At 74.0% G+C, this 55790-nt stretch carries 51 protein-coding genes and 1 pseudogene (1 of these 52 running past the window's edge); 30 read left to right on the forward strand and 22 right to left on the reverse strand.

Annotated features, from left to right (window positions below; genetic code table 11):
- Nucleotides 1-816 (reverse strand): annotated as a pseudogene (locus ACK8HX_RS13635) (hypothetical protein); the annotation flags it as partial.
- Between the two features lie 360 nt (nt 817-1176).
- On the opposite strand from ACK8HX_RS13635, the gene ACK8HX_RS13640 reads away from it, so the two are divergent.
- Complete coding sequence (locus ACK8HX_RS13640) at nt 1177-1518, forward strand: hypothetical protein (RefSeq protein ID WP_411941261.1); 342 nt, start codon at nt 1177-1179, stop codon at nt 1516-1518.
- On the opposite strand, the gene ACK8HX_RS13645 is transcribed toward ACK8HX_RS13640, so the two are convergent.
- The gene (locus ACK8HX_RS13645) at nt 1508-3622 is read right to left on the reverse strand and encodes a HelD family protein (protein WP_411941262.1); all 2115 of its coding nucleotides are present in this window, start codon (nt 3620-3622) and stop codon (nt 1508-1510) included. The genes ACK8HX_RS13640 and ACK8HX_RS13645 overlap by 11 nt on opposite strands.
- Nucleotides 3623-3771: 149 nt before the next feature.
- Here ACK8HX_RS13645 and ACK8HX_RS13650 point away from each other — a divergent pair, with 149 nt between their 5' ends.
- From ACK8HX_RS13650 to ACK8HX_RS13660, 3 genes are all read left to right on the forward strand, one after another.
- The gene (locus ACK8HX_RS13650) at nt 3772-4248 is read left to right on the forward strand and encodes an acyl-CoA thioesterase (protein ID WP_411941263.1); all 477 of its coding nucleotides are present in this window, start codon (nt 3772-3774) and stop codon (nt 4246-4248) included.
- A complete protein-coding gene (locus tag ACK8HX_RS13655; RefSeq protein ID WP_411941264.1) occupies nt 4245-5348 on the forward strand; it encodes a zinc-binding dehydrogenase in 1104 nt (367 codons plus the stop codon). The genes ACK8HX_RS13650 and ACK8HX_RS13655 overlap by 4 nt, the downstream gene beginning before the upstream one ends.
- A gap of 98 nt (nt 5349-5446) precedes the next feature.
- A complete protein-coding gene (locus ACK8HX_RS13660; RefSeq protein WP_411941265.1) occupies nt 5447-5962 on the forward strand; it encodes a hypothetical protein in 516 nt (171 codons plus the stop codon).
- A 19-nt stretch (nt 5963-5981) separates the two neighbouring features.
- Here ACK8HX_RS13660 and ACK8HX_RS13665 read toward each other — a convergent pair whose 3' ends face one another.
- From ACK8HX_RS13665 to ACK8HX_RS13680, 4 genes are read right to left on the reverse strand one after another with little or no spacing between them, the layout of a single operon-like run.
- Entirely contained in the window at nt 5982-6239 is a 258-nt protein-coding gene (locus ACK8HX_RS13665; RefSeq protein ID WP_411941266.1) for a formate dehydrogenase subunit delta, read from the reverse strand.
- Nucleotides 6236-9082, reverse strand: coding sequence for a formate dehydrogenase subunit alpha (gene fdhF, locus ACK8HX_RS13670; protein WP_411941267.1), 2847 nt, complete (start codon nt 9080-9082; stop codon nt 6236-6238). Before fdhF ends, ACK8HX_RS13665 begins: the two co-directional genes overlap by 4 nt.
- Nucleotides 9079-10668 (reverse strand): NADH-ubiquinone oxidoreductase-F iron-sulfur binding region domain-containing protein, encoded by a 1590-nt coding sequence (locus tag ACK8HX_RS13675; RefSeq protein ID WP_411941268.1) that lies wholly within the window; start codon nt 10666-10668, stop codon nt 9079-9081. Before ACK8HX_RS13675 ends, fdhF begins: the two co-directional genes overlap by 4 nt.
- A complete protein-coding gene (locus ACK8HX_RS13680; protein WP_411941269.1) occupies nt 10665-11150 on the reverse strand; it encodes an NAD(P)H-dependent oxidoreductase subunit E in 486 nt (161 codons plus the stop codon). The genes ACK8HX_RS13675 and ACK8HX_RS13680 overlap by 4 nt, the downstream gene beginning before the upstream one ends.
- A 375-nt stretch (nt 11151-11525) precedes the next feature.
- On the opposite strand from ACK8HX_RS13680, the gene rpsO reads away from it, so the two are divergent.
- The 15 genes from rpsO (at nt 11526) to ACK8HX_RS13755 (ending at nt 29289) form a co-directional block, all read left to right on the forward strand.
- On the forward strand, nt 11526-11795 hold the full coding sequence (rpsO, locus tag ACK8HX_RS13685) for a 30S ribosomal protein S15 (RefSeq protein ID WP_411941270.1): 270 nt from the start codon (nt 11526-11528) through the stop codon (nt 11793-11795).
- Nucleotides 11796-11939: 144 nt separating this feature from the next.
- A complete protein-coding gene (locus ACK8HX_RS13690) occupies nt 11940-14405 on the forward strand; it encodes a polyribonucleotide nucleotidyltransferase (RefSeq protein ID WP_411941271.1) in 2466 nt (821 codons plus the stop codon).
- 464 nt (nt 14406-14869) lie between these two features.
- On the forward strand, nt 14870-15616 hold the full coding sequence (locus ACK8HX_RS13695; RefSeq protein WP_411941272.1) for a YbaB/EbfC family nucleoid-associated protein: 747 nt from the start codon (nt 14870-14872) through the stop codon (nt 15614-15616).
- 57 nt (nt 15617-15673) lie between these two features.
- The gene (locus ACK8HX_RS13700) at nt 15674-15994 is read left to right on the forward strand and encodes a hypothetical protein (RefSeq protein ID WP_411941273.1); all 321 of its coding nucleotides are present in this window, start codon (nt 15674-15676) and stop codon (nt 15992-15994) included.
- A gap of 10 nt (nt 15995-16004) precedes the next feature.
- Nucleotides 16005-16721 carry a hypothetical protein gene (locus ACK8HX_RS13705; RefSeq protein WP_411941274.1) on the forward strand — a complete coding sequence of 239 codons (717 nt, stop codon included), beginning with the start codon at nt 16005-16007 and terminating at the stop codon, nt 16719-16721.
- 1 nt (nt 16722) lies between these two features.
- On the forward strand, nt 16723-17136 hold the full coding sequence (locus ACK8HX_RS13710) for a hypothetical protein (protein ID WP_411941275.1): 414 nt from the start codon (nt 16723-16725) through the stop codon (nt 17134-17136).
- Between the two features lie 40 nt (nt 17137-17176).
- Nucleotides 17177-17923, forward strand: a complete 747-nt coding sequence (dapB, locus tag ACK8HX_RS13715) for a 4-hydroxy-tetrahydrodipicolinate reductase (RefSeq protein WP_411941276.1) — start codon at nt 17177-17179, stop codon at nt 17921-17923.
- 244 nt (nt 17924-18167) lie between these two features.
- Nucleotides 18168-19604 carry an MFS transporter gene (locus ACK8HX_RS13720; RefSeq protein ID WP_411941277.1) on the forward strand — a complete coding sequence of 479 codons (1437 nt, stop codon included), beginning with the start codon at nt 18168-18170 and terminating at the stop codon, nt 19602-19604.
- 4 nt (nt 19605-19608) lie between these two features.
- Nucleotides 19609-21768: a molybdopterin oxidoreductase family protein gene (locus ACK8HX_RS13725; protein WP_411941278.1), complete on the forward strand. Its 2160-nt coding sequence runs from the start codon at nt 19609-19611 to the stop codon at nt 21766-21768.
- Nucleotides 21765-23231, forward strand: coding sequence for an FAD-dependent oxidoreductase (locus ACK8HX_RS13730; protein ID WP_411941279.1), 1467 nt, complete (start codon nt 21765-21767; stop codon nt 23229-23231). The genes ACK8HX_RS13725 and ACK8HX_RS13730 overlap by 4 nt, the downstream gene beginning before the upstream one ends.
- The gene (nirB, locus tag ACK8HX_RS13735; protein ID WP_411941280.1) at nt 23228-25825 is read left to right on the forward strand and encodes a nitrite reductase large subunit NirB; all 2598 of its coding nucleotides are present in this window, start codon (nt 23228-23230) and stop codon (nt 25823-25825) included. Before ACK8HX_RS13730 ends, nirB begins: the two co-directional genes overlap by 4 nt.
- Nucleotides 25822-26196 carry a nitrite reductase small subunit NirD gene (gene nirD / locus ACK8HX_RS13740; protein ID WP_411941281.1) on the forward strand — a complete coding sequence of 125 codons (375 nt, stop codon included), beginning with the start codon at nt 25822-25824 and terminating at the stop codon, nt 26194-26196. Before nirB ends, nirD begins: the two co-directional genes overlap by 4 nt.
- Nucleotides 26197-26203: 7 nt before the next feature.
- A complete protein-coding gene (gene cobA / locus ACK8HX_RS13745) occupies nt 26204-27439 on the forward strand; it encodes a uroporphyrinogen-III C-methyltransferase (protein ID WP_411941282.1) in 1236 nt (411 codons plus the stop codon).
- The gene (locus ACK8HX_RS13750) at nt 27432-28589 is read left to right on the forward strand and encodes a uroporphyrinogen-III synthase (protein WP_411941283.1); all 1158 of its coding nucleotides are present in this window, start codon (nt 27432-27434) and stop codon (nt 28587-28589) included. Before cobA ends, ACK8HX_RS13750 begins: the two co-directional genes overlap by 8 nt.
- A 7-nt stretch (nt 28590-28596) precedes the next feature.
- Nucleotides 28597-29289, forward strand: coding sequence for a sirohydrochlorin chelatase (locus tag ACK8HX_RS13755; protein WP_411941284.1), 693 nt, complete (start codon nt 28597-28599; stop codon nt 29287-29289).
- 47 nt (nt 29290-29336) lie between these two features.
- Here the strand turns inward: ACK8HX_RS13755 and ACK8HX_RS13760 are convergent, their stop codons facing one another.
- From ACK8HX_RS13760 to ACK8HX_RS13775, 4 genes are read right to left on the reverse strand one after another with little or no spacing between them, the layout of a single operon-like run.
- Complete coding sequence (locus tag ACK8HX_RS13760) at nt 29337-29651, reverse strand: AzlD domain-containing protein (protein WP_411941285.1); 315 nt, start codon at nt 29649-29651, stop codon at nt 29337-29339.
- Nucleotides 29648-30403: an AzlC family ABC transporter permease gene (locus ACK8HX_RS13765; RefSeq protein WP_411941286.1), complete on the reverse strand. Its 756-nt coding sequence runs from the start codon at nt 30401-30403 to the stop codon at nt 29648-29650. Before ACK8HX_RS13765 ends, ACK8HX_RS13760 begins: the two co-directional genes overlap by 4 nt.
- Nucleotides 30400-31056, reverse strand: coding sequence for a GNAT family N-acetyltransferase (locus tag ACK8HX_RS13770; RefSeq protein WP_411941287.1), 657 nt, complete (start codon nt 31054-31056; stop codon nt 30400-30402). The genes ACK8HX_RS13765 and ACK8HX_RS13770 overlap by 4 nt, the downstream gene beginning before the upstream one ends.
- Nucleotides 31056-31787 (reverse strand): enoyl-CoA hydratase-related protein, encoded by a 732-nt coding sequence (locus ACK8HX_RS13775; RefSeq protein WP_411941288.1) that lies wholly within the window; start codon nt 31785-31787, stop codon nt 31056-31058. The genes ACK8HX_RS13770 and ACK8HX_RS13775 overlap by 1 nt, the downstream gene beginning before the upstream one ends.
- A 131-nt stretch (nt 31788-31918) precedes the next feature.
- Between ACK8HX_RS13775 and ACK8HX_RS13780 the strand changes: the two genes are divergently transcribed.
- Nucleotides 31919-32344, forward strand: coding sequence for an OsmC family protein (locus ACK8HX_RS13780; RefSeq protein WP_411941289.1), 426 nt, complete (start codon nt 31919-31921; stop codon nt 32342-32344).
- A gap of 15 nt (nt 32345-32359) precedes the next feature.
- Here the strand turns inward: ACK8HX_RS13780 and ACK8HX_RS13785 are convergent, their stop codons facing one another.
- A complete protein-coding gene (locus tag ACK8HX_RS13785) occupies nt 32360-32980 on the reverse strand; it encodes a pyridoxamine 5'-phosphate oxidase family protein (protein WP_411941290.1) in 621 nt (206 codons plus the stop codon).
- A gap of 162 nt (nt 32981-33142) precedes the next feature.
- Here ACK8HX_RS13785 and ACK8HX_RS13790 point away from each other — a divergent pair, with 162 nt between their 5' ends.
- Nucleotides 33143-33622 carry a hypothetical protein gene (locus tag ACK8HX_RS13790; protein ID WP_411941291.1) on the forward strand — a complete coding sequence of 160 codons (480 nt, stop codon included), beginning with the start codon at nt 33143-33145 and terminating at the stop codon, nt 33620-33622.
- Here ACK8HX_RS13790 and ACK8HX_RS13795 read toward each other — a convergent pair.
- On the reverse strand, nt 33607-34074 hold the full coding sequence (locus tag ACK8HX_RS13795) for a dihydrofolate reductase (RefSeq protein ID WP_411941292.1): 468 nt from the start codon (nt 34072-34074) through the stop codon (nt 33607-33609). The two genes, ACK8HX_RS13790 and ACK8HX_RS13795, sit on opposite strands and share 16 nt — an antisense overlap.
- A gap of 13 nt (nt 34075-34087) precedes the next feature.
- Nucleotides 34088-34897, reverse strand: coding sequence for a thymidylate synthase (locus ACK8HX_RS13800; RefSeq protein WP_411941293.1), 810 nt, complete (start codon nt 34895-34897; stop codon nt 34088-34090).
- Between the two features lie 84 nt (nt 34898-34981).
- On the opposite strand from ACK8HX_RS13800, the gene dapA reads away from it, so the two are divergent.
- From dapA to ACK8HX_RS13815, 3 genes are all read left to right on the forward strand, one after another.
- A complete protein-coding gene (gene dapA, locus ACK8HX_RS13805) occupies nt 34982-35869 on the forward strand; it encodes a 4-hydroxy-tetrahydrodipicolinate synthase (RefSeq protein ID WP_411941294.1) in 888 nt (295 codons plus the stop codon).
- Entirely contained in the window at nt 35866-37551 is a 1686-nt protein-coding gene (locus ACK8HX_RS13810) for a ribonuclease J (protein WP_411941295.1), read from the forward strand. Before dapA ends, ACK8HX_RS13810 begins: the two co-directional genes overlap by 4 nt.
- A 409-nt stretch (nt 37552-37960) precedes the next feature.
- Nucleotides 37961-40645, forward strand: a complete 2685-nt coding sequence (locus ACK8HX_RS13815) for an FtsK/SpoIIIE family DNA translocase (RefSeq protein ID WP_411941296.1) — start codon at nt 37961-37963, stop codon at nt 40643-40645.
- Between the two features lie 33 nt (nt 40646-40678).
- Here the strand turns inward: ACK8HX_RS13815 and ACK8HX_RS13820 are convergent, their stop codons facing one another.
- Nucleotides 40679-41677, reverse strand: coding sequence for a MauE/DoxX family redox-associated membrane protein (locus ACK8HX_RS13820; protein WP_411941297.1), 999 nt, complete (start codon nt 41675-41677; stop codon nt 40679-40681).
- A gap of 37 nt (nt 41678-41714) precedes the next feature.
- On the opposite strand from ACK8HX_RS13820, the gene ACK8HX_RS13825 reads away from it, so the two are divergent.
- Nucleotides 41715-42416, forward strand: a complete 702-nt coding sequence (locus tag ACK8HX_RS13825; protein ID WP_411941298.1) for an ion channel — start codon at nt 41715-41717, stop codon at nt 42414-42416.
- Nucleotides 42417-42434: 18 nt separating this feature from the next.
- On the opposite strand, the gene ACK8HX_RS13830 is transcribed toward ACK8HX_RS13825, so the two are convergent.
- A complete protein-coding gene (locus ACK8HX_RS13830; RefSeq protein WP_411941299.1) occupies nt 42435-43628 on the reverse strand; it encodes a dipeptidase in 1194 nt (397 codons plus the stop codon).
- Nucleotides 43629-43687: 59 nt separating this feature from the next.
- Here ACK8HX_RS13830 and rimO point away from each other — a divergent pair, with 59 nt between their 5' ends.
- The 4 genes from rimO (at nt 43688) to ACK8HX_RS13850 (ending at nt 46702) form a co-directional block, all read left to right on the forward strand.
- Nucleotides 43688-45109: a 30S ribosomal protein S12 methylthiotransferase RimO gene (gene rimO / locus ACK8HX_RS13835; RefSeq protein ID WP_411941300.1), complete on the forward strand. Its 1422-nt coding sequence runs from the start codon at nt 43688-43690 to the stop codon at nt 45107-45109.
- A gap of 74 nt (nt 45110-45183) precedes the next feature.
- The gene (gene pgsA, locus ACK8HX_RS13840) at nt 45184-45849 is read left to right on the forward strand and encodes a CDP-diacylglycerol--glycerol-3-phosphate 3-phosphatidyltransferase (RefSeq protein WP_411941370.1); all 666 of its coding nucleotides are present in this window, start codon (nt 45184-45186) and stop codon (nt 45847-45849) included.
- A complete protein-coding gene (locus tag ACK8HX_RS13845; protein ID WP_411941301.1) occupies nt 45846-46400 on the forward strand; it encodes a CinA family protein in 555 nt (184 codons plus the stop codon). The genes pgsA and ACK8HX_RS13845 overlap by 4 nt, the downstream gene beginning before the upstream one ends.
- The gene (locus ACK8HX_RS13850; protein ID WP_411941302.1) at nt 46397-46702 is read left to right on the forward strand and encodes a helix-turn-helix domain-containing protein; all 306 of its coding nucleotides are present in this window, start codon (nt 46397-46399) and stop codon (nt 46700-46702) included. The genes ACK8HX_RS13845 and ACK8HX_RS13850 overlap by 4 nt, the downstream gene beginning before the upstream one ends.
- Before the next feature lie 4 nt (nt 46703-46706).
- Here ACK8HX_RS13850 and ACK8HX_RS13855 read toward each other — a convergent pair whose 3' ends face one another.
- Both ACK8HX_RS13855 and ACK8HX_RS13860 read right to left on the reverse strand, forming a co-directional pair.
- Nucleotides 46707-47588 carry an Fpg/Nei family DNA glycosylase gene (locus ACK8HX_RS13855; RefSeq protein ID WP_411941303.1) on the reverse strand — a complete coding sequence of 294 codons (882 nt, stop codon included), beginning with the start codon at nt 47586-47588 and terminating at the stop codon, nt 46707-46709.
- Nucleotides 47575-48132: a PadR family transcriptional regulator gene (locus ACK8HX_RS13860; protein ID WP_411941304.1), complete on the reverse strand. Its 558-nt coding sequence runs from the start codon at nt 48130-48132 to the stop codon at nt 47575-47577. The genes ACK8HX_RS13855 and ACK8HX_RS13860 overlap by 14 nt, the downstream gene beginning before the upstream one ends.
- 63 nt (nt 48133-48195) lie before the next feature.
- Here ACK8HX_RS13860 and ACK8HX_RS13865 point away from each other — a divergent pair, with 63 nt between their 5' ends.
- Nucleotides 48196-48573, forward strand: coding sequence for a hypothetical protein (locus ACK8HX_RS13865; RefSeq protein WP_411941305.1), 378 nt, complete (start codon nt 48196-48198; stop codon nt 48571-48573).
- On the opposite strand, the gene ACK8HX_RS13870 is transcribed toward ACK8HX_RS13865, so the two are convergent.
- From ACK8HX_RS13870 to ACK8HX_RS13890, 5 genes are all read right to left on the reverse strand, one after another.
- Nucleotides 48563-53275 carry an ATP-dependent helicase gene (locus ACK8HX_RS13870; protein ID WP_411941306.1) on the reverse strand — a complete coding sequence of 1571 codons (4713 nt, stop codon included), beginning with the start codon at nt 53273-53275 and terminating at the stop codon, nt 48563-48565. The genes ACK8HX_RS13865 and ACK8HX_RS13870 overlap by 11 nt on opposite strands.
- Nucleotides 53276-53377: 102 nt before the next feature.
- On the reverse strand, nt 53378-53809 hold the full coding sequence (locus ACK8HX_RS13875) for a hypothetical protein (protein ID WP_411941307.1): 432 nt from the start codon (nt 53807-53809) through the stop codon (nt 53378-53380).
- Nucleotides 53791-54378 carry a hypothetical protein gene (locus tag ACK8HX_RS13880; protein WP_411941308.1) on the reverse strand — a complete coding sequence of 196 codons (588 nt, stop codon included), beginning with the start codon at nt 54376-54378 and terminating at the stop codon, nt 53791-53793. The genes ACK8HX_RS13875 and ACK8HX_RS13880 overlap by 19 nt, the downstream gene beginning before the upstream one ends.
- Nucleotides 54379-54506: 128 nt before the next feature.
- The gene (locus tag ACK8HX_RS13885; protein ID WP_411941309.1) at nt 54507-55214 is read right to left on the reverse strand and encodes an endonuclease/exonuclease/phosphatase family protein; all 708 of its coding nucleotides are present in this window, start codon (nt 55212-55214) and stop codon (nt 54507-54509) included.
- A gap of 102 nt (nt 55215-55316) precedes the next feature.
- Nucleotides 55317-55790: the final stretch of an agmatine deiminase family protein gene (locus ACK8HX_RS13890; protein ID WP_411941371.1), read on the reverse strand. The gene runs 555 nt beyond the window's last position; the window shows 474 of its 1029 coding nt (coding positions 556-1029); its start codon lies beyond the right edge, outside the window; its stop codon occupies nt 55317-55319.

Genomic DNA, 55790 nt, shown 5'->3' on the forward strand with positions numbered 1-55790 from the left:
ACTACGCTGCCCAACACCCCTCCCCGGCGATCGCCGAGGAAGGACACCTGACTCTCCACTGAACCCGGGGCGGTTCAGGGTGTCGATCGCGGCCCACGCCTTCGCTGCCTGCTCGGAGGGGAACGAGCCGTCCCACACGTCCACGCCCGGTTCGCCGACGCGGCGGCGCAGCCCGCACTCCTGCCTCGCCCGGGCCGCGCGCTGGCGCAGCAGGTCGGGGCTGACCCTTGCGAGCAGCCGCCGGGTCCGGCGCCGCAGCTGGGTGCCGGTCTCGGACGCGAGGTGCTGACCGAGGGTGGCGATGACGGTCTCGGCGACCGGCGCCGGGGCCTCCTCCAGCTCGTGCGCGACGACCCCCGCCCGGTACCGGTCCAGGACCCCGGTGCGCATCGCCGCGTGCAGCCCACCCAGGCCGGTGCACGCGGTCGTGCCGGCCTCCCCGTCGGCGGCCCACCGGACCGCGTCGCGGACCCGGTCGCCGGCGTGGTTCGCGGTGACCTCCAGGGCCCCGGACACGACCGCGGCCGCGTCCAGGGCGACGTGCCCGGGCGCCTGGTGGGTCTCGGCGTCGGTGCCGTCCTCGAGCGTGACCGGTTCGATCGCGGCCAGGGCGACGATCGCCTCGTCCTGCACCGCCGACACCGCGTTGACGACCCGCTGGCAGGACCGGACCACCTCGGCCCACGCCTGGCGCGAGCCGCCGGTCGGTGACGGCGCGGGAAGCGCAGCGAGCACGGTCTGCGTGTCGTGCAGGACCGTGAGGAGCTCGCTCGGATCCCCGGTGCGGCTGCTGGTCGCCGATGCGGTGCTGCTCATGCTGTCCCCTCCCCCTGTACCCGTGAGCCTACCCGCCCACCCGCGTTAGCACAAGTGTTCGATAGGATGAATGTGGATGAACGACAGCGGAATTCGCGCGGCAACCTGACGTGGGTGCCCGCCCTCCGCACCACCCTGCGTCGGGCGAACGTGGGTGAAGATCGTCGCTCGGCCGACGATCTTCACCCACGTTCGCGGTGGAGGGGCGGGGAGGTGGCGCGATGCGCCCAAGGCGCCCGGGAAGGAGGCCCACCGGTGGGCCCGGATGGTCGGATCGGGCCATTGCCCCTCGGGGGGTCGGCTGCGAGGCTGGCGCGACGACGCCGGACCGACCGGCGCCCGAGAACGAGGGGAGACCCCATGACCTCACGCACCGTCGTCCGAGCGGCCCTCGTCGCAGGGGTCGCGGGAGGGATGGCGCTCGCCTGGGCCGCACCCGCCGCAGCCGACCACACGCACGCCAAGGTGGTGGGCAACGGCCAGTGCGTCGTGCTCGCCGAGGGCGCCGGCGAGGAGCAGGTCGTCCTCCCCGCGTCCGTGTTCGAGAACAACCCGAACGTCGACATCGCCCCGACGGCCGGTCGGATGCACCCGCTGCACGTCCTCGTCCACCTCGGGCAGGCGGGGGAGCACAACGACCTGTACGTCTACGGCACCCCGGCGGCCGGCGCCGCCTGCGCAGCGGGGTACGTCAACCGGTAGCGGGCCGCCCGGCGCGGTGCGTCGCGGCACCTGTCGCACCGTGGAGGACGGCAGGCAGCGGGTCCGCGTGGATGACGCTGAGGCCGCTGACGGCGCGGGTGAGAACGACGTAGAGCCGGCGGAGGCCGGTGCGCAGGTCCGGTTCGGCGGCGACGATCGCGCTGGGCTCGACGACGACGACGCGGTCGAACTCGAGACCCTTGGCGATGCCGGCGGGCACGAGCTCGACCTGACGGTCCTCGTCGTCGCCGTGGTCGGCGTCCAGGCGCCCGTGCGCGATGCCCTCCGCGGCGAGGGCCCCGCTGAGCGCGTCGACGTCGCGGTCGGGGGCGATGACGCCGACCGAGCCGGGCTCGGCCGTCGCGGACCGGACGGCGTCGACCACGGCAGCCGCGCGGGCGTCCTCCGCCGTCCTGACGATGTCGAGCCGGCCGGGGTTGTCGCGCACCGACTTCGGCGCACCGAGGCCGGGCGCCATCTCGGGGAGGAGGCGAGCGGCGAAGTCGATGACGAGCCCGGGAACGCGGAAGCCGCGGTCGAGGACGACGAGCTCGTGGCCGGGGCGGCCGAGGTGGCCCATGGCGTCCTCCCACGACTCGGTCGCCCACGGCGTGGTTCCCTGGGCGATGTCGCCGAGGACGGTGAGGGAACCGGTCGACGCGCGACGGCCGACGGCGCGCAGCTGCATCGGGGAGAGGTCCTGGGCCTCGTCGAGCACGACGTGGCCGAGGCTCGGCGTGCGGTCGAGCAGGTCAGCGACCTCGTCGAGGAGAGCCATGTCGGCGCGGGTCCACCTGGCGGCGCCCTTGGTGCGAGGAGGGCTGTCCCACAGCAGCATCCGCTGTTCCTCGTCGGTGAGGAGGCCGACAGCGGCGTCGGCGAGGGCGTCGGCGTCGGAGAAGAGGCGGAAGAGGACGGCGGTGGGGTCGAGCGCCGGCCAGAGCGCCTTGACGTAGGCGGTGACGGGGGCGCTGCGGGCGACGGCGTCCTGGACCCGGTCGTCGGGCGCGTCGCCCGCACGCTCCATCTGGAGGAGGACGTGGTGCGCGAGCCGCTGCGGGAGGAGGTCGCGGGCGGCGGAGTAGCGGACGCCGCGGGCCTTGAGGGCGTCGACGTCGTCTCGGACCTCATGGGCGGGCACGCGCCACCTCCTCACCCCTCGCGGCACGACCAGGGCCTCGCTCGCGTCGCGGACCTGCGACCACACGGCGCGTCGCAGGACGTCGGCGAGGCGGGCGTCACCCTTGAGCACGGCTGTGGCCGTGGCGTCCTCGGCACGGACGCGACCGTGGTCGAGAAGGGTGTCGATCGTCGCGTGCTGCACACGGACCTCGCCGAGGGAGGGGAGGACGGCGCCGATGTGGTCGAGGAACGCGCGGTTGGGGCCGACGACGAGCACACCGGAGCGGTCGAGCTGCGCCCGGAAGGAGTAGAGCAGCCAGGCGGCGCGGTGGAGGCCGACGGCGGTCTTGCCGGTGCCGGGAGCGCCCTGGACGCAGATGCTCGTGCCGATGTCGCCACGGACGATCTCGTCCTGCTCGGGCTGGATCGTCGAGACGATGTCGCGCATCGGCCCGGAGCGGGGACGCTCGATCTCGGCGGAGAGGATCGCGCTGTGGGTGGCGCCGCCATCCGCCGTCGGGCGGGTGAGGCGCTCGTCCTCGTACGCGGTGAGCCGGCCCCTGTCCACGCCGAAGCGGCGGCGGAGCTCGACGCCCATCGGCGCAGTGGGGGAGGCGCGGTAGAAGGCGGTGCTGATCGGTGCGCGCCAGTCGACGACCACGGGGTCGCCCCTGTCGTCGCTGACGTGCCGGCGGCCGATGTGGAAGGTCTCGTCGCCGTGCTCGGTCCTCGTGTCGATGCGGCCGAAGAAGAGCGTCGTGTGCGGGTCGTCCTGGAGGGAGGCGACGCGGCGGGCGAGCACCAGCCCGAGGAGCTCGCTCGAGTACCTGTCGCTCGCCGTGCTGGCGTCGAGCCGGTCGGCGGCCTCGCGCATCCTCCTCAGCTGGTCGCGCGCATGGTCGAGATGGGCCTGCTCGCGGGTCAGGACGTCGTCGGTGGGGGTGTCGGCGGTCGGCGCGGGCACGGCTGATCCGCCTCTCATCTGGTGTGGGATGGCCATACTGGCGAACCGACGATGGTACACGCGGGAGAGCCCCGGGAGCCACGGCCTCCGAACAGGACAGTGGGTGAGCGGCAACCGCGGCGTGTCCCGGTCGGTCCTCGGCCGCGGTGATGACCGAGGATGGGCGGATGACGAGCGATGACGCCCGCCCACCCTCCGAGCTGCCCGACCCGCGCTCGTTGACGCGCGAGCACTTCGACCACGTCGCCCGCGTGACGACCCGCTGGACCGACAACGACATGTACGGCCACCTCAACAACGCCGTGTACTACGAGCTGTTCGACACGGCCATCAACGCCTGGGTCATCTCGGCGTCCGGGGTCGACGTCACGTCGCTGCCCGAGCTGGGGGTCGTGGCGGAGTCGGGGTGCAGGTTCTTCGCGGAGCTGGAGTTCCCCCACCCGGTCGACGTCGCGGTGCGGGTCGAGCGGGTCGGGCGGTCGTCGGTCACCTACTCCCTCGGGCTGTTCGACTCGCGCTCGTCCATGGTCGCCGCGCTCGGCCACTGGGTCCACGTGTACATCGACCGCACCACGAGGGGCACCGTGCCCGTCCCCGCTGCCGTCCGCGAGGCCCTCGCCCGAGCCCAGGAGGCCCGCGCGTGAGGATCACCGGGGCCGTCCTGGAGGAGGTCGGGCGTCCCGGCCCCTGGGCGCGGACGGGACCGATGACGATCTGCGAGCTCGACCTCGACGACCCCGGTCCCGGCGAGGTGCTCGTGAGGATCGAGGCCGCCGGTGTCTGTCACTCCGACCTCTCGGTCGTCAACGGCGACCGGTCCCGCCCGGTCCCGATGCTGCTCGGTCACGAGGCGAGCGGGCGTGTCCAGTCCCTCGGCCCGGGAGTCGGCTCCCTCGCCGTCGGCCAGCGCGTCGTCATGACCTTCCTGCCCCGGTGCGGTGACTGCACGGGGTGCCGGACCGACGGCCGGATGCCGTGCGTCCCCGGTTCGGCGAGCAACAGTGCCGGCGAGCTCCTCGGTGGAGGACGCCGCCTGTCGCGGGACGGCCAGCCCGTCCACCACCACCTCGGCGTCTCGGCCTTCGCGACCCACGCCGTCGTCGACGTCCGGTCGGTCGTCGCGGTGGAGGACGACGTCCCGCCCGAGGTCGCCGCCGTCCTCGGTTGCGCTGTCCTCACCGGGGGAGGCGCACTCCTCAACGCCGCCCCGCCCGAGCCCGGTCAGTCGGTCATGGTCGTCGGCCTCGGCGGCGTGGGGATGGCGGCGCTCCTCACCGCTCTCGCCATCGGTGCCGGCGAGGTCATCGCCGTCGACGGCGTCGCCTCCAAGCGCGACCAGGCCCGAGAGCTGGGCGCCACCACGGTCCTCGACCCCGCCGAGCTCGCGTCCGGCGGCACCCGGGCCGACGTCGTCATCGAGGCCGCCGGCAACGCGCGCGCCTTCGAGGCCGCCTTCGTCGCCACCGCACCCGGAGGCCGCACGGTCACGGTCGGCCTCCCTCACCCCGACGCCCGAGCGAGCGTCTCGCCCCTGACGATGGTGGCCGAGGCCAGGACGGTCATCGGCAGCTACCTCGGCAGCGCCGTGCCGAGCCGCGACATCCCCACCCTCGCCCGGTGGTGGCGCGAAGGCCGCCTCCCGGTCGAGACCCTCGTCTCGTCGAGGATCGAGCTCGACCAGGTCAACCGGGCCATGGACGACCTGGCCGGCGGCAGGGCAGTGCGCCAGCTCATCGAGGTCTGATCGCCCCGACACACCGGTCCGGCCCCTGCTCGACCGGGGCATGGACGACGCGGACGAGCCGGAGGAGGATGCTGGGCGAGGTCGTCGGGGAGGACGCCATGAGCCATCGCACCGTGACCGCCCTCTCCGCAGCGGCGGCGCTGGCCGCCCTTGCACTGGTGGTCGACGGTGTCCCGGGCGCTTCCGCCACCCTCACCCTGAGCGGGCCCGCGGCCGACACGAGCGCGGACTTCAACAACAACGGCATCCAGGCCACCGCCGACGGGTCGGTGCTGGTCGTGGCGCACAGCGGTCAGGGTGCCCTGAACCTGGTGGACCCGCGCACCGGTGCGAGTACGACCGTGAGCGGGGTGAGCCTCCCGAACATCGACGGGTTCCTGCTCGAGGGGCGGACCGTGTACGCCGTGCAGAACTTCCTGGAGCAGATCACCGTGGTCCGGCTCAGTGGCGACCTCTCGTCCGGGAGCGTCACCAAGGTCATCACGAGCGGGTCCTTCGGCGTCCCGGCGACCGTCGCCCGGTTCGGTGACCGACTGGCGGCGGTCAACGCACACTTCGACACGGGCATCCCGCCGAGCTCGCCCACCTACGAGGTGGTCCTCGTCGACCGCTGAGGTCCGCCGTCGTGCGTCCTCAGCCGCCCGAGGGCTCCTTGACCTCTGCCCGGTCGACGTGGTCGTCCACGAGGTGCTCCGTCGCGAGCACGAGCAGCGGTGGCACGTCGGGCTCGCCGCGGCGGACGCGGGCGAGGAGGTCGGCGCGCATCCTCGGTTCCCAGAACTTCCTGATGTGGGTGGCGAGCTCGACGGCGGCCTTCTCGGGCGGGAGGTGCTCGAAGTTCCGGACCAGGTCGTACCCGAGCCGGACGACGGGAGGGAGGCCCTCGCTCACGAGCGGCCAGCCGAGGTCGGGACCGGCTCGGCGACAAGGGCTTCGGCCCGTGCCGTCTGGGTGACCACCTCGACCTGCACCGCCGTGACCTTGTACTCGGGGCAGTTCGTCGCCCAGTCGGAGTTCTCGGTGGTCACGACGTTGGCGCCGGTCACCGGGTGGTGGAAGGTCGTGTAGACGACCCCGGCCGGCATCCGCTCGGAGACGACCGCCGTCAGGCGAGTGGCTCCGACCCGCGAGGAGAGCTCGACGACGTCGCCGGAGACGATGCCGCGGAGCTCGGCGTCGGACGGGTGGATCTCGAGGACGTCCTCGGGGTGCCACGTCGAGTTCGGCGTGCGGCGCGTCTGGGCGCCGACGTTGTACTGCGACAGGATGCGTCCCGTCGTCAGCACGAGCGGGAAGCGGCGGTTGGCCCGCTCGGTCGTCGGCACGTACACCGTCGCCGTCAGCTGCCCGAGCCCGCGCACGAACGACCCGACGTGCATCGTCGGCGTCCCGTGCGGCGCGGCGTCGTTCACCGGCCACTGCATCGAGCCCTCGTCGTCGAGCCGCTCGAACGAGACACCGGCGAACGTCGGTGTGGTGGCGGCGATCTCGTCCATGATCTCGGCGGCCGAGCCGTACGACATCGGGTAGCCTATCGCGGTCGCGATCTCGCACACGACCGCCCACTCGTCCTTGCCGACCCGCGACGGCATGACCGGGCGGACGCGGTTGATGCGGCGCTCGGCGTTGGTGAACGTCCCGTCCTTCTCGAGGAACGAGGACCCGGGGAGGAAGACGTGGGCGAACCGCGCGGTCTCGTTGAGGAAGAGGTCCTGCACGACGACGAGGTCCATCGCCCGTAGGGCCGCCTCGACGTGATGGGTGTTCGGGTCCGACTGGGCGATGTCCTCGCCCTGCACGTACAGGCCCTTGAACGAGCCGCCGATCGCGGAGTCGAACATGTTGGGGATGCGCAGCCCCGGTTCGGGCTGGATCGTCACTCCCCACAGCGACTCGTAGATCTCACGCACCTCGGGCCGCGACACGTGCCGGTACCCGGGCAGCTCGTGCGGGAACGAGCCCATGTCGCACGAGCCCTGCACGTTGTTCTGACCGCGCAGCGGGTTCACCCCGACGCCCTCGCGCCCGAGGTTGCCGGTGAGCATCGCGAGGTTCGCCATGCCCATGACCATCGTGGAGCCCTGGCTGTGCTCGGTGACCCCGAGCCCGTAGTAGATCGCCGAGTTCGGGCCGGCGGCGTACAGCCGTGCGGCAGACCGCAGCTCGGCGGCAGGAATCCCGGTCTCGGCCTCGGTCGCCTCGGGGGAGTGTTCGGGGTGGGCGATGAACTCGAGGTAGGAGTCGACGTCCTCGCAGCGCGACCGGACGAACTCCTCGTCCCAGATCCCCTCGGTGACGATGACGTGGCACATCGCGTTGACGAACGCGACGTTCGTGCCCGGACGCACCGGCAGGTGGAACCGTGCCTGCACGTGGGGCGAGCGGACGAGGTCGATCTGCCGCGGGTCGGCGACGATGAGCTGCGCCCCTTCCCGGAGCCGCTTCTTCATCCGCGACGCGAAGACGGGGTGCGCGTCGGTGGGGTTGGCCCCGATGACGAGCAGCACGTCGGCCTCGTCGACCGACTTGAAGTCCTGGGTCCCCGCTGACGTGCCGAACGCGTGGTTCAGCCCGTAACCGGTGGGGGAGTGGCAGACCCGCGCACAGGTGTCGATGTTGTTGTTGCCGAACGCCGCCCGCACCATCTTCTGGACGACGTACACCTCCTCGTTGGTGCAGCGCGAGGACGAGATGCCGCCGATGGAGCCGACCCCGTGCTTCTCCCGGATGTCGAGGAAGCCCTGGGCGACCCGCTGGATCGCCTCCTCCCACGAGACGACCCGCCACTCGTCGTCGATGGTCTCGCGCACCATCGGGTTCATCTGCCGGTCGTCGTGCGAGGCGTACCCGTAGGCGAAGCGGCCCTTGACGCACGAGTGGCCCTCGTTGGCGCCGCCGTCCTTCCACGGCACCATCCGCACGACACGCGTGGCGTCACCCGATCCCTGGACCTCGGCCTTGAACGAGCACCCCACACCGCAGTAGGCGCAGGTCGTGATGACCGAGCGCGTGGGCATCCCCAGGGACACGACCGACTTCTCGGTGAGCGCATCCGTGGGGCAGGCCTGCACGCACGCGCCGCACGACACGCACTCGGACGACAGGAAGTCGGTGCCACCGGGGGTGATCCGCGAGTCGAACCCACGGCCCGAGACGGTCAGGGCGAACGTCCCCTGCACCTCCGAGCACGCCCGGACGCAGCGGGAGCACACGATGCAGGCGGCCGGGTCGTAGTCGAAGTAGGGGTTCGAGGCGTCGGTCGCCTCGTGGAGGTGCGACGCACCGCCCATCCCGTAGCGGACCTCTGCCACACCGGTCTCGAGCGCCAGCCCCTGCATCTCGCAGCTGCCGCGGGCGCAGCCGTCGCAGTCGGTGGGGTGGTCGGACAGGTAGAGCTCCATGACCCCGCGCCGCAGCTGCCGGACCTGCTCGGTGCGGGTCGACACGACCATCCCGTCGGCGCAGGGCGTGGTGCACGAGGCGGGCGTGCCCTTCATCCCGTCGACCTCGACGAGGCAGAGGCGGCACGAGCCGAAGGCCTTGAGGCTGTCGGTGGCGCACAGCTTCGGGATGTCGACGCCGGCGAGCCTGGCCGCGCGCATCACGGACGTGCCGGGCGGCACCATCACGGAGACGCCGTCGACCGTCACGTGTGCGGTGGCCTCCCCGACGACGGGCGGTGTGCCGTGATCCGGTGTCTCCAGGGCGGGTTCGGGCTCGTGGACGAGCGTCATGGTCTGGCCCCTTCCGTGGTCACCGTGGCCGACTCCGGGATCTCCGACGCCGCCTCGTGCGCGTCGTCGGCGGGGATGCCGAAGTCCTCGGGGAAGTGCTCGAGGGCGCTGCGCACCGGCATCGGCGTGAGGCCGCCCATCGCGCAGAGCGAGCCCTTCGTCATCGTCGTGCAGAGGTCCTCGAGGAGGACGAGCTGGGTGCGGCGGGCGTCGTCGTCGGGGGCGTGTCGGATGCGGTCGACGACCTCGACGCCACGGGTCGAGCCGATGCGGCAGGGCGTGCACTTGCCGCAGGACTCCTTGGCGCAGAACTCCATCGCGAACCGCGCGAGGAGCGAGGCGTCCATCGTGTCGTCCCAGACGACGATGCCGCCGTGGCCGACCATCGCGTTCGCGTCGGCGAAGGCCTCGTAGTCCATGGGCAGGTCGAACCGCGAGGCCGGCAGGTAGGCGCCGAGCGGGCCGCCCACCTGGACCGCCTTGACGGGGCGGCCCGAGGCCGAGCCGCCGCCGAAGTCGTCGACGAGCGCGCCGAGGGTGATGCCGAAGTCCGCCTCGACGATGCCCCCGCGGGCCACGTTGCCGGCGAGCTGGAAGACCTGGGTGCCCTTGGAACGGCCCACTCCGAGAGCGGCGTACGCCTCGCCTCCGTCGGCGAGGACCATGGGGACCGCGGACAGGGTGAGGACGTTGTTGACGACGGTCGGTCTGCCGAAGAGTCCCTCGAGCGCGGGGATCGGCGGCTTGGCGCGCACCTCGCCCCGCCTGCCCTCGAGGGACTCGAGCATCGAGGTCTCCTCGCCGCAGATGTAGGCCCCGGCACCCACGCGGACGTCGAGGTCGAAGCGCAGCCCGCTGCCGAGGACCGACTCGCCGAGCACGCCGTGCGCGTACGCGATGTCGATGGCGCGCCGCAGGGTGCGGATGGCGTGCGGGTACTCGCTGCGCAGGTAGACGTAGCCCTCGGTGGCGCCGACCGCGATGGCCGCGATCGTCATCCCCTCGATGAGCGTGAACGGGTCGCCCTCGATGAGCATGCGGTCGGCGAAGGTCCCGGAGTCGCCCTCGTCGGCGTTGCAGCAGACGAACTTGACGTCGGCGGGGGCCTTGCGGACGGTGTCCCACTTGATGCCGGCGGGGAAGCCGGCGCCCCCGCGACCGCGCAGGCCGCTCGTGGTGACCTCTGCGACAACGGCTTCCGGCTCGAGGGAGAGGGCCCGCTGGAGGCCGACGAGCCCGCCGTGCTCGCGGTAGGCGGCGATGTCGGTGGGCTCGATGCGGCCGACGCGTGCGAAGGAGAGGCGGTGCTGGCGCGCCATCCACTCGTGCTCGTCGACGACGCCGATGCACCGGGTGTCGTCGTGGCGCAGGCTGCCGTCGAGGAGCCGGTCGATGTCCACGAGCGTGACGTTGCCGTAGCCGACCCGGCCGGCTTCCGTCTCGAGCTCGACGAGGGGTTCGAGCCACAGCATCCCGCGCGACCCGTTGCGCCGCACCGTGACGCCGCGGACCTCCAGCTCGGCCGCGACGGCGTCGGCGCCCATCGCGACGGCGGAGGCGTCGCACGGGACCCAGGCGGTCGTCATCGCTCCCACCCCTCCGTGAGGGTGGCGAGCTTGTCGGCGGTGAGGGCGGCGAGCAGGGTGCCGTCGAGGGTGCCGCTCGGTCCCTGTGCGCACAGGCCGAGGCAGAAGACCTCGCCGACCTCGACGTCCTCGTCCCTGGCCCAGCGGTCGGTGGCGGCGGCGTACAGGGACTCGGCGCCGCGCGACTGGCAGGCCTCACCGCGGCAGAGGGAGACACGGTGCGCGGCCGGGGGCGTGCGGCGGAAGTCGTGGTAGAAGGTCACGGTCCCGTGGACGTCGGCTCGGCTGAGGTTGAGGACGTCGGCGATGACGGGGATGTCGTCGTCGTGGACGTACCCGTGGGTCTCGACCACCTCGTGGAGGATCGGCAGCAGGGGCCCGCGCAGGGTGGCGAGCTGCTCGGCGATGGCACGCACGCTCGCCGCCCGCGCCGGGTCGGCGGGGGTGAACGTCGGGACCGGACTGGGACTTCGCTTGGGCACGGGCCGTCGTCTCCTCGTCGTCGAGAGCTGACTTTCTCGTCACGATACGCGGCGCCCGCGCGCAACGGCAGGGCTCGGGCGAGGACGCGCGGTGCCATGTCGAGGAACACGCCCTGACCTGCAGTTTCGTGGTCCGTCGGGCAGGCGCGGCCGGGGGGCGGGACGGGCGGCGTGGAACCGGCGGGGAGGCCGTTGCGGATGACGCGCCGCCCCCGTCGGGCCTGCCGGTCGGGGACGTCGCGCCCGATTAGGACGGGTCTACCCCCGCTGGTAGCCTTGTCCACTGCCGTGAACTTCGGCCGCGGATCCAAGAGCCCCGGTGAACCAGCCCGGGAGCGCCGCGCAGCGAAACCACAGAATGGAGAGTCGTCGCCCATGCCCCTGAGCACCGACGTCAAGAAGCAGATCATCGACGAGTACGGCACGTCCGAGGGCGACACCGGCTCCCCCGAGGTGCAGATCGCGCTGCTCACCCAGCGCATCAAGGACCTCACCGAGCACTCGCGCCAGCACAAGCACGACCACCACAGCCGTCGTGGCCTGCTCCTGCTGGTCGGCCAGCGCCGCCGCCTCCTGCGCTACCTGGAGAGCGTCGACGTCGAGCGCTACCGCTCGCTCATCAAGCGACTCGGCCTGCGCCGATAAGGACTTCCGCGAACGGGGCGGTCCTCACGTTGACCGTGAGGGCCGCCCTTTCCGCGTGAGAGGGGTCGCGACACCGCGCCCCTGAAGGACACGCCCGTGCACAACGACGATGCACGCGCGCACCACAAGAGAAAAGGAGGACCCATGGAGGGTCCTGAGATCACTGTCGCCGAAGCCGTCCTCGACAACGGCAGCTTCGGCACGCGCACCGTCCGGTTCGAGACCGGCCGACTCGCGAAGCAGGCCGGCGGCGCCGTCGCGGCCTACCTGGACGAGGACACGATGCTCCTGTCCACCACCACCGCCGGGAAGCACCCGCGCGAGGGATTCGACTTCTTCCCCCTGACCGTCGACGTCGAGGAGCGGATGTACGCCGCGGGCAAGATCCCCGGCTCGTTCTTCCGCCGTGAGGGCCGCCCGTCGACCGACGCGATCCTCACCTGCCGACTCATCGACCGCCCGCTGCGCCCGACCTTCACCAAGGGTCTGCGCAACGAGGTCCAGGTCGTCATCACGGTCCTGGCGCTCAACCCCGACCACCAGTACGATGTGCTCGCCATCAACGCGGCCAGCGCCTCGACGCAGATCTCCGGCCTGCCCTTCAGCGGTCCGATCGGTGGCGTCCGCGTCAGCCTCATCGATGGCCAGTGGGTCGCCTTCCCGAACTTCAGCGACATCGAGCGCTCGACCTTCGACATGGTCGTCGCGGGCCGCATCGCCGGTGACGACGTCGCGATCATGATGGTCGAGGCCGAGTCCACCGAGTCGACGTGGAACCTCGTCAAGAACGAGGGCAAGACCGCCCCGACCGAGGAGGTCGTCGCGCAGGGCCTCGAGGCCGCCAAGGGCTTCATCAAGCAGCTGTGCGAGGCGCAGGCCCAGCTCGCCGCGACCGCGGCGAAGCCGGTCCAGGAGTTCCCGCTCTTCCTCGACTACCAGGACGACGTCTACGCCGCCGTCGAGGCCGCGGTCGCCGCGGACACCGCCGCGGCGCTGCAGATCGCCGGCAAGGCCGAGCGCGAGGACCGCCTCGACGAGATCAAGGCGGCCCTGCACCTGAAGCTCGTGGGCGACTACAACCCCGAGTCCGGTGCCGGCACGGCCGGTGAGTTCGCCGGTCGCGAGAAGGAGGTCTCGGCCGCCTTCCGCTCGGTGCAGAAGAAGCTCATCCGTGAGCGCATCCTCACCGACAAGGTCCGCATCGACGGCCGTGGCCTCGCCGACATCCGCGCCCTGAGCGCCGAGGTCGAGGTCCTGCCGCGCGTGCACGGCTCGGCGATCTTCGAGCGTGGCGAGACCCAGATCATGGGTGTCACGACGCTGAACATGCTCCGCATGGAGCAGCAGCTCGACACGCTGTCGCCGGTGACGCGCAAGCGCTACATGCACAACTACAACTTCCCGCCGTTCTCCACCGGTGAGACCGGGCGCGTCGGTTCGCCGAAGCGTCGCGAGGTCGGCCACGGTGCCCTCGCCGAGCGGGCTCTCATGCCGGTCCTGCCGACCCGCGAGGAGTTCCCCTACGCGATCCGCCAGGTGTCCGAGGCCCTCGGCTCCAACGGCTCGACCTCGATGGGCTCGGTCTGCGCGTCCACCCTGTCGCTGCTCAACGCCGGTGTGCCGCTGCGCGCCCCGGTCGCCGGCATCGCCATGGGCCTGGTCTCCGCGGAGGTCGACGGCCAGACGCAGTACGCGGCCCTCACCGACATCCTCGGTGCCGAGGACGCGTTCGGCGACATGGACTTCAAGGTCGCGGGTACGCGTGAGTTCGTCACGGCCATCCAGCTCGACACCAAGCTCGACGGCATCCCCGCCGACGTGCTGGCCGGCGCGCTGACCCAGGCTCGCGACGCGCGCCTGCACATCCTCGACGTCATGAACGAGGCCATCGACGCGCCCGACGAGATGAGCCCCTTCGCTCCTCGCGTCATCGCCGTCCAGGTCCCGGTCGACAAGATCGGTGAGGTCATCGGCCCGAAGGGCAAGATGATCAACCAGATCCAGGACGAGACCGGCGCCGACATCTCGATCGAGGACGACGGCACCGTCTACATCGGCGCGACCGACGGCCCGTCGGCCGAGGCAGCCCGCGCGATGATCAACGCCATCGCGAACCCGCAGATGCCGGAGATCGGCGAGCGCTTCCTCGGGACCGTCGTGAAGACGACGACCTTCGGCGCGTTCATCTCGCTCCTGCCGGGCAAGGACGGCCTGCTGCACATCTCCGAGGTGCGCAAGCTCGTCGGTGGCAAGCGGATCGACGCGGTCGAGGACGTCCTGGCCGTCGGCCAGAAGGTCCAGGTCGAGCTCAAGGAGATCGACCCGCGCGGCAAGCTCAGCCTCGCCGCGGTCCTGCCCGAGGGCGAGGGCGGCGCGTCCGCCGACCTCCCGGCCGAGGCCGCCGCTGCCGACGACGCCGCCGAGCCGGTCGACGCCGACGACGTCGCCGACGACGTCTCCGACGAGCGCGACGAGCGCTCCGAGGACGGCGAGCGCGGCGAGCGTGGCGAGCGCCGTCCGCGCAACCGCCGTCGCGGCGGCCGCGGTCGTGGCGAGCGGTCCGAGGGCGGCGAGCGCACCGACGCCTCCGACGCGCCGGCCGACGCCTGAGCGAACGCTCCGCAGCACCCGCACCACGACCGAGGGCGCGGCATCCCGACCGGGATGTCGCGCCCTCGGCGCCGAAGGAGGCCCGCACCCCAGGGGGTGCGGGCCTCCTCGCGTCGGCGGGGGTCGGTCAGGCGACCGAGCGGGGACGGATCGCCGGAGGCGCGGTCCAGCGCATCTCCATGCGAACGCGCCCGTCGGTGGTGACCGGGACCCATCGCATCGACAGACCCGTTCGGGTCGTCGAGGTCGTGGCCTTCTTCATCGCGCCCTCCCTTCGTGGTCGAGGTGCAGGTCCGTTCACCTGCTGTTCACCCCATGGTAGACGATCGGCCACGCGGAGGTGAACAAAAGGTGAACAACCCGGCGTGGCGCCGGACGCGGCGGCCGGGGAGTCCTCCCCATCGCCTCCTGCGGCGTCCCCGTGGTTGGCTGGGCGCACGGGGACCGACGACGGAGGGGACCAGATGAGCGACCCGATGGAGCGCATGCTCGACGTGCGCGACGAGATCGACCGGACGGCGCAGCGCTTCGAGCGTGCCGCCGCGGCCCGCACCCGGGTCGAGGGCACCGACACCGCCGGGGTCGTCAGCGTGACCGTGGACGCCGACGGTGCCCTGGCGTCGGTCCGGATCCGGGCCGACTGGGAGAGCCGGCTCTCGGTCGACGAGCTCGGCCCCAGCGTGGTCGCGGCCGTCACCGACGCCGGCGCCCGGTCGGCGGTCGCGTGGGGGACAGCCCTGTCCGACGAGCTCGACGGGCCGCGGCCGATGACCCGCCCGCTCCCGTCCACGCACGGCAGCCTCGCCGCCGGTCTCGACGAGGTCACCTCCACCCGCGCCCTCGTCGAGGGCGACCGCGCCTCCCTCGAGGCCATGGTCGAGGTGCTCCAGCGGATGCTCGTCGAGATCGACGACGTCTCCGACGAGGTCCGCGCGACGGCCGCCCGCACGGTGACCGGCCGGGCGCCGGGTGCCGACGTCACCGTCACGCTCACCGGGGCCGCCGCTGTCACCGCCGTGACCTTCGGCCCCGGCGCCGCCCGCCACCACGCGGCCAACCTCTCGCGCCACGTGATGACGGCCTACGAGGACGCGGTCCGCCAGGTCGCGACCGGGGGCGTCGAGCAGGTGCTGGAGCGCTCGGTGTTCGGCGAGCTGCGCCGCCTGGCCGACGACCCCTCGGCCGTGGCCGACCGGTTCCGGGCCCTCTGAGACCGCGACGCGACGACATGACGACGGCGACGACATGACGACGACAAGGAGCACGACATGAGCTTCCGGGTGGCCCTCGAGGCCCTCAGCGCCGACGCGGGGGTCTGGGACGAGGTCTCGACCACGCTCGACGGCGCGAGCACGACCGCCGCGGGACTGGGGCTCACGACCTCCCAGCTGTCGTGGGCGGCCGAGGTCGTCGGCCTGACGGCGACCTACGAGTCGATGCGCGCCAAGACCGAACGCCTCCTCGGCGAGGGGGCGACGCAGACCTCGACGATCGCCGAGGGACTGCGGACCGTGAAGACCACCTACGAGGGCAGCGACGAGGCCGCGAAGCAGCGCCTCGAGTCGGCGTGGGCCCCGATCGACGAGTGAGGACGACGCCGTGGACGACCTGGTGCTGCAGATCAACGAGCTGATCGCGAAGATCAGGACCAAGCTGGACGAGCTCCTCGGAGTCGTCAACGACTTCCTCGGTTGGGTCCCCTGGGGCCTGGGGTGGCTCGCCGACAAGATCCGGGACGCGTGGGACTGGCTCTGCGAGAAGTTCGACGAGTTCTGGGACTCGCTCACCCTCATCACGACGAACATGGGTGACCGGGGCGCGCTCAGCACGACGGGCTCCACGTGGTCGACGTCCGTGGCGAGCCCGGTGTCGGCGAAGAAGGACACCGTCGACGCCTCCGTCATCCTGCGCGCCGACGACACGTGGGAGGGCGACGCCGCCGAGCGGTACGGGCCCCGGGCCAAGCTGCACCAGACGGCGCTGGAGAAGGTCGTCACGACCTACGTCACCGGCATCACCGCTGCCCTCGACACGGTCCGCGCCGGACTGGTGAAGTTCTCCATGGGCCTCATCACGGCGCTCGCGGCGCTCGTCGTCGGCATCATCGGTGCCCTGGCGTCCTCGGCGACGATCTTCGGCATCCCCGCAGGGATCTTCATCGCCGCGGGCGCCGCGCTCGTGGCGATCGGGGCCTTCTACACCGGCGGCGAGCTGCTCAAGAGCGACTGCACGGCGGCCAGGAGCGACCTCGAGGAGAAGATGTCCGACAACAACGGGTTCCCCGACCAGGCCTGGCCCAGCGGCGCGGTCCTCTGACGTGGCGCCCGCTCCCGGGACGACCCGTCGCGAGGCACTGCGCCTCGTCGGCGCCCTGCTGCTCGCCCTCGTCGGTGGGGTCGTCGCCGCCCTCGCCCCCGAGGCCGTGACGCCCGGCTCCCCGGACTCCGCGGCGCTCGTGTGGCGCATCGGCGCCGTCGGGGGCGTCATCGCCGCCCTCCTCGTCGCCGCCTCGGCGCTCGCCGCCCTCGGTGGCCGCGACGGCACCGGGCCGGCACGCGCCGCCGTCGCGACGGGCTGGCTGACGGTCGGCGTGCTCGTGCTCGGCGCCGTCCACGGCGTCGTGGTGGGTGTACCCGCCGGAGACGCCGTGGGCGTGTCCTTCATCGTCGCGATCCCGGCGTCGGGCGCGGCCGTCCTCGGGCTCATGGGGCGCCGCCGGTCCGAGGCGTAGCGGGTCCGGGGCTGGGGCCCGGCCTCACTAGAGTCGGGGCATGAGCGCGATCAGGGTGTCCGTCATCGGCGCGGCCGGCCGGATGGGGTCGACCGTGTGCCGCGCGGTCGACGAGGCCGACGGGCTCGAGCTCGTCGGTCGCTACGACGCGGGCGACGACCTCGGCGACCTCGGTGGCGCCGACGTCGTCGTCGAGTTCTCGGTCCCCGACGCCTCGCCGGCCAACGTCGCCCACTGCGTCGGGCGCGGCGTCCACGTCGTCGTCGGCACCACGGGGTGGTCGCAGGACCGGTTGGACACGCTGCGCGCGCAGCTGGAGGACGCGCCCTCCGTCGGCGTCCTCATCGCCCCGAACTTCGCGATCGGTGCCGTGCTGATGATGGCCTTCGCCGAGAAGGCGGCCCGGTTCTACGAGTCGGTCGAGGTCGTCGAGCTGCACCACCCCGACAAGGTCGACGCTCCCTCGGGCACGGCCGCCCGCACCGCCGACCTCATCGGCGCCGCCCGCACGGACGCCGGGCTCGGCGACGTGCCCGACGCCACGACCCACGACCCCGACGGCGCCCGGGGTGCCCGGGTCAGCGGGGTCCCGGTGCACTCGGTGCGGCTGCGTGGCCTCGTCGCGCACCAGGAGGTGCTCCTCGGCGGGGCCGGCGAGCTCCTCACCATCCGCCACGACTCCTTCGACCGGGTCTCGTTCATGCCCGGTGTCATCACCGCAGTGCGCGAGGTCGGCTCTCACCCGGGCCTCACCGTGGGCCTCGAGCACTACCTCGGCCTGGCCTGACGCCCTCGGTCCCGACCCGCTGACCTGCGGGTTCCGCCGCGTGTAACGCGCGTGTTTCCGGGACCTCACCACCGCTGAGCACGGCGGTTGCGCAGGACGTTCCAGACGGTTCACACGTCCCGCAGCCCGTGGAAACAGCCCTTCCCTAGCGTCGGAGACGTCCGACACCGGGGTCGGGACGCCACCACCGCGTGCCTGACCCCGGTGTCGTCCCGAGCCCCGTTCCTCCCGGGAAGGGGCCGTCTTGTCCACCACCGTCACACCCGCCGAGCCCTCGGCGGCACCCCCGTCAGCGGCACCGTCCGCGGCACCCACCGTCGAGCCCGGGGTCGTCGGCCCCGGGCGCTGGATCGAGCGCTGGGACCCGCAGGACGAGGGCTTCTGGGCCTCCCGCGGCCGCGCCATCGCCCGCCGCAACCTCGTCTTCTCCATCCTCGCCGAGCACATCGGCTTCTCCGTCTGGATGCTCTGGTCGATCGTCGTCGTGTCGATGTCCGGCACCTTCGACGCCTCGGGTGCCCTCGTCGCGGCCGGCGCCAACGGCTGGGCGCTCACCGCCGGCCAGGCGCTCACCGTCCTCGCCGTCGCCTCGGGCGTCGGGGCGGCCCTGCGCATCCCCTACACCTTCGCGGTGCCGGTGTTCGGTGGCCGCAACTGGACGGTCGCGTCGGCCCTGCTCCTCCTCGTCCCCACGCTCGGCCTCGCCTGGGTCGTCCAGCACCCCGAGCTGCCGTTCTGGGTGCTGCTCCTCGTCGCGGGCACCGCCGGCTTCGGCGGCGGCAACTTCGCCTCGTCGATGGCGAACATCTCCTTCTTCTACCCGGAGAAGGAGAAGGGGTGGGCGCTCGGCCTCAACGCCGCCGGCGGCAACATCGGCGTCGCGGTCGCGCAGAAGCTCGTCCCGCTCGTCATCGGGCTCGGCGGCGTCGCCGCGGGCCTGGCCAACGCCGGCCTGGTCTACGTGCCTCTCGCGGTCGTCTCGGCGTTCCTCGCCTGGCGCTGCATGGACAACCTGCGCGAGGCCAAGGCCGACCCAGGACCAACCGCCCGCGCGACGCGACACCTGCACACCTGGCTCATGGCGTTCCTCTACATCGGCACGTTCGGCTCGTTCATCGGCTACTCCGCCGCGTTCCCCACCCTGCTCAAGGTCGTCTTCGAACGGCCCGACATCGCGCTCGGGTACGGCTTCCTCGGTGCCCTCGTCGGCTCGCTCTCGCGTCCGCTCGGCGGCAGGCTCTCGGACCGGATGGGCGGGGCGCGGGTCACGGTCGGCGCCTTCCTCGTCATGGCGGTCGCCGGTGTCGTCGCGGTCGTGGGCGTGCAGGGCAAGAACCTGCCGCTGTTCTTCGCGAGCTTCATGGTGCTCTTCGTGGCGACGGGGGTCGGGAACGGCTCGACCTACCGGATGATCCCGGCGATCTTCACCCGGCTCGGCGCCCGCGACGGCAGCGACGGCGGGGCGCTGGAGTTCAAGCGCCGCGCGGCCGGTGCCGTCGGCATCATCTCCGCGGTCGGCGCGGTCGGCGGGTTCGTCATCCCGTTCGTCTACAAGTACGCCAAGGAGGAGTTCGGCTCGATCGTCCCGGCGCTCCAGGTCTACGTCGGCGTCTTCCTCGTCATGGCCGCCGTGACGTGGCTCGTCTACCTGCGCCGCGGCGCGACGATGGCGAAGGTCTGAGCGGATGCCGACGCCGACGCACTGCCCCTACTGCGCGCTCCAGTGTGCCCAGACCCTCACGCCGCTCGCGGATGCCGTGGCTGCCGCCGCGCCGGTGCGGGTCGAGGCACGGGACTTCCCGACCAACCGGGGAGGCATGTGCCAGAAGGGGTGGAGCTCGGCGGAGGTGCTGCGCGCCCCCGACCGCCTGACGACGCCGCTCGTGCGTCGCGGCGGTCGGGGGACGCCGCTGGAGCCCGCGACGTGGGACGAGGCACTCGACCTCGTGCACGGCCGGCTCTCCTCGCTGCGCGACGAGCACGGGCCGGGGTCGCTCGCGGTGTTCGGCGGGGGAGGGCTGACGAACGAGAAGGCCTACGCCCTGGGCAAGTTCGCGCGGGTCGTCCTCCGGACGCCGTTCATCGACTACAACGGCCGCTTCTGCATGTCGTCCGCCGCCGCCGGGGCGAACCGCACGCTGGGGGTCGACCGCGGGCTCCCGTTCCCGCTCGCCGACCTCGGCGGCGCCGACGTGGTCCTCGTCGTCGGGTCCAACCCCGCGGCGACGATGCCCCCGCTCGTCCAGCACCTCGCCGGCGCCCGGTCGCGCGGTGGGCTCGTCGTCGTCGACCCGCGGCGGTCGGCGACGGCGGCACTCACCGCGGAGGGCGCGGGCCTGCACCTCGCCTCCGTGCCCGGCACCGACCTCGTCGTCCTCCTCGCGCTGACCCACGTCCTCGTCGACGAGGGCCTGTGCGACGAGGCGTACCTCGCCGAGCGGGTCTCCGGGTGGGAGGCCGTGCGCGCGTCGGTCTCGCGCTGGTGGCCCGAGCGCGCCGAGGCCGTCTGCGGCGTCCCCGCCGACACCCTGCGCCGCGTCGCCCGCCTCCTCGCGGCGGCTGCGCCGGTCCACGGCGGGCGCGGCGCCTACGTCCTCACCGGCCGCGGCATGGAGCAGTCGACCCAGGGCACCGACGGGGTGTCCGCGGCCATCACGCTGTCCCTCGCCCTCGGCCTCGTCGGGCGGGTGGGCTCGGGCTACGGGCCGCTGACCGGCCAGGGCAACGGCCAGGGCGGGCGCGAGCACGGGCTGAAGTCCGACCAGCTCCCGGGCTACCGGATGATCGCCGACCCCGCCGCGCGCGAGCACGTCGCCGGCGTCTGGGGCGTCGACCCCGCCTCCCTGCCGGGCCCCGGTGTCCCGGCGGTCGAGCTCCTGCGCCGGCTCGGGCGCGAGGACGGGCCGCGCGCCCTCCTCGTCCACGGCGCCAACCCGGCGGTGTCCGCGCCGAACGTCACCGAGGTGCGGGCCGCCCTGGCTCGGCTGGACCTCCTCGTCGTCGCCGACGTCGTCCCGTCCGAGACCGCGGCGCTGGCCGACGTCGTCCTCCCCGTGACCCAGTGGGCCGAGGAGGAGGGGACGATGACGACGCTCGAGGGCCGCGTCGTCCGCCGCCGCAAGGCGCTCGACCCCCCCGGCGAGGCGCGCTCCGAGCTCTGGGTCTGGCGCGAGCTGGCCCGCCGCTCCGGGGTCCTCGAGGGCTTCTTCGAGGACGCCCGCGAGGTCTTCGAGGAGCTCGCCCGTGCCTCGGCCGGCGGCCGCGCCGACTACTCGGGCATCACCTACGACCGGCTCGACGCGGGGGAGGCACTGTTCTGGCCCTGCCCGTCGGACCGGCCCGAGGGCACGCCGCGCCTCTTCCTCGACCGCTTCCCGACCGCCGACGGTCGCGCCCACCCGGTGCCGGTCGACCACCGTGGGCCGGCCGACGACGTGACCTCCGAGCGCCCCGTGCACCTCGTCACCGGGCGGGTGCTGCACCACTACCAGTCCGGCGCCCAGACCCGGCGGGTCCGCGAGCTCGTCGAGGCCGTGCCGTCCCCGGTCGTCGAGCTTCACCCACTGCTTGCCGCGGACCTCGGTGTGGCGCAGGGCGACCCGGTCCGCGTGACGTCGAAGCGTGGCTCGATGGTCGCGGCCGCCGCCGTCACCGATGCCATCCGCCCCGACACGGTCTTCCTCCCCTTCCACTGGGCCGGCGACCTCAGCGCGAACCTCCTGACGAACGACGCGACCGACCCCGTGTCGGGGATGCCCGAGTTCAAGGTCTGCGCGGTCAGCGTCCAGCGGGTCGCCGACCCGGAGCCCGCCCCTGCCCCCACCCTCGAGGAGGTCCCCGCATGAGGCGCGTCGTCGTCGTCGGCCACGGGATGGTCGGCTCGCGGTTCACCGAGCTGCTCGTCGAGGCCGACCCGGACGTCCACGTGACGGTGCTCGGCAAGGAGCCGGTGCCCGCCTACAACCGGGTGCTCCTGTCGAGCGTCGTCGCGGGGTCGAAGAGCCCGCAGGTCCTCGGCCTGGCGGCGCCATCGCACCCGAGGGTCGACGTCCTCACCGGAGTCGGCGCCACGGCCGTCGAGCGCGGCCGCCGGGTCGTCGTCGACGACCGCGGGGGAGAGCACCGCTACGACGAGCTCGTCCTCGCCACCGGGTCGGCCGCCCGGGTGCCCCCGATCCAGGGCGTCGCCTACGCCGAGGGGCTCGTCGAGGGCGTGTTCGTCCTCAAGGACATGGCCGACGCCACCGCGATCGTCGAGGCGGCCAGGGGTGCGCGCCGGGCCGTCGTCCTCGGTGCCGGCGTGCTCGGCGTCGAGGTCGCGACCGGGCTCGCCCGGCGCGGGCTGAGCGTCCGCATCGTCCACCTCGCCGACCGCCTCATGGAACGCCAGCTCGGCTGGGAGGCCTCGCAGGTCGCCATCACCAGCCTGGAGCGGCTCGGCATCACGACCCACGTCGGGGCCTCCGTCGTCGGGGTCAACACCCGGCGGGGGCGCCTCGAGAGCATCCGGTTCGCCGACGGGGTCGAGGCAGCCGCCGACCTGTTCGTCATGTGCTGTGGCACCGTCCCCGAGACGTTCCTCGCCCGCCGGGCGGGACTCGCCGTCGACCGCGGCGTGGTCGTCACCGACACCCTCGCGAGCACCGACGACCCGCACGTGCACGCCATCGGCGACTGTGCGCAACCGCCGTCGGGCGCCACGGGCCTCGTGGCGCAGGGCTGGCAGCAGGCCGCCGCACTCGTCGCCCGCCTCGCGCCCGGCTCGTCGGTCGCCCCCGCCGGGGCCGTCACCCACGACGTCGTGCGGGTCAAGGCCACGGGGATGTCGATGGTGAGCATGGGTGTGTGCGGCGACGTCGACCGCGACGACCCGCGCTACCGCGTCCTCTCCCTCAAGGACCCCGAGCGCGGCCGCTACGTCGAGGTCGTCGTCGCGGGCGGCTCCCTCGTCGGTGCCACCTGCATCGGCGACGCCGAGGTCGCGGCGACCCTCTCGGCCCTCTACACGCGCTCGCTGCCGGTCCCGGACGACCCCGCGCTCCTCATGGTGCGGGCCCTCGCCGGGGGCGGGGCGACCGCCGCCGCCAGGCGCCCGGAGGAGCTCGACGACGCCGACCGCGTCTGCACCTGCAACAGCGTCACCGCCGGCCGCATCCGCGAGGCCGTCGCCGGTGGCTGCCGCACCGCCGCCGAGGTCTCCTCGGCGACGCGGGCGAGCACCGGCTGCGGCGACTGCCGCGGTGTCGTCGAGGCCCTCGTGGCCGCCGAACCCGTCCCTGGGAAGTCCCTCGTGAGGAGCGAGCCATGAGCGAGCACGTCGTCGTCGTCGGTGGGGGCATGGTCGCCCACCGGTTCGTGGAGGCCCTGCGGTCCCGCGACACCACCGGCGCCTTCCGCGTCACCGTCCTCGCCGAGGAGGACCGCGCGCCGTACGACCGGGTCGGGCTGTCGGCCTTCTTCGCCGGGTCGACGCCCGAGGACCTCCTCCTCGGCGAGGCCGCGATGTGGGAGGACCCGCTCGTCGACCTCCGCCTCGCCAGCCCCGTCACGGCCGTCGACCGCGACGCGCGCACGGTGGCGACCGCGGACGGGGCGAGCGTCGCCTACGACCACCTCGTCCTCGCCACGGGGTCGTACGCCTGGGTCCCCCCGGTCCCCGGCGCCGACGCCACGGGGGTCTTCGTCTACCGGACGGTCGACGACGTCGTCGCCCTGCAGGCCTGGGTGCGCGACCGGCAGGCGGCCACGAGCCGCCCCGTGCGGGGCGTCGTCGTCGGGGGAGGCCTTCTCGGCCTCGAGGCCGCGGGCGCGCTCGTGGGCCTGGGCGCCCACACGACGGTCGTCGAGTTCGCGCCGCGGCTCATGGCCCTCCAGGTCGACGAGGGCGGCGGGCACGCGCTGCGCCGCATCATCGAGCGGATGGGCGTCGACGTGCGCGTCGGCGCCGGTTCGGAGTCGGTCAGCGCCGACGCCGCCGGGGTCGTCACGGGCCTGCGGGTCACGGGCGACGAGGACGACCTGCCCGCCGACGTCGTCGTGTTCGCGACCGGCGTCCGGCCGCGCGACGAGCTCGCCGCCCCGGCGGGGCTCGCCACCGGGGCCCGCGGGGGCGTCGTCGTGGACGAGGGCTGCCGCACGGAGGACCCCCGCGTGTTCGCGGTCGGCGAGGTGGCCTGCATCGAGGGCCGCTGCCTCGGCCTCGTCGCCCCCGGCTACACGATGGCCGAGGTCGCGGTCGACCGGATCCTCGGCGGCGACGCGACCTTCCCGGGCGCGGACCTGTCGACGAAGCTCAAGCTCCTCGGGGTCGACGTCGCGTCCTTCGGAGACGCCTTCGCGACGACGCCCGGAGCGCTCGAGCTCGTCCACTCCGACCCCGTGTCCGGCGTCTACAAGAAGCTCGTCGTCACCGACGACGCCCGCACCCTCCTCGGCGGAATCCTCGTCGGCGACGCGTCGGCGTACGCCAGCCTGCGCCCGATGGTCGGCGCCGAGCTCGGGAGCGACCCCGGCCTGTGGCTGCTGCCCGAGGACGCCGGCGCCGAGCGCCCGCAGGTCGAGCTGCCCGACGCCGCCACGGTCTGCTCGTGCAACAACGTCACCGCGGGTGCCATCCGCTGCGCGGTCGGCGAACAGGGCTGCCACGACGTCGGGTCCGTCAAGGCATGCACCAAGGCGGGGTCGTCCTGCGGCTCGTGCGTCCCGCTCGTCAAGAAGCTCATGGGCGCCGAGATGGCCAGGGCGGGCCTCACCGTGTCGAGCGCCATGTGCGAGCACGTCGCGATGTCGCGGGCCGAGCTCTACAACGCCGTCGCCGCCACGGGGCTGCGCACCTTCAGCGACATCATCGGCCGCTTCGGCACCGGCCGCGGGTGCGACATCTGCAAGCCGGTCATCGCCTCGGTCCTCGCCTCCCTCTACGACGAGCACGTCCTCGCCGACGACCGCGCCGCCCTCCAGGACACCAACGACCGGGTCATGGCGAACCTGCAGAAGGACGGCACCTACTCGGTCGTCCCGCGGGTGCCGGGCGGGGAGATCCTGCCCGAGCAGCTCATCCTCATCGGCGAGATCGCCAAGGACTACGGGCTCTACACGAAGATCACCGGCGGCCAGCGGATCGACCTGTTCGGCGCCCGCCTCGAGCAGCTTCCCTCGATCTGGCAGCGGCTCGTCGACGGCGGGATGGAGTCGGGCCACGCCTACGGCAAGTCGCTGCGGACCGTGAAGTCGTGCGTCGGGTCCTCGTGGTGCCGGTTCGGGGTCCAGGACTCGGTCGGCATGGCCGTCCTGCTGGAGCTCCGGTACCGCGGCCTGCGCAGCCCGCACAAGCTCAAGCTCGGCGTCAGCGGCTGCGCCCGCGAGTGCGCCGAGGCCCGCGGCAAGGACGTCGGCCTCATCGCCACCGACCAGGGCTGGAACGTCTACGTCGGCGGCAACGGCGGGTTCACCCCGCGGCACGCGCAGCTCCTCGTCGAGGACGTCGACGACGAGACGGCCATCCGCGTCGTGGACCGCTACCTCCTCTACTACGTCCGCACCGCCGACCGGCTCCAGCGCACCGCGCCCTGGCAGGAGGACCACGAGGGTGGCCTGGACCGCATCCGCGAGATCGTCGTCGACGACGTCCTCGGCATCGGCGCCGACCTCGACGCCCAGATGGCGCGGCACGTCGAGGCCTACGAGGACGAGTGGGCCGCCGTCCTGCGCGACCCGGTTCGGCTGCGCCAGTTCTCCTCGTTCGTCAACGCCCCGGACGAGCCCGACCCCTCCCTCGCCTACGTCACCGAGCGCGGCCAGCGCCGCCCGGCGACCGAGGCCGAGCGCGCCGCCGGCCTCGCTGAGCCCGCCCGACCCGGCCCCGTCCTCATCGCCCCCACGACCCTGGAGGTCCGCTCATGACCGCGATCGCCGACCGCCCGACCCGTGTCGAGGTGTGCGCCGTCTCCGACCTCACGCCCGAGCTGGGTGTCGCCGTCCTCGCCGACGGGCGCCAGGTCGCCCTCTTCCTCCTCGCCGACGGGCGGGTGTTCGCCGTCGACAACGTCTGCCCGTACTCCGGCGCCGCCGTGATGTCGCGCGGCATCACCGGCTCGCGGGGCGAGCTGCCGACCATCGCCTCGCCCGTGCACAAGCAGGTCTTCTCGCTCGAGGACGGCCGCTGCCTCGACACGATGGGCAAGGCGCCGCTGCCGGGTCGTGGACCCGACTTGGCGACCTTCGCCGTGACCCTCGACGATGGACGGGTGAGCCTCGACCTGCCGGCGGCGTGACGCGCGCGTGACGACCCTCGTCGGCCTCGACCTCGCCGGCCGCCGCGTCCTCATCGTCGGCGCCGGCCTCGTCGGCATGCGCCGGGCCCGCCGCCTGCTCGAGGACGGGGCGCACGTCGTCCTCGTCGACCCCGCCCCGTCCGACGACGCCCTGCGCGTCGCCAGCCACGGCGACGCCGAGCTGCTCGTCCGCCGCGTCGCCGAGGCCGACCTCGACGGCGCCTGGTTCGTCGTCGCCGCCACCGCCGACCCGGAGGTCAACGCCACGGTCGCCGCGTGGGCCGAGGCGCGCGGCACGTGGTGCGTCAACGCGTCCGACCGGCGCCGCGGGTCGGCCCGGATGGCGGCCGCCAGCTCGCACGGCGACCTCACCCTCGGCGTGGTCTCGGAGGGCGACGCCGACCCGCGGCGGGCGGCTGCGGTCCGCGACCAGCTCGCCGTGCACGTCGCCGCCGGGGAGGTCGACCTGCGGCGCCGCCGCGTGCGGCGCGGGCGGGTCGTCCTGGTGGGGAGCGGCCCCGGCGACCCCGGGCTCGTGCCGGTCGCCGGGCTCGAGGCGCTCGCGACCGCCGACGTCGTCGTCACCGACCGGCTCGGCGCCACCCCGCTGCTCGACCGGCTGCCGGCCGACGTCGAGGTCGTCAACGTCGGCAAGAGCCCGACGAACCACCCGGTACCCCAGGCCGAGATCAACGCGATCCTCGTCGACCGTGCCCTCAAGGGCCTCACCGTCGTCCGGTTCAAGGGCGGCGACCCGTACGTCTTCGGCCGTGGTGGGGAGGAGGTCCACGCCTGCCGCCGGGCCGGGATCGAGGTGTCGGTCGTCCCGGGCATCACCTCGGCCTTCTCGGTGCCGGCGCTCGCCGGGATCCCGGTGACCCAGCGCGGTGTCTCGACCTCGGTGCACGTCAGCTCGGGCCACGTCGGCGCCGACCCCGCGACCCTCGCGGCCCTCACGGCCGGGGCGACCGTCGTCCTCCTCATGGCGGTCTCGGCGCTGCCCGACATCTGCGCCGCCGCGCTCGCCGCCGGGGTCGACCGCGACCTCCCGGTCGCGATCGTCGAGCAGGGCTCGACGGTCCGCGAGCGCGTCACGCGGGCGAGCGTCGGCACGGCCGCGGACGTCGCACGGGCCGAGGGTGTGCGGCCGCCGGCGATCATCGTCATCGGCCGCGTCGCCGCCGAGGGCTTCCTCGACGACCCCGTCTGCGCGACGTCGTCGACGGGCGGCGACGATGACTGAGGAGGTCGTGGCGGGTGACCCCGCGGGGCGGCCCGCGGTGCCGCCGCCGGGTGGGCCGGTGCTCGCCGGCGTCACGGTCGCCGTCACGGCCGACCGCCGCTTCAAGGAGCTCGCCGCCGCCCTCGAGCGCCGCGGCGCCGTCGTCGAGCACGCCCCCGCCCTCGAGGTCGTGCCGCACCTCGACGACCTCAGCCTCGTCGACCGCACGCGCGAGGTCCTCGCGAACCCGCCGGACGTCGTCGTCGCGACGACGGGGATCGGCTTCCGCGGCTGGGTCGAGGCGGCCGACGCGGCCGGGCTCGCCGAGGACCTCCTCGACGTCCTCGCGGACGCGCGGCTCATCGCGCGCGGGCCCAAGGCGCGTGGCGCCATCGAGGCCGCGGGGCTCACGGCCGACTGGGTGGCGACGTCCGAGACCGCGGCCGAGATCGAGTCCTTCCTCCTCACCGAGGGGGTCGCCGGCCTGCGGATCGCCGTGCAGCACCACGGCAGCGGCGCCGACGGGCTCGACGAGGCCTTCGCGGCGGCGGGCGCCGACGTCACCTCCGTCGTCGTGTACAGCTGGGGGCCGTCGGATCCCGACGTCCTGCGGGACTCGGTGCAGCGCACCGCTGCCGGACTCGTCGACGCTGTGGTCTTCACCTCCGCGCCCGGGGTCCTCGCGTGGCTGGAGGCCGCGGAGGTCGCCGACCTGCGCGCCATCCGGCGTCGCAACCTCGGCGGACGGCTCGTCCTCGCGACCGTCGGCCCGGTGACCGCCGCACCCCTGGCCGCTGCCGGCCTCGCGCCCCTCGTCCCCGGGCGGTGGCGCCTCGGGGCCCTGGTCCGCGAGCTCGTCACCCACTACGCCGACCAGCCCGTCCTGGCGACCGTGGCCGGCGACCTCGCGGTCCGGGCGCGGGCCGCCGTCCTCGACGGGCGGCCCCTGCCGCTCGGGCCGGCCGGGGTCGCGATCCTCGCCGAGCTCGCCGCGGCGCGCGGCGCCGTCGTCCCCCGCGAGCGGCTCCAGGCGCTGCTGCCCGGTGGCTCGACCGACCCGCACGCCGTCGAGACGGCCATCGGCCGCGTGCGCGAGGCGTGCGGCGCAAAGGACCTCGTCCGCACCGTCGTCAAGCGGGGCTACGCCCTCGCCCTCGCCGAGGTCCCGTGAGGAGGACGTGACCACCGCCCTCGTCGTCTGCGCGCACGGGACGCGCGACCCCGCCGGCCGGGCCGCCGTGCGGGCCGTCGTCGACGAGGTCGCCGCCCTCGTTCCCGGCGTCGACGTGCGTGAGGCCTTCGTCGACGTCCACGGCCCGTTCGTCGCCGACGTCGTCGCGGCGCTGCCCGCCGCGGGGGCGGGCGAGCCGCTCGCCGGGGTCGTCGTCCCCCTCCTTCTCGCCGGGGGCTACCACGTGCACGTCGACATCGCCGAGGCCGTCGCGTCACGGCCCGACGTCGTCGCGACCCCCGCGCTCGGGCCCGACGACCGCCTCGTCGACGTCGTCCTCGACCGGATGGCGGCGGCCTCGGCTCCCGAGGGTGCGGCGGTCGTCGTCGTGCCGGCCGGGTCGAGCGACGCGCGGGCCCAGGCCGACAGCGACGAGGTCGCGCGCCGGCTCGCGGAGCAGTGGGACGGCCCCGTGACCATCGGGTTCGCGGCGGGCCCGAGCCCGTCGGTGGCCGACGCGGTCGCGGCAGCCCGGGGCGGGGGAGGCGGCCCCGTCGTCGCCGCGTCCTACCTCCTGGCGCCGGGGTTCTTCCAGCGCCGCGTCGAGGAGTGCGGCGCCGACGTCGTCACCGGACCGGTCCTGCCCGACCCGCGCGTGGCCGAGATCGTCGTCGACCGGTACCGCGCGGTCGTCGGCTGACCGGTGGGGACCCGGAGGAGGAACCGGGCGTCCAGGGCCGTCGGGCGCTAGCCCCAGCCGAGCGCGCGCACGCCCGCGGCGACCCCTGCCGCGGTGAGGACGACGACGAGGAAGTTCGCCCGCAGGAGGAGCAGGCCCACCGCCACCCCGACCGCGACGAGCCGGGCATCCAGCACGAGCGCACCACCGTCACCGACGACCGTCTGCACGACGACGAGCGCCGAGAGCAGCGCCACCGGCAGCAGCGTCGTGATCCGCGACGTCCGCTCGCCGGCGAGGAGGCTGTCCGGCACGAGGTACCCCGCGACCTTGAGGGCGAGGCACGCGAGGCAGGCGGCGAGGACCGCGACCCACACGCTCATGGCGTCGGGTCCCAGCCGGGCAGGTGCCCGTCGTCGCCCTCGAGCGGCCGCTCGTGGCGCCCGGGGTGGCGCAGCCCCACGACGAGCGCGGCGACGACGGCGAGGATGACCGGCACGCCCGGGGGCAGGAAGGGCGAGGAGAGCAGGGCGACGAACGCGGCGAGCACCGCGGTCGCCGTGGCGTCCCTGCTGTGCAGTCGGGGCCAGAGGAGGGCGACGAAGGCGGCGGCCGCGGCGGCGTCGAGGCCGAGGTCACGCGGGTCACCGAGGGCGTTGCCGAGCAGCGAGCCGACGAACGTCGAGGCGTTCCAGAGGAGGAAGACGGCGATGCCGGTGTGCCAGAACCCGATCCGCTGGGCCGCCGGCTCCGGCTGGGCGATACCGACCGCCGTCGACTCGTCGATGGTCAGGTGCGCGGCGGCGAGCCGCCGTGGACCGCGGACCCCGAGGAAGCGCGCGGCCTGGAGGCCGTAGAGCCCGTTGCGGATGCCGAGCATCGCCGCCGTCGTGATCGCCGCGGGAGCGGCCGCGAGGCCCCCGGCCCCGATGATCCCGACGAAGGCGAACTGCGAGCCCCCGGTGAACATGACGAGGGAGAGCGCCTGGGCCTGCCAGACGTCGAGCCCGGCGGCCACCGCCAGCGCGCCGAAGGAGACGCCGTAGGCCCCCGTGGCGACCCCGACCGACCACGCCTGCCGGACGACCTCCCGGCGCCTGGCGTGCGGCAGCGGCCCCTCGGTGGCGGCCGTCACCGGGGGTCCGGTGGCTCGTCCCCGCCCACGTGGACGGACAGGCGGACCTCGCGCAGGGTCTCACCCTCGGGGGAGACGACGCGGTCGCGGAAGGCGCCGTCCGGGGCGAACCCCGACGCGGCGAGGAAGGCGCGGGCGGCCTCGTCGTCGGCGAGGAGCCAGAGGGAGACGGTGTCGGCACCGGCCTCGCGCAGGACGTCGACGGTGGCGTTGAGCAGGCGCGACCCGTGGCCCTGCCGCCGGGCGTCGGGGTGGACGCCGAGCACGGTCACCTCCCCGGTGGCCGGCCCGGCGTCGGGGTCCTGGCTCGGCCCGACCGCGGCGAGGCCGACGACCTGCTCCCCGGCACAGGCGACGAGCAGCCGGTGGACACCCTGCGGCGGGGCGGCGAGGCTCTCGCGCCAGGAGCGCGCGAAGGCCTCCGGCTCGAACAGGGCCACCACGTCGTCGGGGACGCGCCCCGCGTAGGCCTCCCGGAACACCCTCGCCTGGACGAGGCCGACCGCCGGGGCGTCGTTGGGGCGGGCAGCACGCACGCTGGCGTCGGCCGAGGGCGAGCCCGCCGACCCCGCCCCGTGGCTGTGGCCGTGGTCGTGGTCGTGGTCGTGGTCGTGGTGGGAGCCGTGGCCGTGGCCCGCGCCGCCCTGCGTCATCATCGGCCGCCGAACAGCGGCTCGCGCCGCTCGCTGGAGGCGCGCCGGCCCTCCGCGAGGTCGTCGCTGCCCCAGGCGCGCGCGAACGCGGCCTCGTACCGGGCGACCTGCGCGAGGTCGTCGCGGCGCGCGTCGAAGCCGACCTTGGACCCCGACTGGCTCAGCGGGGCGAGCACGGCGGCGCGGGCCGCCACCTCGGTCGCCTCGGGCAGGCCGCCACGGACCTGTGCCGCTCCGAGCCGCCAGGCGTCGTCGGCGTCGAGGACCGCCCCGGTGAGCACCATGTGCCGCGCGGCGCCCTCGCCCCAGACACGGGTGACCCGGTCGATGGTCCAGTGGTCGACCATGAGGCCGAGACGCGCGACCGGGACGGCGAAGCGGGCGCCGTCGGCGACGACCCGGACGTCGCACGCGACGGAGAGCTGCATCCCGAGCCCCATGCACGAGCCCTCGACCGCGGCCACGGTGACGACGGGCAGCGTGGCGAGGTGCTCCAGGACCTCGGCGAGGCGCGAGGTGAACGAGACGTCCTCGAGCTCCAGGAGGTCGGCGCCGGAGCAGAAGTGCCCGTCGGCGCCGGTGAGGACGAGCGCGCGGGCGCCCTCGTCGACGGCGTGCACGACGGTGCGGTGCAGCTCGTCGAGCGAGTCGAGGTCGAGGGCGTTGCGGCGGTGGGTCCGGTCGATCGTCACGGTGGCGACGCGGTCGGCGAGCTTGAGGTGGATCGGCACGCGAGCACAGTACCCACGGCTCGCGGCCCGCCGCTCGGGCGCCCGTGTCCGCTGCGCAGGTGCCCGGCGACGTCGGTGGCCCGCGTGGGTAGGGTCGGAGGAAGACGTCCCCACCCGTGAAGGAGCAGCAGATGGCCACCACCCGCACCGCCACCGCCCACTGGGAGGGTTCCCTCTTCGAGGGGTCCGGCCAGGTGACGCTCGAGTCCTCGGGCATCGGCACCTTCGACGTCAACTGGCCCGCCCGGGCGGAGGCCCCGAACGGGGTGACGAGCCCGGAGGAGCTCATCGCCGCCGCCCACTCGACGTGCTTCTCGATGGCGTTCTCCAACGGGCTGGCGCAGGCCGGGACACCGCCGACCACGCTCGACACGACCGCAGAGGTGACCTTCCAGCCCGGCACCGGCATCACCGGCATCGTCCTCAAGGTCGTCGGCTCCGTGCCGGGCTTGTCCGCCGAGCAGTTCCAGGAGGCCGCCGAGGCCGCCAAGGAGGGCTGCCCCGTGAGCCAGGCCCTCTCGGTCCCGATCACCCTCGAGGCCACCCTGGCCGGCTGACGCCGGAGCGCGGGGTCAGCGGCCGAGGACCTCGCGCTCGCCGGGGTCGCGGGCCGGGTCGGCCGCGGGGAGGACGTCGCTCGCCCAGTCGGAGCGCTTCCACTCCGGGACCGGGGTCAGGCAGTCCTCGCGCGGGACGAACCGTGACCGTCTGACCAGCTCGTAGCGGTGGATGTACCGCGGGCAGTTCGGGTAGACCCTGCGCGCCCGCACGCGGACGACGAGCTGCGCCTCGGGGTGCTCGGCGAGCAGCGGGTCGTCGAGGTCGATGCTCGCCGTGCCCTCGAGCCGCAGCCGGTGCCCCTTGGCGAAGTCGACGAACAGCATCCCCACCTCGGGGTTGAGCAGGACGTTGCCGGCGGAGAGGTACATCCCGTTGCCGTCCCAGCTCGGGTAGGCGAGCGTGTGCTCGTCGAGGACGCGGACGAACCCCGGCTCGCCGCCCTTGTACGAGCAGGTCGGCCGCCCGTCGGGGTCGGCGGTCGCGAGGAAGAACATGTCCCGCGCCTCGATGAACGCCCGGTCGCCCTCGTCGATGGTGTCGTGGACGAGGAGGTCGTCGATCCGGTCCGCGAGCCTGCGGGTGTCGAACCGGTCCTGCAGCGTCCGGCTGCCCTCGTGGAACCCCGTGCCCATCGCGCCCTCCGCGCTCTCGGCGCCCCCTGGTGGGGACGTGCTGCCACGGCGAGTGTCGCCCCGCGCGGCGCCGCGGTCGATGGCCCGTCCGAGCCATTGACCTCCCCGCGCCCCGGGAGGAGGGTGCCCTCGTCGGCTTCTCTTGCAGGGAGGGAGACGGTGATGGACGAGGGGCGTGGCTGGCTGCGCGTGGCGGCCGTGTGCGCGTGGGTCACGGCGGTGGGCTTCGGTGGCCCGTGCGCCTGGGCCATCTGGCGCCTGGCCGACACCGGGGTCGTGCCGACGCTGCTCGGCTACCCCGTCTACGGAGGCGGGGGGTTCGAGGACCTCGGGTTCTCGACGACCGTGCCGATGCTCGTCGGCTTCCTCGTGGTCTGCCTCATGGAGGCGTACGTGGGGTTCCGGCTGTGGGGAGGGCACTCCGACGGGGCGGCGCTGGCGCTCGTGGCACTCGCCCCCGGAGCCCTGGTGTGGTGGGGCTTCGCCCTCCCGGTCGCCCCGGTCCTCGCCGTCGTCCGAACGCTGTGCGTCGCCGTCGGCTGGCAGGCCCGCACGAGCGGCACGCACCGCGGCACCCCGGGCGGCGCCCACCGCGGGTCCCACCGCGGGTCCCACCGCGGTCGGCCTCAGCTGCGCTCGTAGACCACCCTGGACCAGCCGTCGTGCGGCTCGCGCGAGACCTCGCGCCACGCCTCACGGGACCACGCGGGGAACCACGTGTCGCCCTCGGGCTCGGCGTCGACCTCGGTGAGGACGAGCCGGTGCGCGAAGGGCAGGGCCTCCGCGTAGACCTGCGCGCCCCCGGCGACGAAGACCTCGTCGGCCGGCCCGGCGAGCGAGATCGCCTCGGCGAAGGAGTGTGCGGTCTCGACGTCCGCGTGCCGCCACGAGGGGTCGCGGGTGACGACGACGGTGCGGCGTCCGGGCAGGGCCCGCCCGATGGAGTCGAACGTCCGGCGGCCCATGACGAGGGTGTGGCCCATCGTCGTCGCCTTGAAGTGGCGCAGCTCGTCGGGCAGGTGCCAGGGCATCCCGCCGTCCTTGCCGATGACCCCGTTGCGGGCCACCGCGGCGATGAGGCTGATGCGTGTCATGGGATCCCTCGCCTCAGACCGCGATCGGGGCCTTGATGGACGGGTGCGCCTGGTAGCCGACGAGCTCGAAGTCGTCGAGGTCGTAGGCGTCGATGGAGTCGCGCGGGGTGATCGACATCGTCGGCAGGGGGTGCGGGTCGCGGGTCAGCTGCAGCCGCGCCTGCTCGAGGTGGTTCGAGTACAGGTGCGCGTCGCCGAGCGTGTGGACGAAGTGGCCCGGCCGCAGGCCGGTGAGCTGCGCGACCATCATCGTGAGGAGCGCGTAGGAGGCGATGTTGAAGGGGACGCCGAGGAAGACGTCGGCGCTGCGCTGGTAGAGCTGGCAGTCCAGGTGGGCGGGCCCGCCGTCGGCCGCGGGTCGCACGTAGAACTGGAACAGCGCGTGGCAGGGGGGCAGGGCCATGTCGTCGACGTCGGCGACGTTCCAGGCCGAGACGATGTGCCGCCGCGAGTCGGGGGAGTGCCGGATCGACTCGACGACCCTGGCGACCTGGTCGACCCGACGCCCGTCCGGGGTCGGCCACGAGCGCCACTGGTGGCCGTACACCGGACCCAGGTCGCCGTTCGCGTCGGCCCACTCGTCCCAGATCGTGATGCCGCGCTCCTGCAGCCAGCGCACGTTGGTGTCCCCGCGCAGGAACCACAGGAGCTCACCGATGATCGAGCGCAGGTGCAGCCGCTTGGTCGTGACGACGGGGAAGCCCTCGGCGAGGTCGAAGCGCATCTGGTACCCGAAGACGCTGCGCGTGCCGGTGCCGGTGCGGTCGGACTTCTCGACGCCGGTGGTGAGCACGTGGTCGAGGAGGTCGAGGTACTGGCGCACGGGCCGAGCGTACCCGCGGCCGCCCCCGGCACCCGGGCGCCGCCCCGGCGCGGCCCGACTCGTGGGCCCACTACCCTTGGCGCCATGACGATCAACCCCTTCGGCCGCGTCCTCACCGCGATGGTGACCCCCATGTCACCCGACGGGGAGGTCGACGAGAAGGGCACCGACTCCCTCGTCGACCACCTCCTCGACACCGGCCACGACGGGATCGTCGTCAACGGCACGACCGGTGAGGCCAGCACCCTCACCGACGACGAGAGCATCGCGACGATCCGGCGGGTCAGGGAGCGCGCGGGCGACCGCGCGACGGTCGTCGCCGGGGTCGGGTCCAACGACACCCGCCACGCGGTGCACATGGCGCAGCGGGCGGCCGAGGTCGGTGCCGACGCGCTGCTCCTCGTCTCGCCGTACTACAACAAGCCGACCCAGGCGGGTCTCGTCGCGCACTGCCGCGCCGTCGCCGACGCCACCGAGCTGCCGGTGATGCTCTACGACATCCCGGGACGCACCGGCATCCCCTTCCAGCACGACACCCTCGTCGCCCTCGCCGAGCACCCGCGCATCCTCGCCGTCAAGGACGCCAAGGGCGACCTCGCCGCGGCGACGAGGGGTCTCGCCGACACCGACCTGCTGTGGTTCAGCGGCGAGGACGCCCTCACCCTGCCGCTGCTCGCCATCGGGGCCGTCGGCACGGTCTCGGTCGTCGGGCACGTCGCGGGCCGCGAGTACCGCGCGATGGTCGAGGCCGTCGACCGCGGTGACCTCGCGGAGGCCCGGAGGCTCAACGCGGCGCTGCTGCCCGTCGTGGACGCGATCATGTCGCCGTCGCAGGGGGCGATCATGGCCAAGGCCGCACTCGTCGAGCTCGGCGTCATCGAGTCGGCCGCGGTGCGACTCCCCCTCGTCGAGAGTCCGCCGGAGCACCTCGAGGCCCTGCGCGCCGCCCTCGCGACCCTCCCGACCCGATGAGCCACCCCCACCCCGAGCTCGAGCTCCCCGGTCCGCTGGAGGACGGCGGCGTCCGCGTCGTCGCACTCGGCGGCCTGGGCGAGGTCGGCCGCAACATGACCGTCGTCGAGCACCGCGGCCAGCTGCTCGTCATCGACTGCGGGGTGCTGTTCCCCGACGACCACCACCCCGGGATCGACCTGATCCTCCCGGACTTCGAGTACGTCAAGGACCGGCTCGACGACATCCAGGCGATCGTCCTCACGCACGGCCACGAGGACCACATCGGCGCGGTGCCCTACCTCCTGCGCCTGCGCAAGGACATCCCGCTCGTCGGGTCGACCCTGACGCTGGCGCTCATCGAGGCCAAGCTCAAGGAGCACCGGATCACCCCGTACACCCTGGGGGTCACCGAGGGGCAGCGCGAGAGGCTCGGCGTCTTCGACTGCGAGTTCGTCGCGGTCAACCACTCGATCCCCGACGCCCTCGCCGTGGCGGTCCGGACGTCCGGCGGCACCCTGCTGCACACCGGCGACTTCAAGATGGACCAGCTGCCGCTCGACGGCCGCCTCACCGACCTGCGCGCCTTCGCCCGCCTGGGGGAGGAGGGCATCGACCTGTTCCTCACCGACTCCACGAACGCCGAGGTCCCCGGCTTCACGACGCCCGAGCGCGAGATCAGCCCGGCCATCGACAAGGTGTTCCGGCACGCCGAGCGCCGCATCATCGTCGCCTGCTTCTCCTCGCACGTGCACCGCGTGCAGCAGGTCCTCGACGCCGCCGAGAAGGCGGGGCGCAAGGTCGCCATGGTCGGCCGGTCGATGGTCCGCAACATGGGGATCGCCGCCGACCTCGGCTACCTCCACGTGCCCGACGGCGTCCTCGTCGACGTCAAGAAGCTCGACGACCTGCCCGACGACCAGGTCGTCCTCGTCTGCACCGGCTCCCAGGGCGAGCCGATGGCGGCGCTGTCGCGGATGGCGAACCGCGACCACCGCATCGACGTCGGTCAGGGCGACACCGTCCTCATGGCGTCCTCGCTCATCCCGGGCAACGAGAACGCGGTCTACCGGGTCATCAACGGCCTCATGCGGCTGGGGGCCACGGTGGTCCACAAGGGCAACGCCAAGGTCCACGTGTCCGGCCACGCCAGCGCCGGCGAGCTCCTCTACTGCTACAACATCGTCAAGCCGCGCAACGTCATGCCGGTCCACGGCGAGTGGCGCCACCTCGTGGCCAACGCCGAGCTGGCCGTGGCCACGGGCGTGCCGCGCCAGAACGTCGTCGTCGCCGAGGACGGGGTCGTCGTCGACCTCCTCGACGGTCGGGCGCGCATCGTCGGCGCGGTGCCCTGCGGGTACGTCTACGTCGACGGGTCGTCGGTGGGGGAGGCCGACGAGGCGCTGCTCAAGGACCGCCGGATCCTGCGCGACGAGGGCTTCATCTCGGTCATCGTCGTCGTCGACTCGATGACGGGGAAGGTCGTCGCCGGCCCCGAGATCACCGCACGCGGGTTCGTCGAGGACGACGTCATCTTCGACGACGTCATGCCCTCGCTCGTCAAGGCGCTCGACGAGGCGACGGGCAACGGGGTCACGGACGCCTACCAGCTCCAGCAGGTCATCCGCCGCTCCGTCGGCGGCTGGGTCGGGCGCAAGATCCGTCGGCGCCCGATGATCATCCCGATGGTCGTCGAGGCCTGACCGCTTCGTGACCCCTCGGGGTCCTCGCGGCACCTCCTCCGGCCCGGAGCGGGTGCGTCCTGTGACACCCGGGTCCTCTGGTCACGGTTGTGACTCATGTGGCGACGAGGGCTGGCAACTTCCGGCCACTTGGTGATATGGGGCAGTGAGAAAGGTAAGGGAAACGTAAAGTTCTGGTCAGCGGAGGTCAAAGGACCAGCCGACCTCGACGTGGCCTCCGAGCAGGGGTGGCCACGTCGCCCGGCGCATCTGGCCGCAGGGGGTCAGATGCGCCGGGAACTCCGGCTCCGGCCCCGCCGCCACCCCACACCCCGCCGTACCGGCGTCGTGTGGGCCTGCCCCGAAACCGGCGGCGTCACGGCGCGTGTGACGCGTGATACCGGTGTGACTCTCGCGTAGCCTGCGCAGCATGGCGACTCGTACGTCCTCCTCGGCGCGCGGCCGGTCCTCCTCGACCCGGCCCGCGTCCCGCCGTGCGCCCGCGCGGCGCACGACGTCCTCCCGCACGCCCCGCTCCGGCGGGTTGCCGCTGCCCCTGCGGGCGGTCCAGTCGACCTGGATGGGCCTGGCCCACGCCACGGGAGCGGTCGCCCGCAAGGTCGGCGACACCGGGCGCGACCTCGAGCCCGAGCACCGTCGCGACGGCCTCGGCCTGCTCTTCCTCGCCCTCGCCGTCGTCGTCGCGGCCCGCGAGTGGTGGGGGATGCCGGGGCCGGTCGGCACGGTCGTCCACGCCGTCGTCGCGGGCACCTTCGGCCGCGTCGGCTACGCCGTGCCCCTCGTCCTGCTCGCCATCGGCATCCACCTGCTGCGTGCGCCGAAGGAGGAGTCGGCCAGCTCGCGGATCCTCGTGGGGACGACCGCGCTCGCGTTCTCCGCGTGCGGCCTCGCCCACGTCGCCGCCGACATCCCCACCCCGCCGGAGGGGGCGAACGCCATGCGCGCGGCCGGCGGCATCATCGGCTTCCTCGCCTCGAGCCCGCTCGAGGCGGCGGTGTCCGTCTACGGCACCGTGCCGCTCCTGCTCATGCTCGGCCTGTTCGGCGTCCTCGTCGTCACGGCGACCCCGCTCCACCAGGTCCCCGAGCGGCTGCGCACCGTCCTGGCCCGGCTCACCGGGCACGCTCCGGCCGAGCCGGAGCGGGACGAGCCCGCGGCCACCCCGCGCCGGCGCCGCACCCGCGCCGACCTCGAGGCCGACGCCCTCTCCGGCGACGAGGCCTTCGAGCAGGCGGCGGTCGTCGACCCGGTCACCGGGCGCCGCCTGCGCCCCGGCCAGAAGCGCCCGGCCCCCGTCGCTCCCACGCCGGGCGGCGACGCCACGGCGGCCGCCGGCCCGGCCGCCCGCGGGCCGGTGCCCGAGAGGGTCGCCCTCGAGGCGCCGCCGACGACCCCGCTCCCGCAGCGGGTCGAGCAGCTCTCGCTCGCCGGCGACGTCACCTACACGCTGCCCGACTCCGCGATCCTCGAGCCGGGCAGCCCGCACAAGGCCCGCAGCGCGGCCAACGACCGGGTCGTCGAGGCGCTCACGCAGGTGCTCGACCAGTTCGAGATCGACGCCCAGGTCACCGGCTTCACCCGTGGCCCGACCGTCACCCGCTACGAGGTGGAGCTCGGCCCCGGCATCAAGGTCGAGCGGGTCACCGCCTTGTCGAAGAACATCGCCTACGCCGTCGCGAGCGCGGACGTGCGCATCCTCAGCCCCATCCCGGGCAAGTCGGCGATCGGCATCGAGATCCCCAACACCGACCGCGAGAAGGTCTCCCTCGGCGACGTCCTGCGCAGCCAGGTCGCCCGGGGCACCGAGCACCCCATGGTCATGGGTGTCGGCAAGGACGTCGAGGGCGGCTACGTCATCGCCAACCTCGCGAAGATGCCGCACCTGCTCGTCGCGGGCGCCACGGGCGCCGGCAAGTCGAGCTTCGTCAACTCGATGATCACCTCGATCCTCATGCGCTCCACCCCCGACGAGGTCCGCCTCGTCCTCGTCGACCCCAAGCGCGTCGAGCTGACCGCCTACGAGGGGATCCCGCACCTCATCACGCCGATCATCACGAACCCGAAGAAGGCCGCCGAGGCCCTCCAGTGGGTCGTGCGCGAGATGGACACCCGCTACGACGACCTCGCGGCGTTCGGGTTCAAGCACGTCGACGAGTTCAACAAGTCCGTCAAGGCCGGCAAGGTCAAGCCGCTCCCGGGCTCCGAGCGTGTCATCGCGCCGTACCCGTACCTCCTCGTCGTCGTCGACGAGCTCGCCGACCTCATGATGGTGGCACCGCGCGACGTCGAGGAGTCGATCGTCCGGATCACCCAGCTCGCCCGTGCGGCCGGCATCCACCTCGTCCTCGCGACGCAGCGTCCGTCGGTCGACGTCGTCACCGGCCTCATCAAGGCCAACGTCCCCTCGCGGATGGCGTTCGCGACCTCCTCGCTCGCCGACAGCCGCGTCGTCCTCGACCAGCCCGGCGCGGAGAAGCTCATCGGCCAGGGCGACGCGCTCTTCCTCCCGATGGGCGCCAGCAAGCCGATGCGCGTGCAGGGGGCCTGGGTCACCGAGTCCGAGATCCAGGCCGTCGTCAAGCACGTCACCGACCAGCTCAAGCCGAGCTACCGCGACGACGTCACCGTCACGGCACCGAAGAAGCAGATCGACGACGACATCGGCGACGACCTCGACCTGCTGCTCCAGGCCACCGAGCTCGTCGTCACGACGCAGTTCGGCTCGACCTCGATGCTCCAGCGCAAGCTGCGCGTCGGCTTCGCCAAGGCCGGCCGGCTCATGGACCTCCTCGAGAGCCGTGGCGTCGTGGGGCCCTCCGAGGGCAGCAAGGCGCGCGACGTCCTCGTCAAGCCCGACGACCTGCCGACGACCCTCGCCCTGCTGCGCGGCGACGACGTGCCGGAGTCCCTCGACGAGCCGTACGACGACCGCGCGGTCACCGACGACTCCACCGACGACACCTCCGAGGTGCCCGTCCTCCGGGGGTACGGCGGCGACGCGGTGGCAGACGACCTCGACCGCTACCCGGCGGCCGTCGAGTACGGCGACGAGGACGGCGGCGAGGACGCCTGGGAGCTCACCGGGCGGCGCTGACCCCACCCGCGGCGGTGCGCGGGTCGGGGTGGGTCAGGGGGCCGTGACGTCGGTCTGCGCGCGCAGGTGCTCGCGCACGTCCTCGACGAAGGCGCGGACCTCGCCCTCGCCGTGCACGGGCCCTCCGGCGAGGTACCCGTCGGTGCCGAGGAGGACGGCCCCGGGCGTCGACATCGCGAACGCCGCACGGGCGATGCCGAACTCGTCGAACCAGGCGTGCCCCTTGAGGTGGCCGAGCCCGACGACCAGCGACTCCGGCGACCCGGCCACGACGGCCTTGACGACGACGAGCGGCGCGAGGTCGTCCGCCCACCCGGCCACCTCGTGCGAGAGCGACTGGCACGGGGTGCACCCGGGCGACAGGAAGAGCAGGAGGTGCGCGCCGCGGTTGGTCTGGTCGCGCAGGAGGGCGACGCGCCCCTCCTCGGTGAGCACCTGGGCGCGGGGGATGGCGGTGCGCAGGTAGTTCCCGTCCTCGTCCACCTCGGGCTCCGAGCCGCCGGTGACGTCGGCGGACCCGGTCGACCGGTGCGTCACGAGGACCGCCGCGAGGCTGGCCAGGGCGGCGGCGCCGAGCCACGCCCACGTCGCCGGCTCGCTGAGGGCGGGGACCAGGGCGACGTCGCGCTGCCCCGCGACGACGGCCAGGCCCGCCGCCGCGACGAGAACCACGTTGCGCCACACCGTGACCCGGGTGACGCGGTCGTCACCGAGGGCGCCGAAGCAGCCGCAGTCGACAGGCTCGGGACGGCGGACGGCCCGGGCCACGAGCACGAGGTAGGCGAGGAAGAGGACGAGCACGAGGACGGCCCCGAGGAGGAGGAGGGCGCCGCCCGTGACGAGCAGCCACAGTCCGAGGACGGCCTCCGCCCACGGCAGGGCCCGCCGCACGGGGGACCGGTCGAGGACGGTGGGCACCTCGAGGGCGGTGAAGGCCCGGTCGACCGACGCGGGGTCGCGCAGCTTGGCGACCCCGCTCACGAGCAGCACGGCGGCGCAGGTGAGGAGCGGCAGGAGCAGCGGGCTCGGCATACCGGCATTGTGCGGCACCCGCGCCTACAGTGTGGCCATGACGTCGACGTGGGAGGACCTGCGCGAGCCCCCGTCCCGGTCGGCGCGGTGGCGGGCGACCCTGCGCAAGCAACCGTCGGCCTTCCTCCTGGCGGTCCAGATCCTCGTCATCCTCCTCCTGCCGTTCCTCGAGACCTCGGACGGTGGGCGGGCGGTCATCTCGCTGCTCAGCCTGTCGGCGCTCGTCATCGCGATCTTCACGGTCCGCAGCACCCCGGCCCTCACGTGGCTGTCGGCGACCCTCGCGCTGCCCGCGGTCGTCTTCGAGGTGTGGAGCCTGTTCGACGACCGCAGCGTCATCCTCGCCCTCGCCCACGCGGCCCTCGCGCTCTTCTACTTCTACACGGCGTACGCGCTCATCGCGTACATGTTCGAGGACTACTGGGTCACCAAGGACGAGCTGTTCGCCGTCGGGGCGTGCTTCACCGTGCTCGTCTTCGCCTTCGCCTACGTCTTCCTCGCCGTGCAGGAGGTCTGGCCGTCGTCGTTCACGTCCTTCGACGGACCGGGGCAGCGGACCCTGCTCGAGCTGCTCTACTACTCCGGCGCCAACCTCACCTCGGTGGGGCTCTCCGACGTCGGACCCATCAGGCCGGAGGCTCGCGCGATCGGCACCGTCGAACAGCTCGGTGGGGTCCTGTACGTCGCGATGGTCATCTCGCGCCTCGTCGCGCTGACCGTGCTCCGTTCCCGGCAGTAGGGGAGGCCGGTCCGCGGCTCAGGCCGGGGTGCCGTCGAGGTCCTCGATCCGGGCCAGGCTCGGCCCCCGGGTCGCGGAGATCGCCGCGGCGCGCTCCTCGGCCTCCTCGAGCACGCGCAGCGCGTTGCCCCCGGCCAGCGCCGCCAGGTCGCGGTCGCTCCACCCCCGGTCGGCCAGGGCCGCCAGGAGGCGCGGGTACCCGCTGACGTCCTCCAGCCCGTCGGGGAGGACGTCGACGCCGTCGTAGTCGCCGCCGAGCCCGAGGTGCTCGGGGCCGACGACCTCGCGGACGTGCTCGACGTGCCGGACGACGTCGTCGAGGGACGCCGTGGGCCGGCCGAGCCGGTCGCGTCGCTCGAGGTAGAAGGGGACGAAGGCGGCCTCGTCCTGGGGGTCGATGCCGGCCGCCACTGCCGCGTCGGACGCGTCGAGGTCCCAGTCGCGCACGTCCTGGCTGACGAAGCGCGGCACGAAGGTGACCATGCACACCCCGCCGTTCCCGGGCAGCCGCTCGAGGACGTCGTCGGGGACGTTGCGCGGGTGGTCGCAGACCGCCCGCGCGGAGGAGTGCGAGAACACGACCGGCGCCTCGGTCGTGTCGAGGGCGTCGCGCATCGTGTCGGCCGAGACGTGGCTGAGGTCGACGAGCATCCCGATCCGGTTCATCTCGCGCACGACCTCGCGGCCGAACGCCGAGAGGCCGCCGAGGACCGGGTCGTCGGTGGCCGAGTCGGCCCACGGGACGTTGTCGTTGTGGGTCAGCGTCAGGTACCGCACGCCGAGGGCGCCGAGCATCCGCAGGGTGCCGAGCGAGGAGTCGATGCTGTGCCCGCCCTCGGCCCCCATGAGGGAGGCGATCCGCCCGGCCGAGCGCGCGGCCTCCACCTCGGCCCGGGTCGTCGCGAGGGCGAGGGCGTCGGGGTAGCGGGCGGCCATCGAGCGGACGGCGTCGACCTGCTCGAGGGTGGCGGTCACCGCGGCGTCGCCCTGCAGCGTCGCCGGCACGAAGACCGACCAGAACTGGGCGCCGACCCCGCCCTCGCGCAGCCGGGGGAGGTCGGTGTGCGTCGGCTGCCCGGCCACCGCGATGTCGAGGCGGTCCCAGTCGTAGCCGGTTCGCTCGCGGGCCTCCCACGGCAGGTCGTTGTGGCCGTCGACCACCGGGTGGTCGGCGAGGAGGGCGCGGATACGGGTGAGGGTGTCGCCGGGCATGCCCGCGACCCTATCCGCCGGGTGCAGGCGGCCCGGGCGTGCGCAACTAGAGTGACGGCATGCCTTCCTCCACCCGCGGCAGCGTCGCCCTCGTCACGCTGGGCTGCACGCGCAACGAGGTCGACAGCGAGGAGCTGGCCGGACGTCTCGCCTCGCAGGGCTGGACCCTCGTCGAGGACGCCGCGGACGCCGACGTGGCCGTGGTCAACACGTGCGGCTTCGTCGAGCAGGCGAAGAAGGACTCGATCGACACCCTCCTCGAGGCGGCCGACCTCAAGGCGACCGGCCGCACGCGCGCCGTCGTCGCCGTGGGGTGCCTCGCCGAGCGCTACGGGCAGACCCTCGCCGACGAGCTGCCCGACGCCGACGCCGTCCTCGGGTTCGACTCCTACCGCGACATGTCCACGCACCTGCGGGCCGTCCTCGACGGCGAGAAGGTCGTGTCCCACGTGCCCTCCGACCGCCGCCGGCTGCTCCCGCTCACCCCGGTGGAGCGGGCCGAGGCCGCCGCGGGCGTCGCGCTCCCCGGCCACGGGGACGGTGAGTCGTTCGTCCGGGCCCGGCTCGACGCCCGCCCGTGGGCCCCGCTGAAGATCGCCAGCGGCTGCGACCGGCGCTGCTCGTTCTGCGCCATCCCGATGTTCCGCGGCTCGTTCGTCTCGCGCCGCCCCACCGACGTCGTCGCCGAGGCGCGCTGGCTCGCGGGGCAGGGGGTGCGTGAGCTGTTCCTCGCGAGCGAGAACTCGACGTCGTACGGCAAGGACCTCGGTGACCTCACCCTCCTCGAGAAGCTGCTCCCCGAGCTCGGCGCGATCGAGGGGATCGACCGGGTGCGGGTGTCCTACCTCCAGCCGGCCGAGGTGCGCCCGGGGCTGCTCGAGGCGATGGCGGCCACCCCCGGCGTCATGCCCTGGTACGACCTGTCCTTCCAGCACGCCGCGCCCGCCCTGCTCCGGCGGATGCGGCGCTTCGGTGGCACCGACGCCTTCCTCGAGCTCGTCGGCCGGGTCCGGTCCCGGGAACCGCTCGCCGGCATCCGGAGCAACGTCATCGTCGGCTTCCCGGGCGAGACCGAGGAGGACGTCGCCGAGCTCGAGCGCTTCCTCACCGAGGCCCGGCTCGACGTCGTCGGCGTCTTCGGCTACTCCGACGAGGACGGCACCGAGGCCGAGCACCTCGACGGCCACCTGCCCGAGGACGTCGTGGCCGAACGGGTCGAGCGGCTCACCGCCCTCGTCGAGGAGCTCACCGCCGAGCGCGCCCAGGAGCGGGTGGGGGAGCGGGTGGTCGTCCTCGTCGAGGAGCACGACGAGGACGAGCCGGACGTCGCCGTGGGGCGCGCCGAGCACCAGGGCCCCGACGTCGACGGCGTCTGCCTCCTGCGCGCGGCCCCCGGCGGGACCCTGCCCACGGTCGGCTCGCTCGTCGAGGGCGTCGTCACGGGGTCCCTCGGGGTCGACCTCGTCGTGGAGGCGCGGTGACCGACAAGCCCACCCGCCCGGTGCGCCCCGGCCCGCTGGCCGAGGGGCGCGCCAGCGACCCGTACCGCGCCGGCATCGACCCGGCGAGCCCGGTGGTCCCCACGACCGGGCCGAGCGCGTGGAACATCGCGAACTACCTCACGGTCTTCCGCCTGCTCCTCGTGCCGGTCTTCGCCTGGCTGCTCCTCGTCGACGACGGCCGGAACGCCGCGTACCGGTGGACCGCGTTCGCGGTCTTCGCCGTCGCGATGCTCACCGACCGGATCGACGGCGACCTCGCCCGCAGCCGCGGCCTCGTGACGAACGTCGGCAAGGTGCTCGACCCCATCGCCGACAAGGCCCTCGTGACGATGGCGCTCGTCGGGCTCTCGGCCGTCGGTGAGGTCTGGTGGTGGGTGACGATCGTCGTCCTCGTCCGCGAGTGGGGCATCACCGCCGTGCGGTTCTGGGTCATCCGGCACGGGGTCATGGCGGCCGGCAGGGGCGGCAAGGTCAAGACCCTGCTCCAGACGTTCGGCATCGGCTTCTTCCTCTGGCCGCGCTGGACCCTTCCGGCCCCCGCGTTCTGGGACGGCCTGGCCTGGACCCTGCTCGGGGCGGCCGTCGTCGTCACCGTCGTCACGGGCGTCGACTACCTCGTGCAGGCGCTGCGCCTGCGCCAGACGAGCGAGCGGGCCCTGCGCAAGCGCGCCGAGCGGGCGGCACGGGCCGCCCGGCCGAGCGGGACCACGGAGCCGTGACGCCGCACCACGGGGCCGCGGCCGTCGTGGCCGACCTCGTCGCGCGCGGCCTCACCGTGGGCACGGCGGAGTCGCTGACCGGCGGGCTCGTCGCGGCCGCCCTGACGAGCGTCCCGGGGGCGTCGGCCGTCGTCCGTGGGGGAGTCGTCGCGTACGCCAGCGACGTCAAGGCCTCCGTCCTCGGGGTCGACCCGGTCCTCCTCGCTGCCGAGGGTGCCGTGTGCGCCCCGGTCGCCGAACAGCTCGCCGAGGGCGTGCGGGCGGTGCTGCGGTGCGACGTCGGGCTCGCGACGACCGGGGTGGCGGGTCCCGACCCCGCCGACGGGAAGGCCGTGGGCACGGTGTTCGTCGCCGCCGCCGGGCCCTGGGGAATCCTCGTCGAGGAGCACGCGTTGACCGGCGACCGGGAGCAGGTGCGCGCGTCGAGCGTCGACGCCGTGCTGCGGCTCCTCGGCCGGGGTCTCCACAACCTCCGGGCCGCCGTGGGTGGCGCGGGGTACGGTGGGACCCAGCACGAGAGCACCGACGACGCCCGAGAGGAGGCACCGTGATCCTGCTGCGACACGAGCTCGGCGAGGTCCTGCGCGAGATCCGCCAGGAGCAGGGCCGCACGCTGCGCGACGTCGCCACGTCGTCCTCGGTGTCCCTGGGCTACCTCAGCGAGCTCGAGCGCGGAACGAAGGAGGCCTCCTCCGAGCTGCTCTCCGCGGTGTGCGGCGGCCTCGGCCTCCCGCTCAGCGACGTCCTCGGGCTGGTGCAGGAGCGCGTCCAGCGGGTCGAGACCCTCTCCGCGCCGGTCAGCCTCCACGTCCCGGCCCTCGGCGCCGACACCGTGTCGGCCTCCGCGGCCTGACCCCTCAGGCGCGGCCGCGCCGGTAGGTGTCGCCGCTGCCCCCGCGGCCCGACGCCCCGAGCGGACGTTGTGGTCGCCCGTCGTCGGTCGGGGCCAGTCCGCCCTGGCAGGTCGGGCACGAGAACATCGTCCGCTCGCGCGGCGCCGTCCCCGTCATCGCGACCCTCACCGTGTCGCCGCACCGCCGGCAGGGGCGGCCGGAGCGCGCGTGGACGTACGCCTCCTCGCCGGCCCGCTGGATGCCGGTGCTGCCCTGCCACCCGGTGCGGGCCGCGGCCGCCATGAGCCGGTGGAGCCGCTCCAGGAGGGCGCGCACCCGCTCGGGGTCGAGGTCGCGCCCCGGTGTCCACGGGTGCACGCGCTCGATGAAGAGCAGCTCGCTCGCCCAGAACGTGCCGACGCCCGCGAGGACGCGCTGGTCGAGGAGGAGGTCCCCGACGAGGGCCGTCGAGCCGGTGACCCGGCGGGTCACCTCGTCGGGGTCCCAGTCGGGGCCGAGGACGTCCGGGCCGAGGTGCCCCACGACCTCGCCCTCGCGGGCGGTGAGGACGAGGTCGAGCATCCCCAGCCGCAGGCCGATCGCGGACCACGAGGACGTGAGGACCGCGGCCCGCAGGTCACGGCGGCGCAACGCCCGTTCGGTGTCGGGACCGGGGTGCTCGACGCGCCACTGGCCCTCCATCCGCAGGTGCGAGTGCAGCGTCGTGCCGGAGTCGAGGCGGTGGAGCACGTGCTTGCCGCGCGCCACGACCTCGACGGTGGTGGCGCCGCGCAGGTCGGCGTCGGCGATCGAGGGCCAGCGCAGGTCGGACCGCTCGACGACCGCGCCCTCGAGGGCGCGGTGCAACCGGTCGGCGGTGCGGTGGACGGTGTCACCCTCGGGCACCGGCGCCGCCCCCTTCCGCGTCCGGCAGCGCGGCGAGGCACTCGCGCGCCCAGGCGAGCTGGGCGCGGGCGACGTGCTCGCCGAACGCCAGGGTCATCGTGCGGTAGGCCTGCTCCGGGCTGTCGTCGCCGGTGATCTCGTCGCGGACCTCGGCGTAGTGCTCGAGCGCCGCCTCGGCCTGACGTTCGGCGTCGGCGAGGAGGTCGGCCGGAGCGCCGTCGGGCAGGTGGGTGCCGAAGAAGAGCCGGAGGAGCAGGCCGTTGCGCGCCGGGGGCGCCCGGTGCGGCTCGGACAGCAGGTCGCGCAGCCGGTCGACCCCGTCGGCGGTGATCTCGTAGACCGTCCGTGAGCGGCGCCCGCTCGGTGCGGGACGCACCGCCCCGGCCTCCTCGAGCGCGGCGAGCGTCGGGTAGATCTGCCCGAAGCTCTCGTGCCAGAAGTGGCCGAGGGTCTCGCCGATGGCCGCGCGCACCTCGTAGCCCGTCATCGGGCCCGTGGAGAGGGCGCCGAGGACGGCGACCTCGGTCTGGGCGCGTCTAGGCACCGACCCACTGTATCTGCTAGAAACGTATCTGTGAGATATGCATCAGCAGGGGATGCCGACTCCGTGCGACCGGTCGTGGTCGCCTGCCTCGGCGGGATCACCGCGTTCCAGGTGTCACTCGCCGCCGGCGCACCCTTCGGGGTCCTCGCGTACGGCGGCCTCCACGAGGGCGTCCTGCCCCCGTCACTGCGGGTCGCGTCGGCGCTCGCGACGCTCCTGTGGGGCGCGGCGACGGTGGCCGTGGCCTCCGGGCGGCCGCGGGCCCCCGAGCGCCAGCGGCTCCTCTTCACCGGGCTGACCGCGGTCGCCGGCGTGGGCGCGCTCGTCAACCTCGCGTCGCCGAGCCTGCCCGAACGGCTGCTCTGGGTGCCGGTGACGGCCACCCTCGCCGTGACCGCGTGGCACGAGGCGCGGTCGCTGCCGCGGCGCTTCACCGCCTGATCCGCAGTCCCCGAGGGGTGAGGTGGAAACCGGCCTCCTCGAGGGCGGCGACGACCGGGTGGCCCGACCCCAGGAGCGCCCCGCCGTCGGCCTTCTCGACGCTGAGCCGGCCCAGGCTCCCCTCACGCACCGCGGTGGCCAGCGCCCGGGCGGCCGCGACGAGCAGGTCGGGGTCCTCGGCGAAGGTCAGCAGCGTCCTGCCGCCGCGCTCGACGTAGAGGACGAGGTCGCCGTCGACGAGGACGACGACCGCCCCCGCCTTGCGTCCCGGCTGGTGCCGCCGCCGCGGCGCGGTGTCGTCGTCGGCGGGGTCGACGGCACGGTCGGGCCACGCGAGCGCCGCCCCGTAGGGGTTGGCCGGGTCGCTGGCGGCGAGGACGACGACCTCCGCGCCCTCGCGCCGGGAGCGGTCCGCGGCGCCGCCGCTCGCCCCACGGAGGCGGTCGACGGCACCGGTCGTGCCGAACTGCGAGGCGCCCAGGCCCTCGACGAAGTAGCCGCGCCGGACCCGACCGGCCTCCTCGGCCTTCCCGAGGACGCGGTAGACCCCCGCGAACCCGCCGGGGACGTCCTCGGCCGCGACGGCTCCGCGGGTGAGCACACCGTGCCGGTCGAGGAGGAGCTCGGCGGTGGCGAAGGCGCGCAGCGTCGCGTCGTCGTCGACCGGGGGGAGCAACGACCAGCGCCCGGTGACACGGGGCGGTCCGCTGCGCGTGGGCAGGGACGGACGGGTGGAGGAGGCGCCGAGCGCCCCGAGCGGTCCGCGGCGCCCGCCGTAGCGGCTGCGGCGCGGCCCGGCGGCCGCGCGGCGGTGGGCCGTACGGCCACCGGCGAGGAGGGCGCGGACCGGGGCGAAGGTGTCGCCGGTGACCCGGCCGGCCCACACGAGGTCCCACAGCGTCTCGGCGAGGGCCTCGTCGTCGGTGGAGCCCACCGCGTCGGAGAGGGTGCGGAAGAAGTGCGCCCCTCCTCCTGCCAGGACGTCGAGCACGGCGGTGCCGAGCTCGCCGGGGACCCGGTCGGGGTCGGGCCCGGGGAGGGTGAGGTGCGCGGAGTCGGCGGCGTGCAGCGAGACCCAGCCGTCGTCGCCGGGCAGGGACCCGTGGCCGCACCAGACCACCTCGCCGCTGGCCAGCAGCTCGTCGAGGAGCCCCGGGGTGTAGCCGGCGACGCGCGCCGGGAGGACGAGCGACTCGACGGCGCTCGCCGGCAGGACCGCCCCGCTCAGCTGCTCGAGGACCCGCAGCAGGCCGTCGCGCCCGCGCAGCCGCCCGCCGACCCCCTGCCAGCCCTGGAGGAACCGAGACAGCTCGACGGGGGTGACCGGCTCGACCTCCGCGCGCAGCGCCGCGAGGGAGCGGCGCCGTAGCATCCGCAGCACCTCGGCGTCGCAGAACTCGCTTCCGCCGCCGCCGGTGGGGAGCAGCTCGCCCTCGACGACCCGGCCGGAGGAGACGAGGCGCGCGAGCGCGGCGTGGACGACGGCGATGCCCAGCCCGTAGGCGCGCGCGACCTCGGTGGCGTGGAACGGGGCGTGGGTGCGGGCGTACCGGGCGACGAGGTCGCCGAGCGGGTCGTCGACCGGCTCGAGGAAGGCCTGGGCCACGCCGGGGGGCAGCGAGACGCCGAGCGCGTCGCGCAGGCGCGAGGCGTCCTCGACGGCGGCCCACCGCTGCTCACCGGCGACCCGGACCTCGATGACCTGCCGCTGCTCGCGCAGGCCCCCGAGCCACCGCTCGACGTCGTCGCCGGTCGTGCCCTCCCGGCAGCGGGTCAGGACGGCCTCGGTGGAGAGCGGCCCGAGCCCGCGGACGAGGTCGAGGACGTCGTCGGCGTCGCGGGCGGCCCGCTCCGGCGTGAGCCGCTGCAGCTCGGCCTCGGTGCGGGCGACCTGCTCGGCGTCGAGGAGGTCGCGCAGCGCGAGCCCCTCGGAGGTGCCGAGGAGCTCGGCGAGGAGCGAGGGGTCGAGGGCGAGGGCCGCCGCCCGGCGCTCGGCGAGCGGGGAGTCGCCCTCGTAGAGGAACTGGGCGACGTAGCCGAACAGGAGGGACTTCGCGAAGGGTGAGGGGGTGGCGCTCTCGACGTCGACGACCGTGACCCGGCGCGAGCCGATGTCGCGCATGAGGTCGACGAGGCCGGGGACGTCGAAGACGTCCTGGACGCACTCGCGCACGGCCTCGAGGACGATGGGGAAGGTCGGGTAGCGGCTGGCGACCTCGAGCAGCTGCGAGGCGCGCTGGCGCTGCTGCCACAGGGGCTGGCGCCGGTCCGGGCGGCGGCGGGGGAGCAGCAGCGCCCGGGCGGCGCACTCGCGGAAGCGCGAGGCGAACAGGGCCGACCCACCGATCTCCTCGGTGACGAGGGCGCGGACGTCGTCGGGGTCGAGGGTGACGAGGTCGAGCAGCTCGCGCCCGACCCCGCGGCCCCCCGGGCCGCCCACGCCGTCGACCTCGTCGAGCTCGAGGTCGGGCAGCCGCAGGACGATGCCGTCGTCGCCGTGCATCGCCTGGACGTCGACGCCGAACCGGTCGCGCATCCGCGCGCTGACGGCGAGCGCCCACGGGGCGTGGACCTGGGCGCCGAAGGGCGAGTGGACGGCGATCCGCCAGTCACCGAGCTCGTCGCGGAACCGCTCGACGACGATCGTGCGGTCGTCGGGGACGTGCCCGGTGGCCTCGCGCTGCTCGCGCAGGTAGGTGAGGAGGTTGTCGGCGGCCCAGTCGTCGAGGCCGGCGGCCCGCACCCGCGCGCGGGCGTCGGCAGGGGGGAGCCCCTCGACCTCGCGGACGAACGCCCCGACGGCGCGCCCCAGCTCGGCCGGCCGCCCCTGGGAATCGCCCTTCCAGAAGGGCAGGCGCCCGGGGAGCCCGGGCGCGGGTGTGACGAGGACGCGGTCGTGGGTGATGTCCTCGATGCGCCACGTCGTCGTGCCGAGGGTGAACAGGTCGCCGACGCGCGACTCGTAGACCATCTCCTCGTCGAGCTCGCCGACCCGCCGCCCCGGCCCCTCGCCCGTGGCGAGGAAGACAGCGAACAGGCCGCGGTCGGGGATCGTGCCGCCCGACGTCACCGCGAGGCGCTGCGCCCCGCGCCGCCCGGTGAGCACGTCGGACAGGCGGTCCCAGGTGATGCGCGCCCGCAGCTCGGCGAAGTCCTCGCTGGGGTAGCGGCCGGCGAGCATGTCGAGCACCGACTCGAGGACGGGCCGGGTGAGCGTGGCGTACGGCGCCGACCGGCGGGCGAGGGCGAGGACGTCGTCGACGGCCCAGTCGTCGAGGGCGCACATGGCGACGACCTGCTGGGCGAGGACGTCGAGCGGGGTCGACGGCACGTGGAGGGCCTCGATCTCGCCGGCGAGCATCCGCTCGACGACGACGGCCGTCTGGACGAGGTCACCGCGGAACTTCGGGAAGAGCACCCCGCGGGACACGGCGCCGACCTGGTGCCCGGCGCGCCCGACGCGCTGCAGCCCCGACGCGACCGACGGCGGCGACTCGACCTGGACGACGAGGTCGACCGCGCCCATGTCGATGCCGAGCTCGAGGCTGCTCGTGGCGACGACGGCCGGGAGTCGCCCGGACTTCAGCTCCTCCTCGATGCTCGCCCGCTGCTCCTTGCTCACCGACCCGTGGTGCGCCCGCGCCAGCACCGCAGGGGCCCCCGAGGACTGGCCGGACTGCGCCATGACCGCCGCGGGCGTGCCCGTGAGCGCGGCGGGCCGCGGTGTCGCGTCGGCGGCCCCCACGGTGTCGGCGCCGCCGGCGGCCTCGGTGCGCTCCTCCCAGATCTCGTTGAGCCGGGTGGTGAGCCGCTCGGCGAGACGGCGGCTGTTGGAGAACACGAGCGTGGAGGTGTGGTCGGCGACGAGGTCGACGATCCGCTCCTCGACGTGCGGCCAGATGGAGGCCCGCCGCTCCTGGCCCGACGCCGCGCCCGCGAGGTCGCCGGTGGGCTGCCCGAGCTCGGCCATGTCCGGGACGGGGACGACCACCGTGAGGTCCCACTCCTTGGTCGACGGAGGCTGGACGACCTCGACGGGCCGTCCGCCGGCGAGGTAGCGCGCGACCTCCTCGACCGGCCGGACGGTGGCGGACAGCCCGATCCGCTGCGCCGGCGCCCCGAGCAGCGCGTCGAGGCGCTCGAGGGACAACGCCAGGTGCGCCCCGCGCTTGGTGCCGGCGAGGGCGTGGACCTCGTCGACGATGACGGTCTCGACCCCGGCCAGCGCCTCGCGCGCCGCGGACGTGAGGAGGAGGAAGAGGGACTCCGGGGTGGTGATGAGGACGTCGGTGGGCGTGCGGGCGAACGCCCGCCGCTCGTCGGCCGGGGTGTCGCCCGAGCGGACCGAGACGGTGATGTCGGGCTCGGCCAGCCCGAGCCGGGTGGCGGCGTGCCGGATGCCGACGAGCGGGCTGCGCAGGTTGCGCTCGACGTCGACGGCGAGGGCCTTCATCGGCGAGACGTAGAGGACGCGGCACCGGCGCAGCCGCTCCTCGGGCACCGGCTGCGAGGCGAGCCGGTCCAGGGCCCAGAGGAAGGCCGAGAGCGTCTTGCCGGAGCCGGTGGGCGCGACGACGAGGGCGTGGTGCCCGCCGCTCACCGCCTCCCAGGCGCCGGCCTGGGCCGCGGTGGGTGCGCTGAAGCTTCCCCGGAACCACGCGGCCGTGGCGGGGGAGAACCGGTCGAGGACGTCGTCTGCCATGTGCCGCCCAGCCTGCCACCCCGTACCGACACGGCCCCGTCCCCACGGCAGGGCGGCGGCGCGGTCCCCCGCGCCGCCGCCCCGGTGTCGGTCGCTCGGACGTCAGGGAGCCACGACGAGGGTGCGCGTCTCGCAGTCGTCGAAGCCCCAGACCTCCTGGCACACCTTCACGAAGGCGAGCTCGTTGCCGTACATCGTCCAGCGGGCGGTGTCGAACCCGACGCTGCCCCCGCAGACCCGCGGCTTGGCGTCGAACCAGTGCTCCGAGCCGCTGACGTCGTCCCACGGCTTGGGGTTCTGGTAGCCGAACTTCACGTAGCCGCACTCGCCCGACTTCACGGTGAGCGTGCCCCGGAACTCGAGCTTGTTGTCGACGTAGGAGGAGTAGAAGCTGCCCGAGGCCTTGGCGACCGTCGTGCCGCCGTCGACCTCGGAGATGGAGAAGCTCTGCCAGCTGCCGGCCCAGGCCATCGGCGCCGTCCAGAGGGCCAGGGCCGCGATCGCGGCCCCGATGCTCAGTCCGCGTCCACGCATGCGTATGCATCCATTCCCAGGCCGGAGCCCGCGTAGGACCGCACGTGGACCTTGCCGCACACCTTCTCGGTGTCGCCGAACGTGCCGTCGTCGAAGGTCCAGGTCTCGCCGGACCCGATGGTGAACTGGGCGATGCCGTCCGAACCGGTCCACACCTCGGTCTGGTGGATCGTCAGCGTCTTGGCGCTGCCCGACCCCGTGCAGCTGACGCTGGCCGGGAAGCCGACCCCGCAGTTGATGCCCCAGCCCTCGGCGGTGATGGTCCACGTCATGCTGACCTTCTCGCTCGTCGGGTTGCCGTTGCAGTTCGTCGTCTTCAGGCGGGCGGTGTTGTTCCAGTTGCCCGCCGAGTTCTTCCCGCCCGGGAGCTTGACGGTGCTCCAGCTGTCGTTCGCCGTGGTGCGGACGTCGAGCCGGAAGTGCGACCCGCTGCCCGAGAAGTTGCAGCCCGCCGAGTCCTTCCACCCGTGCTGTGCCGCCGCGAGGGCCGCCTGGCCGGACGCGACGAGCAGGACGGCGGACAGTGCGGCGACGGACGCGATGCGCCGTCGCCGACGTGGTGATGCCATGGATGACCTCCGTGTGCGATGTGATCCCCCTGCACACGCCCCCCGGGCGCAGCGCGAAACTAGCAGCGCCGGACGCCGACGGACCCCGGATGGCGTGGCGCCACGCCGGGGACCTCGGGCGGTCGTCCTCAGGCGGTCGTCCTCCGGCGACGTGACCCGCCGGCGCGCAGGTCGACGACGTACGCGTCGTGGTCGGTGAGGTGGCGCCGCGAGGCCTTCATCTCCACCCGGCGCACGGTGCGGACCGACGTCCCCGCGGGCACGGCGACGTGGTCGATCGTCGACAGGCCGGCGACCCGGTGCGGGCACTCGGCGGTGACGACCCGCAGGTCGAGCTTCTCCACCGCCTCCCGCAGGTGCTCGCGACCCTCGAGGCTGCCGGCGCGCTCGGGGCCGTGGAGGGCGTGGTTCCAGTCGCCGCCCCAGACCGTCGCCCCGCGGGGCAGGGAGTCGGCCAGCCGGCGCGTGACGGCCGCGGTCTTCTCGGCGGTCGTGCCGCCCTGCCACGGAGCCTCCCGCCCGCACGAGCGCCACGGCAGGACCGAGCTGCAGAAGACGAGCCCGCCGACGACCATCGCCGCGCTCGCCGGGTGGAGGTCGCCGTCCCAGCGGGCCACGGTGCGCACGCTGTCGCGGACGAGGACGGCCGCCCAGTGCCGCCCCGCCACCTGCGGGGCGACCGACCACGAGGCCCGGTACCCCGGGGGCACCGCCTCGTCGGGCACCTCGGTGAGCAGCCACACGTCGGCGCCCACGCGTTCCATGGCGGACTCGACCCGCGAGTCCCACCGTCCGTCGAGGTTCCAGGTCCCCACCCTGAGCAATGTGCTCGTCACGAGGGTGGGTCTAACAGGGGACCGCCCTCCGGCGCAGGCGAATCGACCCACCATCGGTCGATCGGCCAGACCTCGGTGCGGGCCCGGTGACCCGGACCGCCCTCAGGCGCGCGGCTGCTGCTGGGTGATGCAGTGGATGCCGCCGCCCCGGTCGAACAGGGGCCGGGCGTCGACGCGGACGACGCGGTGCGGCCCCTCGTAGGTCGCCTCGAGGACCGCGAGCGACGCGTCGTCCTGCGGGTCCGCGTAGGTGCAGGCGACGATGCCGCCGTCGACGACGAGGTGGTTGATGTAGGACCAGTCGACCCAGCCCTCGCCGTCCTCGAGGGTCTTCGGGGCCGGGACCCGCACGACCTCGAGCGGCTCGCCCCGGGCGTCGCGCGCCGACGACAGGAGTCCCTCGAGCTCGACGCACACCTCGTGGTCGGGGTGGGCCGCGTCCTCCTGCCAGTGGAGGAGGACGGTGCCCGGCGCCGCGAACGTCGCGACGATGTCGACGTGGCCGCGGGTGCCGAACTCGTCGTAGTCGCGCGTGAGCCCCCGCGGTAGCCAGATGCACGTCGTCGCGCCGATCGT

Source organism: Oryzobacter faecalis (assembly GCF_046764005.1).
In the GTDB taxonomy this organism is placed as follows: domain Bacteria; phylum Actinomycetota; class Actinomycetes; order Actinomycetales; family Dermatophilaceae; genus Oryzobacter; species Oryzobacter faecalis.

Bases quoted from the DNA above. Each gene is read 5' to 3' on its own strand.
- dapA (WP_411941294.1), top strand. From the start codon at position 34,982: ATGACGATCAACCCCTTCGGCCGCGTCCTCACCGCGATGGTGACCCCC.
- ACK8HX_RS13750 (WP_411941283.1), top strand. From the start codon at position 27,432: ATGACTGAGGAGGTCGTGGCGGGTGACCCCGCGGGGCGGCCCGCGGTG.
- ACK8HX_RS13790 (WP_411941291.1), top strand. From the start codon at position 33,143: ATGGACGAGGGGCGTGGCTGGCTGCGCGTGGCGGCCGTGTGCGCGTGG.
- ACK8HX_RS13810 (WP_411941295.1), top strand. From the start codon at position 35,866: ATGAGCCACCCCCACCCCGAGCTCGAGCTCCCCGGTCCGCTGGAGGAC.
- ACK8HX_RS13730 (WP_411941279.1), top strand. From the start codon at position 21,765: ATGAGGCGCGTCGTCGTCGTCGGCCACGGGATGGTCGGCTCGCGGTTC.
- ACK8HX_RS13725 (WP_411941278.1), top strand. From the start codon at position 19,609: ATGCCGACGCCGACGCACTGCCCCTACTGCGCGCTCCAGTGTGCCCAG.
- ACK8HX_RS13760 (WP_411941285.1), bottom strand. From the start codon at position 29,651: ATGAGCGTGTGGGTCGCGGTCCTCGCCGCCTGCCTCGCGTGCCTCGCC.
- nirB (WP_411941280.1), top strand. From the start codon at position 23,228: ATGAGCGAGCACGTCGTCGTCGTCGGTGGGGGCATGGTCGCCCACCGG.
- rimO (WP_411941300.1), top strand. From the start codon at position 43,688: ATGCCTTCCTCCACCCGCGGCAGCGTCGCCCTCGTCACGCTGGGCTGC.
- ACK8HX_RS13660 (WP_411941265.1), top strand. From the start codon at position 5,447: ATGAGCCATCGCACCGTGACCGCCCTCTCCGCAGCGGCGGCGCTGGCC.
- ACK8HX_RS13695 (WP_411941272.1), top strand. From the start codon at position 14,870: ATGAGCGACCCGATGGAGCGCATGCTCGACGTGCGCGACGAGATCGAC.
- nirD (WP_411941281.1), top strand. From the start codon at position 25,822: ATGACCGCGATCGCCGACCGCCCGACCCGTGTCGAGGTGTGCGCCGTC.
- rpsO (WP_411941270.1), top strand. From the start codon at position 11,526: ATGCCCCTGAGCACCGACGTCAAGAAGCAGATCATCGACGAGTACGGC.
- ACK8HX_RS13820 (WP_411941297.1), bottom strand. From the start codon at position 41,677: ATGCCGAGCCCGCTGCTCCTGCCGCTCCTCACCTGCGCCGCCGTGCTG.
- ACK8HX_RS13675 (WP_411941268.1), bottom strand. From the start codon at position 10,668: ATGACGACCGCCTGGGTCCCGTGCGACGCCTCCGCCGTCGCGATGGGC.
- ACK8HX_RS13650 (WP_411941263.1), top strand. From the start codon at position 3,772: ATGACGAGCGATGACGCCCGCCCACCCTCCGAGCTGCCCGACCCGCGC.
- ACK8HX_RS13645 (WP_411941262.1), bottom strand. From the start codon at position 3,622: ATGAGAGGCGGATCAGCCGTGCCCGCGCCGACCGCCGACACCCCCACC.
- ACK8HX_RS13770 (WP_411941287.1), bottom strand. From the start codon at position 31,056: ATGACGCAGGGCGGCGCGGGCCACGGCCACGGCTCCCACCACGACCAC.
- ACK8HX_RS13690 (WP_411941271.1), top strand. From the start codon at position 11,940: ATGGAGGGTCCTGAGATCACTGTCGCCGAAGCCGTCCTCGACAACGGC.
- dapB (WP_411941276.1), top strand. From the start codon at position 17,177: ATGAGCGCGATCAGGGTGTCCGTCATCGGCGCGGCCGGCCGGATGGGG.
- ACK8HX_RS13825 (WP_411941298.1), top strand. From the start codon at position 41,715: ATGACGTCGACGTGGGAGGACCTGCGCGAGCCCCCGTCCCGGTCGGCG.
- ACK8HX_RS13880 (WP_411941308.1), bottom strand. From the start codon at position 54,378: ATGGCATCACCACGTCGGCGACGGCGCATCGCGTCCGTCGCCGCACTG.
- ACK8HX_RS13830 (WP_411941299.1), bottom strand. From the start codon at position 43,628: ATGCCCGGCGACACCCTCACCCGTATCCGCGCCCTCCTCGCCGACCAC.
- ACK8HX_RS13780 (WP_411941289.1), top strand. From the start codon at position 31,919: ATGGCCACCACCCGCACCGCCACCGCCCACTGGGAGGGTTCCCTCTTC.
- ACK8HX_RS13785 (WP_411941290.1), bottom strand. From the start codon at position 32,980: ATGGGCACGGGGTTCCACGAGGGCAGCCGGACGCTGCAGGACCGGTTC.
- ACK8HX_RS13640 (WP_411941261.1), top strand. From the start codon at position 1,177: ATGACCTCACGCACCGTCGTCCGAGCGGCCCTCGTCGCAGGGGTCGCG.
- ACK8HX_RS13870 (WP_411941306.1), bottom strand. From the start codon at position 53,275: ATGGCAGACGACGTCCTCGACCGGTTCTCCCCCGCCACGGCCGCGTGG.
- fdhF (WP_411941267.1), bottom strand. From the start codon at position 9,082: ATGACGCTCGTCCACGAGCCCGAACCCGCCCTGGAGACACCGGATCAC.
- ACK8HX_RS13815 (WP_411941296.1), top strand. From the start codon at position 37,961: ATGGCGACTCGTACGTCCTCCTCGGCGCGCGGCCGGTCCTCCTCGACC.
- ACK8HX_RS13700 (WP_411941273.1), top strand. From the start codon at position 15,674: ATGAGCTTCCGGGTGGCCCTCGAGGCCCTCAGCGCCGACGCGGGGGTC.
- ACK8HX_RS13875 (WP_411941307.1), bottom strand. From the start codon at position 53,809: ATGCGTGGACGCGGACTGAGCATCGGGGCCGCGATCGCGGCCCTGGCC.
- ACK8HX_RS13795 (WP_411941292.1), bottom strand. From the start codon at position 34,074: ATGACACGCATCAGCCTCATCGCCGCGGTGGCCCGCAACGGGGTCATC.